The 48,495-nt window shown below is 65.9% G+C and carries 48 protein-coding genes and 1 pseudogene; 26 read left to right on the forward strand and 23 right to left on the reverse strand.

Annotation, left to right across the window (positions count from 1 at the left end; all coding sequences use genetic code 11):
* Positions 1-219: pseudogene (locus tag PV761_RS18770) on the forward strand (L-idonate 5-dehydrogenase); the annotation flags it as partial.
* Here the strand turns inward: PV761_RS18770 and PV761_RS18775 are convergent.
* The 3 genes from PV761_RS18775 to PV761_RS18785 form a co-directional block, all read right to left on the reverse strand.
* Entirely contained in the window at positions 216-599 is a 384-nt protein-coding gene (locus PV761_RS18775) for an RNA-binding S4 domain-containing protein (protein WP_028269816.1), read from the reverse strand. The pseudogene PV761_RS18770 and the gene PV761_RS18775 overlap by 4 nt on opposite strands.
* Positions 600-666: 67 nt before the next feature.
* Positions 667-966 carry a DUF4193 domain-containing protein gene (locus PV761_RS18780; RefSeq protein WP_028269817.1) on the reverse strand — a complete coding sequence of 100 codons (300 nt, stop codon included), beginning with the start codon at positions 964-966 and terminating at the stop codon, positions 667-669.
* Positions 967-1,057: 91 nt separating this feature from the next.
* Positions 1,058-1,990, reverse strand: a complete 933-nt coding sequence (locus PV761_RS18785) for an AraC family transcriptional regulator (protein ID WP_347899093.1) — start codon at positions 1,988-1,990, stop codon at positions 1,058-1,060.
* A gap of 272 nt (positions 1,991-2,262) precedes the next feature.
* Between PV761_RS18785 and PV761_RS18790 the strand changes: the two genes are divergently transcribed.
* The 6 genes from PV761_RS18790 to PV761_RS18815 are packed head-to-tail and all read left to right on the forward strand — an operon-like array spanning position 2,263 to position 9,065.
* Positions 2,263-3,609, forward strand: a complete 1,347-nt coding sequence (locus PV761_RS18790) for a sugar ABC transporter substrate-binding protein (protein ID WP_028269819.1) — start codon at positions 2,263-2,265, stop codon at positions 3,607-3,609.
* A 26-nt stretch (positions 3,610-3,635) separates the two neighbouring features.
* Positions 3,636-4,604 (forward strand): sugar ABC transporter permease, encoded by a 969-nt coding sequence (locus PV761_RS18795; RefSeq protein WP_347899095.1) that lies wholly within the window; start codon positions 3,636-3,638, stop codon positions 4,602-4,604.
* Positions 4,601-5,533, forward strand: a complete 933-nt coding sequence (locus PV761_RS18800) for a carbohydrate ABC transporter permease (RefSeq protein ID WP_028269821.1) — start codon at positions 4,601-4,603, stop codon at positions 5,531-5,533. The genes PV761_RS18795 and PV761_RS18800 overlap by 4 nt, the downstream gene beginning before the upstream one ends.
* 38 nt (positions 5,534-5,571) lie before the next feature.
* Entirely contained in the window at positions 5,572-6,630 is a 1,059-nt protein-coding gene (locus PV761_RS18805) for an NAD(P)-dependent alcohol dehydrogenase (RefSeq protein ID WP_043437700.1), read from the forward strand.
* 2 nt (positions 6,631-6,632) lie between these two features.
* On the forward strand, positions 6,633-7,583 hold the full coding sequence (locus PV761_RS18810; RefSeq protein WP_347899098.1) for a carbohydrate kinase: 951 nt from the start codon (positions 6,633-6,635) through the stop codon (positions 7,581-7,583).
* 3 nt (positions 7,584-7,586) lie between these two features.
* Positions 7,587-9,065 carry a mannitol dehydrogenase family protein gene (locus PV761_RS18815; protein WP_347899100.1) on the forward strand — a complete coding sequence of 493 codons (1,479 nt, stop codon included), beginning with the start codon at positions 7,587-7,589 and terminating at the stop codon, positions 9,063-9,065.
* Positions 9,066-9,136: 71 nt separating this feature from the next.
* On the opposite strand, the gene PV761_RS18820 is transcribed toward PV761_RS18815, so the two are convergent.
* Both PV761_RS18820 and PV761_RS18825 read right to left on the reverse strand, forming a co-directional pair.
* Complete coding sequence (locus PV761_RS18820; protein ID WP_347899102.1) at positions 9,137-10,093, reverse strand: zinc-binding dehydrogenase; 957 nt, start codon at positions 10,091-10,093, stop codon at positions 9,137-9,139.
* 215 nt (positions 10,094-10,308) lie between these two features.
* Positions 10,309-10,482, reverse strand: a complete 174-nt coding sequence (locus PV761_RS18825; protein WP_043437703.1) for a CsbD family protein — start codon at positions 10,480-10,482, stop codon at positions 10,309-10,311.
* A gap of 196 nt (positions 10,483-10,678) precedes the next feature.
* Between PV761_RS18825 and PV761_RS18830 the strand changes: the two genes are divergently transcribed.
* Positions 10,679-11,257: an adenylate kinase gene (locus tag PV761_RS18830; RefSeq protein WP_347899105.1), complete on the forward strand. Its 579-nt coding sequence runs from the start codon at positions 10,679-10,681 to the stop codon at positions 11,255-11,257.
* On the opposite strand, the gene PV761_RS18835 is transcribed toward PV761_RS18830, so the two are convergent.
* A complete protein-coding gene (locus PV761_RS18835; RefSeq protein ID WP_347899107.1) occupies positions 11,254-12,147 on the reverse strand; it encodes an EamA family transporter in 894 nt (297 codons plus the stop codon). The two genes, PV761_RS18830 and PV761_RS18835, sit on opposite strands and share 4 nt — an antisense overlap.
* A gap of 69 nt (positions 12,148-12,216) precedes the next feature.
* Between PV761_RS18835 and PV761_RS18840 the strand changes: the two genes are divergently transcribed.
* Positions 12,217-13,905 carry an MFS transporter gene (locus PV761_RS18840; RefSeq protein WP_347899109.1) on the forward strand — a complete coding sequence of 563 codons (1,689 nt, stop codon included), beginning with the start codon at positions 12,217-12,219 and terminating at the stop codon, positions 13,903-13,905.
* Positions 13,902-14,705, forward strand: coding sequence for a putative hydro-lyase (locus PV761_RS18845; protein WP_347899111.1), 804 nt, complete (start codon positions 13,902-13,904; stop codon positions 14,703-14,705). Before PV761_RS18840 ends, PV761_RS18845 begins: the two co-directional genes overlap by 4 nt.
* Positions 14,706-14,923: 218 nt before the next feature.
* Here PV761_RS18845 and PV761_RS18850 read toward each other — a convergent pair whose 3' ends face one another.
* Positions 14,924-15,496 (reverse strand): MOSC domain-containing protein, encoded by a 573-nt coding sequence (locus tag PV761_RS18850; RefSeq protein ID WP_347899113.1) that lies wholly within the window; start codon positions 15,494-15,496, stop codon positions 14,924-14,926.
* Positions 15,497-15,613: 117 nt separating this feature from the next.
* Between PV761_RS18850 and PV761_RS18855 the strand changes: the two genes are divergently transcribed.
* The gene (locus PV761_RS18855; RefSeq protein WP_347899115.1) at positions 15,614-16,537 is read left to right on the forward strand and encodes an AEC family transporter; all 924 of its coding nucleotides are present in this window, start codon (positions 15,614-15,616) and stop codon (positions 16,535-16,537) included.
* Between the two features lie 70 nt (positions 16,538-16,607).
* Here PV761_RS18855 and PV761_RS18860 read toward each other — a convergent pair whose 3' ends face one another.
* The 3 genes from PV761_RS18860 to PV761_RS18870 all read right to left on the reverse strand — a co-directional run bounded on the left by PV761_RS18860 (position 16,608) and on the right by PV761_RS18870 (position 21,548).
* A complete protein-coding gene (locus tag PV761_RS18860; protein ID WP_347899117.1) occupies positions 16,608-17,909 on the reverse strand; it encodes an alkaline phosphatase family protein in 1,302 nt (433 codons plus the stop codon).
* The gene (locus tag PV761_RS18865; RefSeq protein ID WP_347899119.1) at positions 17,906-19,549 is read right to left on the reverse strand and encodes an alkaline phosphatase D family protein; all 1,644 of its coding nucleotides are present in this window, start codon (positions 19,547-19,549) and stop codon (positions 17,906-17,908) included. Before PV761_RS18865 ends, PV761_RS18860 begins: the two co-directional genes overlap by 4 nt.
* 124 nt (positions 19,550-19,673) lie before the next feature.
* A complete protein-coding gene (locus tag PV761_RS18870; protein ID WP_347899121.1) occupies positions 19,674-21,548 on the reverse strand; it encodes a Na+/H+ antiporter in 1,875 nt (624 codons plus the stop codon).
* 184 nt (positions 21,549-21,732) lie between these two features.
* On the opposite strand from PV761_RS18870, the gene PV761_RS18875 reads away from it, so the two are divergent.
* Together PV761_RS18875 and PV761_RS18880 are read left to right on the forward strand one after the other, a co-directional pair.
* On the forward strand, positions 21,733-22,776 hold the full coding sequence (locus tag PV761_RS18875; RefSeq protein ID WP_347899123.1) for a metallophosphoesterase: 1,044 nt from the start codon (positions 21,733-21,735) through the stop codon (positions 22,774-22,776).
* 39 nt (positions 22,777-22,815) lie between these two features.
* On the forward strand, positions 22,816-23,175 hold the full coding sequence (locus tag PV761_RS18880) for a TfoX/Sxy family protein (protein WP_347899125.1): 360 nt from the start codon (positions 22,816-22,818) through the stop codon (positions 23,173-23,175).
* A 43-nt stretch (positions 23,176-23,218) separates the two neighbouring features.
* On the opposite strand, the gene PV761_RS18885 is transcribed toward PV761_RS18880, so the two are convergent.
* Positions 23,219-23,692, reverse strand: a complete 474-nt coding sequence (locus PV761_RS18885) for an NUDIX domain-containing protein (protein ID WP_347899127.1) — start codon at positions 23,690-23,692, stop codon at positions 23,219-23,221.
* Positions 23,693-23,757: 65 nt separating this feature from the next.
* Between PV761_RS18885 and PV761_RS18890 the strand changes: the two genes are divergently transcribed.
* Together PV761_RS18890 and PV761_RS18895 are read left to right on the forward strand one after the other, a co-directional pair.
* Positions 23,758-24,531, forward strand: a complete 774-nt coding sequence (locus PV761_RS18890; protein WP_028269835.1) for an oxygenase MpaB family protein — start codon at positions 23,758-23,760, stop codon at positions 24,529-24,531.
* 15 nt (positions 24,532-24,546) lie between these two features.
* Positions 24,547-25,452, forward strand: a complete 906-nt coding sequence (locus PV761_RS18895; protein ID WP_347899130.1) for a DUF817 domain-containing protein — start codon at positions 24,547-24,549, stop codon at positions 25,450-25,452.
* A gap of 38 nt (positions 25,453-25,490) precedes the next feature.
* Here the strand turns inward: PV761_RS18895 and PV761_RS18900 are convergent, their stop codons facing one another.
* Positions 25,491-26,690, reverse strand: coding sequence for an NYN domain-containing protein (locus PV761_RS18900; RefSeq protein ID WP_231511097.1), 1,200 nt, complete (start codon positions 26,688-26,690; stop codon positions 25,491-25,493).
* A 115-nt stretch (positions 26,691-26,805) separates the two neighbouring features.
* On the opposite strand from PV761_RS18900, the gene PV761_RS18905 reads away from it, so the two are divergent.
* Together PV761_RS18905 and PV761_RS18910 are read left to right on the forward strand one after the other, a co-directional pair.
* Positions 26,806-27,138: a metalloregulator ArsR/SmtB family transcription factor gene (locus PV761_RS18905; RefSeq protein WP_347899132.1), complete on the forward strand. Its 333-nt coding sequence runs from the start codon at positions 26,806-26,808 to the stop codon at positions 27,136-27,138.
* Between the two features lie 14 nt (positions 27,139-27,152).
* Positions 27,153-27,650 carry an SRPBCC domain-containing protein gene (locus PV761_RS18910; protein ID WP_028269850.1) on the forward strand — a complete coding sequence of 166 codons (498 nt, stop codon included), beginning with the start codon at positions 27,153-27,155 and terminating at the stop codon, positions 27,648-27,650.
* Positions 27,651-27,725: 75 nt separating this feature from the next.
* On the opposite strand, the gene PV761_RS18915 is transcribed toward PV761_RS18910, so the two are convergent.
* The 5 genes from PV761_RS18915 to PV761_RS18935 form a co-directional block, all read right to left on the reverse strand.
* Positions 27,726-28,718, reverse strand: a complete 993-nt coding sequence (locus PV761_RS18915) for a DUF3445 domain-containing protein (RefSeq protein WP_347899135.1) — start codon at positions 28,716-28,718, stop codon at positions 27,726-27,728.
* On the reverse strand, positions 28,715-29,692 hold the full coding sequence (locus PV761_RS18920) for a PDR/VanB family oxidoreductase (RefSeq protein ID WP_347899137.1): 978 nt from the start codon (positions 29,690-29,692) through the stop codon (positions 28,715-28,717). Before PV761_RS18920 ends, PV761_RS18915 begins: the two co-directional genes overlap by 4 nt.
* A complete protein-coding gene (locus PV761_RS18925; protein ID WP_347899139.1) occupies positions 29,689-30,159 on the reverse strand; it encodes a dimethylamine monooxygenase subunit DmmA family protein in 471 nt (156 codons plus the stop codon). Before PV761_RS18925 ends, PV761_RS18920 begins: the two co-directional genes overlap by 4 nt.
* Before the next feature lie 23 nt (positions 30,160-30,182).
* Positions 30,183-30,560, reverse strand: a complete 378-nt coding sequence (locus PV761_RS18930; protein WP_347899141.1) for a cupin domain-containing protein — start codon at positions 30,558-30,560, stop codon at positions 30,183-30,185.
* A 162-nt stretch (positions 30,561-30,722) separates the two neighbouring features.
* Complete coding sequence (locus PV761_RS18935; RefSeq protein WP_347899143.1) at positions 30,723-31,526, reverse strand: IclR family transcriptional regulator; 804 nt, start codon at positions 31,524-31,526, stop codon at positions 30,723-30,725.
* Positions 31,527-31,647: 121 nt separating this feature from the next.
* On the opposite strand from PV761_RS18935, the gene PV761_RS18940 reads away from it, so the two are divergent.
* The 8 genes from PV761_RS18940 (at position 31,648) to PV761_RS18975 (ending at position 38,878) form a co-directional block, all read left to right on the forward strand.
* The gene (locus PV761_RS18940; protein ID WP_347899145.1) at positions 31,648-32,151 is read left to right on the forward strand and encodes a tripartite tricarboxylate transporter TctB family protein; all 504 of its coding nucleotides are present in this window, start codon (positions 31,648-31,650) and stop codon (positions 32,149-32,151) included.
* 2 nt (positions 32,152-32,153) lie between these two features.
* Positions 32,154-33,656, forward strand: coding sequence for a tripartite tricarboxylate transporter permease (locus PV761_RS18945; protein ID WP_347899147.1), 1,503 nt, complete (start codon positions 32,154-32,156; stop codon positions 33,654-33,656).
* A gap of 68 nt (positions 33,657-33,724) precedes the next feature.
* Positions 33,725-34,726 (forward strand): tripartite tricarboxylate transporter substrate binding protein, encoded by a 1,002-nt coding sequence (locus PV761_RS18950; RefSeq protein WP_347899149.1) that lies wholly within the window; start codon positions 33,725-33,727, stop codon positions 34,724-34,726.
* 35 nt (positions 34,727-34,761) lie between these two features.
* Complete coding sequence (locus tag PV761_RS18955; RefSeq protein WP_347899151.1) at positions 34,762-35,391, forward strand: methyltransferase; 630 nt, start codon at positions 34,762-34,764, stop codon at positions 35,389-35,391.
* A gap of 33 nt (positions 35,392-35,424) precedes the next feature.
* Positions 35,425-36,204: a DUF1932 domain-containing protein gene (locus PV761_RS18960; RefSeq protein WP_347899153.1), complete on the forward strand. Its 780-nt coding sequence runs from the start codon at positions 35,425-35,427 to the stop codon at positions 36,202-36,204.
* 78 nt (positions 36,205-36,282) lie between these two features.
* A complete protein-coding gene (locus PV761_RS18965) occupies positions 36,283-37,620 on the forward strand; it encodes a TRAP transporter large permease subunit (protein ID WP_347899154.1) in 1,338 nt (445 codons plus the stop codon).
* A 14-nt stretch (positions 37,621-37,634) separates the two neighbouring features.
* Positions 37,635-37,892 (forward strand): hypothetical protein, encoded by a 258-nt coding sequence (locus PV761_RS18970; RefSeq protein WP_347899156.1) that lies wholly within the window; start codon positions 37,635-37,637, stop codon positions 37,890-37,892.
* A complete protein-coding gene (locus PV761_RS18975) occupies positions 37,889-38,878 on the forward strand; it encodes a cyclase family protein (RefSeq protein ID WP_347899158.1) in 990 nt (329 codons plus the stop codon). Before PV761_RS18970 ends, PV761_RS18975 begins: the two co-directional genes overlap by 4 nt.
* A gap of 94 nt (positions 38,879-38,972) precedes the next feature.
* On the opposite strand, the gene PV761_RS18980 is transcribed toward PV761_RS18975, so the two are convergent.
* A complete protein-coding gene (locus tag PV761_RS18980) occupies positions 38,973-39,170 on the reverse strand; it encodes a hypothetical protein (RefSeq protein ID WP_028269864.1) in 198 nt (65 codons plus the stop codon).
* Between the two features lie 404 nt (positions 39,171-39,574).
* On the opposite strand from PV761_RS18980, the gene PV761_RS18985 reads away from it, so the two are divergent.
* A complete protein-coding gene (locus PV761_RS18985) occupies positions 39,575-40,273 on the forward strand; it encodes a DUF2306 domain-containing protein (RefSeq protein ID WP_347899160.1) in 699 nt (232 codons plus the stop codon).
* Here the strand turns inward: PV761_RS18985 and PV761_RS18990 are convergent.
* From PV761_RS18990 to PV761_RS19010, 5 genes are all read right to left on the reverse strand, one after another.
* Entirely contained in the window at positions 40,242-42,023 is a 1,782-nt protein-coding gene (locus tag PV761_RS18990) for a thiamine pyrophosphate-dependent enzyme (RefSeq protein WP_347899162.1), read from the reverse strand. The genes PV761_RS18985 and PV761_RS18990 overlap by 32 nt on opposite strands.
* Before the next feature lie 241 nt (positions 42,024-42,264).
* Positions 42,265-43,779 (reverse strand): amino acid permease, encoded by a 1,515-nt coding sequence (locus PV761_RS18995; RefSeq protein WP_347899164.1) that lies wholly within the window; start codon positions 43,777-43,779, stop codon positions 42,265-42,267.
* 63 nt (positions 43,780-43,842) lie between these two features.
* Positions 43,843-44,784 (reverse strand): glutaminase, encoded by a 942-nt coding sequence (locus PV761_RS19000; protein ID WP_028269867.1) that lies wholly within the window; start codon positions 44,782-44,784, stop codon positions 43,843-43,845.
* Entirely contained in the window at positions 44,781-46,382 is a 1,602-nt protein-coding gene (locus PV761_RS19005; protein WP_028269868.1) for a helix-turn-helix domain-containing protein, read from the reverse strand. Before PV761_RS19005 ends, PV761_RS19000 begins: the two co-directional genes overlap by 4 nt.
* Before the next feature lie 621 nt (positions 46,383-47,003).
* The gene (locus PV761_RS19010; RefSeq protein WP_028269870.1) at positions 47,004-48,305 is read right to left on the reverse strand and encodes a dicarboxylate/amino acid:cation symporter; all 1,302 of its coding nucleotides are present in this window, start codon (positions 48,303-48,305) and stop codon (positions 47,004-47,006) included.
* Between the last annotated feature and the right edge of the window lie 190 nt (positions 48,306-48,495).

Genomic DNA, 48,495 nt, shown 5'->3' on the forward strand with positions numbered 1-48,495 from the left:
ATCTCACTCGCCATCACCCGCGAACTGGAACTGAAGGGCTCCTTCCGCTTCAACGACGAGATCGACGACGTCATCACCGCCCTCGCCGACGGCACCCTGCTCATCGACCCGGTCATCACCCACGAATACCCGCTACAGGACGCCCTGGAAGCCTTCGAAATGGCCCGGAACTCCGCCGAATCCGGCAAGGTACTCCTGAGTTTCGGGGCCGCCGGCTAGGCAGGGCCGCGCAGGCGTTCCATTTCGCGGCGGTCCCTCTTGGTGGGCCGGCCGGTTCCGCGGTCGCGCTGCGGGAGACCGAGCGCGGGCGCTTCGGGCCGCGGCGGGGTGTGGTCGGTGAAGCAGTGCGCGGCCGCCTCGGCGCCCACCCGCTTGGCGATCAGCCGACGGACTTCGAGGATCCGTTCATATCCCGGCTGGCGGACCCGGACGGTGTCGCCCGGCACCAGGGACTGCGACGCCTTGGCCGGGTTTCCGTTCAGCCGGACGTGCCCGGCGCGGCAGGCTGCCGTGGCAGCTGAACGGGTCTTATAGGCGCGGATGGCCCACAGCCAGGCATCGAGGCGGACTGTGGCGGGGGCGGACGGAAGGCTGGTCATGGCTGCTGCCACTATAGCGGGCCACCCGGCCGTCAACCGTCGTTGGGGACCGGCCCAGGCCAGACGCCTAGCCTTCGCAGTCCTTGCAGTACTTCTTGCCGTCCTTCTCGCGGGCCAGCTGGCTGCGGTGGTGGACCAGGAAGCAGGACATGCAGGTGAACTCGTCCTTCTGGACGGGAATGATCTGCACGAGGAGTTCCTCGTGGGACAGGTCCGCCCCCGGCAGCTCGAAGGAGTCGGCCAGGTCGGACTCATCAACGTCGATTTGCGACGTCGATGCGGCAGAGCGTTCAGGCTTAAGTACGTCGGTCGTGGCGTTTGCCTCGTCCTCTGTGCTCACCCGAGGTGCGTCATAGTCGGTTGCCATGTGCCGGTCTCTCCTTGGAGAAGACGAAGACGGCGTCTGCTCACCGTCTGAAGGAAAAACATCTTAGCCATTCCAGCGGAAACTTGAAAGGTCAGTCGTGTAGCCGCTGGCGGTAGGCCCGCGGGGTTTCGCCGGCGTCGTTGAGGAAGTGCCGGTTGAAGTTGGACAGGTTCGAGAAACCCACCTCGTAGCAGATCTCGGAGATGGCCTTATCGCTGTGCTCGAGCAGGCGGCGGGCATGGGCGAGCCGAAGTTTGCGGACCAGGTCGCTGAAGTTCTGCCCGGTGGCGCGCTTGAAGTACTTCGAGAACGTCGGTTCCGGCATGCCAACCAGCGCCGCAGCCTCGGACATCTTGACGGTGCCGGCGTGGTTGCCGAAAACGTACTCCAGGACAATATCGACGACGGCGGCGGCCTGGCTGTCCAGCTGGGGCCGGAACCATTCGTCGGCGAGGTATCGCCGTTCATCCTGCGGGGCGCGGGCAAGGACCGCAAAGAGTTCCAGGAGGTGGCGGAGCCGCTCCAGGCCGGTGGTGGATCCCATCGCTTCGATGGCTGCGGCAGCGGTCTCCGCTGAGCGCCCCAGGAATTCTATGCCCCGTGCCGACTGGTCCAGCAGCGGCTTGACCTCGGCCATTTCGGGGACCAGAGCCGCCGTCTGCTCAACCCATTTGGCGTCGAACTGGATGACGGCGTCACGGTTCTCCAGCACTTGGCCGGGCTCCAGGTCGCTGACCCAGTCGTGCGGCAGCCCGGACCCGACAAGCGAGACCTGGCCGGCCTCGAAGGTGCCGATGTGGTCCCCGACGATGAACTTCCCGGTGCCCTTCCGGATGAGGTGGATCTCGTACTCGGGATGGTAGTTCCACCGTGCCACGGGGCTGGGGTAGTCGTGCTGGTGCCACCGGACCGAGTGGTTCGGGTCGGGCGGGATGACTTCCCTGTTGGCCCGCATCCCCAGCAGCCTTTCGGCCAGCCGGGCGGTCGCTCCCTCTGCTCCGTCGGTGAGGTCCGCAGCACTCATTGTGGTTCTCCACGTTCTGGGTTTATGAAAAATGGACGCATCGTGACTGCCTCTCCCCAGATTATCGCCTCCCGCAGGGGCACGTGCGGAAAATTAGTATCAGAAACTGGCAACCACGGCGCTAGTTGTGCCCTGTTCCACAGCCCTATCGTTGAGGAACAACAGCGGGGCACCCCCGGATTTCCCGGCCACCAGCCCCGTCCGGTCCGGTACATCGACATGGCAGTCGAGTGCGGAGACCGCGCACCCCTGAAGAACAAAGGAGTCCTTGAATGCGCTCAAAAATGCGTGCTGCGACCCTGGCCGCCGGCGCTTTGTGCGTCGCGCTGAGTGCCTCGGCCTGTGCAGGTGCCGGCGGAGGCAATTCCGCTGGCGACCCGAACAGCATCAATGTCCTGATGGTGAACAACCCTCAGATGGAGGACCTGCAGCGGCTCACCGCGGAGAACTTCACCAAGGAAACCGGCGTCAAGGTCAATTACACGATCCTGCCGGAGAACGACGTCCGGGCCAAGATCAGCCAGGAGTTCTCCAGCCAGGCCGGACAGTACGACGTCGCGTCGCTGTCCAACTACGAGATCCCGTTCTACTCCGCCAACGGCTGGCTCGCTCCCCTGGACAAAGTGGCCGCGGACCCGGCCTTCGAGCAGGGCGACATCCTGCCCGCCTACACGGCGTCCCTCACAGGCGAGGACGGCAAGCTCTACGGCGAACCGTTCTACGGCGAATCGTCCTTCCTGATGTACCGGAAAGACATCCTGGACGCCAAGGGCCTGACCATGCCGGAGAAGCCCACCTGGGATGAGGTGGCGGACATAGCGGCGAAGGTGGACGGGGCCGCTCCGGGAATGAAGGGGATCTGCCTGCGCGGCCAGCCCGGCTGGGGACAGGTCTTCGCGCCGCTGACCACCGTGGTGAACACGTTCGGCGGCACCTGGTTCGACAAGGACTGGAACGCCCAGGTCAACTCCCCGGAATTCACCGAGGCAGTCGAGTTCTATACCAAGCTGGTCCGCGAGCATGGTGAACTGGGCGCGGCCCAGGCCGGCTTCACCGAGTGCCTGAACAACATGAGCCAAAGCAAAGTGGCCATGTGGTACGACGCCACCTCCGCCGCCGGAGCCCTGGAAGCCGAAGCATCACCCGTGAAGGGCAAGATCGGCTATGCCCAGGCCCCGATCAAGGAAACCAAGTCCTCCGGCTGGCTGTGGACCTGGTCCTGGGCCATGCAGGCAGCCTCAAAGAAGCAGGATGCTGCCGGGAAGTTCATCGCCTGGGCCAGCTCCAAGGAATACGAGGAACTTGTCGCCGCCAAGCTCGGCTGGGCGAAGGTGCCCTCCGGCAAGCGCATCTCCACTTACGAGAACGCCGAATTCCAGAAGGCGGCGCCGTTCTTCAAAGCAGAGCGCTTCGCCATCGAGAACGCGGACCCGAAGAACCCCGGCGCGCAGGAACGCCCGGCCGTCGGCATCCAGTTTGTCGGCATTCCCGAGTTCGCCGCCCTCGGCACCAACGTGTCCCAGGGCGTCAGCTCCGCCATCGCCGGCCAGGGTTCCGTGGCTGATGCGCTGGCCAAGGGCCAGGAAGCCGCACAAAAAGTCGGCAATAAGTACAAGTAGCAACAACCCAACAGCAGGAGAATCCCATGACTACCGCAACGGCGCGTATCTCCCGATCGGGACGCAGCGCAGCCACCCCCTCCAAGAGTGCCAAATCACGTGAGCGTGCGCTGGCCTGGGCACGGCGCGCGCCGCTGCTGCCGGCCCTGATCTTCCTGATCGTCGTCACCCAGCTTCCGTTTGTGGTGACGCTGATCATCTCGTTCCTGAACTGGAACAGCCTCAGCCCGGACAAGACCGCCTTTGCCGGGTTGGAAAACTACGTCACGGTCCTCACGGATCCGGACCTGCGCCAGGCAATCTTCACCACCATCCTCCTGACCGTCTCCGTGGTCCTGGTAAGCCTGCTCGTCGGCCTGGGCCTGGCCCTGCTGCTGGATAAGAAGTTCATCGGACGCGGACTGGCGCGGACCCTGCTGATCGCCCCGTTCCTGGTGGTTCCCGTAGCCGCGGCGCTGATCTGGAAGCACGCCCTGCTCAACCCCACCTACGGGCTGATCAACGGCATCCTGACCTGGGTCTGGTCCTTGTTTGGCAGCGCAGCGGCGCCGCAGCTGGACCTCCTGTCCCAGGCACCCATGATGGCCGTCATCGTCTCGCTGGTCTGGCAGTGGACGCCGTTCATGATGCTCATCCTGCTGGCCGGCCTGCAGTCACGGCCCATGGACACCGTGGAAGCAGCGCAGATGGACGGCGCTACACCATGGGCCATCTTCCGGCACCTCACGCTGCCGCACCTGCGCCAGTACCTGGAGCTGGGCGGCCTGCTCGGGGCGATCTACATCGTGCAGAACTTCGACGCCGTGTTCACCCTCACCGCAGGCGGACTGGGCACTGCCAACCTTCCCTACGCGATCTACCAGACGTTCTACTTCGCCAACGAATACGGCCTGGCCTCCGCCGCCGGCGTCGTGGTGGTCATCGGCACCATCATCGTGGCCACATTCGCACTCCGCACCGTCTTTTCACTCTTCAAGAAGGAGGCAGCACGATGAGCACCCTCACCCCCGCCGCGCCACGCAATACGGGCTCTGCCCGGTCCGGATCAGCCACGGCGTTGAATGGCGGCCGCCCGCCGCGGCGCGGCAAGACCCGCATGGATCCCACCCGCAACAACACCGCGGCCGGGCTCGCGGCCTGGCTGCTCGCCCTGCTATTCGCCGCCCCGGTGGTGTGGATGATCCTGACGTCCTTCCACTCCGAAACCGATGCAGCAACGAACCCGCCGTCTATCGCCGCCAATCTCACCCTGGACGCCTACCGGGAATTTTTCGGGGAAACCTCCGGCGTCAGCCCGTGGCCTGCGCTAATCAATTCGGCCACCGCCTCGATCCTGTCCACGGTCCTCGTCCTGGTCCTGGCCATCCCTGCGGCATATGCCCTGTCCATCCGGCCGGTGAAGAAGTGGACCGACGTGATGTTCTTCTTCCTGTCCACGAAGATGATGCCCGTGGTGGCCGCGATTCTGCCGCTCTACTTGTTCGCCAGGACCGTCGGCGCCCTGGACAACATCTGGTTCCTGATCCTGATGTACACGTCCATGAACCTTCCCATCGCGGTCTGGATGATGCGGTCATTCCTCGCGGAAGTACCGGTCGAGATGCTCGAAGCCGCCCAGATCGACGGCGCCAACCTGCTGCTGACCCTCCGGAAGATCATCGCCCCCGTGGCCATGCCCGGCATCGCCGCGACCGCCCTGATCTGCTTCATCTTCAGCTGGAACGAACTGCTGCTGGCACGGGTCCTCACCGGCGTGGTGGCAGGCACCGCCCCGGTCTTCCTGACCGGCTTTGTCTCAGGCCAGGGACTCTTCCTCGCCAAAGTCTGCGCCGCCGCCGTCGTGATCTCCCTGCCGGTGCTCTTCGCCGGCTTTGCCGCCCAGGACAAACTCGTCCAGGGACTCTCGCTCGGCGCCGTCAAGTAACACCACCACCCCCTTTCGATTCCCACAGGAGTACTTCGATGACAACATCAACCACGCAGTCCACCGTGGCCCACCCGCAACTACCAACCACGATGCGCGCCGCCATCCTGAAGCGCCAGGGCGAGATGGCCATGGAAACCCTGCCCGTCCCGCAACTCGACGCCGACCAGGTCCTGGTCCAGGTCGCCGCCGTCGGCGTCTGCGGCAGCGACGTCCACTACTACGAGCACGGCCGGATCGGCGACTACGTGGTGGACCACCCGCTGATCCTGGGCCACGAACTCTCCGGCAGGATCGCCGCCGTCGGAAGCGCCGTGGACCCCGGGCGCATCGGCCGGCGGGTCGCCGTCGAACCCCAGCGCCCCTGCCGCAAATGCAAGCAGTGCAAAGCCGGCCGCTACAACCTCTGCCCGGACATCGAGTTCTACGCCACGCCGCCGATCGACGGTGCCTTCGCCGAATACGTGACCATCCAGAGCGACTTCGCCTACGACATCCCGGACAGCGTCAGCGACGAAGCAGCGGCCCTGATCGAACCGCTCTCGGTGGGGCTCTGGGCCTGCGAACGCGCCGGAATCAAGCCCGGCAGCCGGGTCCTGATCGCCGGCGCCGGTCCGATCGGCATCATCGCCGCCCAGGCCGCCCGTGCTTTCGGCGCCACCGAAATCTACATCAGCGACATCGCCGAAGACCGGCTGGCCTTCGCCCTGGAACACGGCGCAACCCACGCGCTGAACGCCAGGACGGACAGTGTGGAGGGGCTCGACGTCGACGCCTTCATCGACGCTTCCGGCGCACCGCAGGCGGTCCGTTCCGGCATCAAGGCGGTGGGACCGGCCGGGAAGGTGATTCTGGTCGGGCTGGGGGCGGACGACGTCGAACTCCCCGTCTCGTACATCCAAAACCGGGAGATCTGGCTCTCCGGAGTTTTCCGCTACACCAACACCTGGCCGCTGGCCATCCAGCTGATCGCCGACGGAAAAGTGGACCTGGACATCCTGGTCACCGGCAGGTTCGCCCTCGCCGACTCCGAGGACGCGCTCAAAGCCGGCAAGCAGCCCGGACAGCTCAAAGCCGTGGTCTACCCGGGCCGCTGAGCATGATCACCGTCATCGGCGAATCCCTTGTGGACATCATCAGCGACCCGCGCCGTCCGCAGGACGTCCGGGCACACCCAGGCGGCAGCCCCCTCAACGTGGCAGTGGGGGCTGCCCGCCTAGGCCTGGCAACGAACCTCGTGACGCACTACGCAGCTGACCGGTACGGGCTCATGATCGAAGGGCACCTGCTGGCCAACGGCGTCACAGTGGTCAGGGGCGGCAGCGCACCCACGTCAACCGCAACCGCAACGCTCAATCCAGACGGCGCCGCCACCTACGCGTTCGACATCGGCTGGGACATCAACGGGGCATCACTTCCGGCACTGGCCGCTGTGGAGGGTTCGGAGCACGTACATACGGGTTCAATCGCTGCCGTGCTGGCGCCGGGGGACCAGGCGACGCTTGCCCTCGTGAAGGCGGCCCGGCGGCACGCGACCATCAGCTACGACCCGAACTGCCGGCCCGGGATCAGCCCCGATGCGGCCGGGGCGCGCGCACAGGCTGAACTCTTTGTGGCCGCCAGCGACGTGGTCAAGGCCAGCGATGAGGACCTTACCTGGCTCTACCCGGACAGGACGCCGGAGGAATCGGCGGCAGCCTGGCTCGAGCTCGGACCGGCCATCGTGGCCCTCACCCGCGGCGCGGAGGGGCCGGTGGTCGTCAGCAGCGGAGCCCGGGTGGAAATGCCGGGGGAAGCCATCACTGTGGCGGACACCGTCGGGGCGGGGGACTCGTTCATGGCGGCCCTGATCTGCGGACTCGCGCAGCTGGACGCGCTAGGCGCCCCCGCACGCTCACGCCTGCGGAACATCACCACGGATGAACTCCGCGCCTTGGCCGGCTACGCGAACAGGGCCGCGGCCGTCACCTGTTCCCGGCCCGGCGCCAATCCGCCCACGTCAGCCGAACTGGGTTCCTTGACCGGCTCCCTCACTGCATCGGAAGGTTAGACAATGCCTGCACTCGAACCCAGCGTACTTTCCGGCCTGTCCGGTTCCCTGGCGGTGCCCTCGTACGACCGCTCCGGCCTGACAGCCGGGATCGTCCACTTCGGCGTGGGCGGTTTCCACCGCGCCCATCAGGCCATGTACCTGGACCGGTTGATGAACGCCGGCAAGGCGCATGACTGGGCCATCTGCGGCGTCGGGGTCCTGCCCGGCGATGCCCGCATGAAGCAGGCGATGGACAGCCAGGACTGCCTTTATACCCTGGTGGTGAAGAACCCGGACGGAACCCGGGAAGGGCGGGTTATCGGTTCGATCGTCGAGTACCTCTTCGCCCCCGAGGACCCCGAAGCCGTCATCGAAAAAATGGCCTCGGAAGCAATCCGGATCGTGTCCCTCACCGTCACCGAGGGCGGGTACAACTTCCACCACGTCACCGGCGAGTTCGACGCCGGCAACCCGGACGTGGTCCACGACCTCCAGCCCGGTGCCGCGCCGCGGACAACGTTCGGCCTGGTCACCGAAGCGCTGCGCCGCCGTCGTGAACGGGGCTTGGAACCTTTCACCGTGATGTCCTGCGACAACATCCAGGGCAACGGGGACGTGGCCCGCACAATGTTCACCGCGTTCGCCAACCTCAAGGACCCTGACCTCGGGGCCTGGGTGGAGCACAATGTTCCCTTCCCCAACAGTATGGTGGACCGCATCACCCCGGTGACCACCGACGCCGACCGCGAGGCCATCGCGGAGGAATTCGGCGTCGAGGATGCCTGGCCGGTGGTGTGCGAACCGTTCGAGCAATGGGTCCTCGAAGACCACTTCAGCCTCGGCCGGCCGCCCTTCGAGGACGCCGGCGTCCAGCTGGTGGAAGACGTGGAACCCTATGAACTGATGAAGCTGCGCCTGCTCAACGCCAGCCACCAGGGCATGTGCTACTTCGGCTACCTCGCCGGCTACCGCTACGCCCACGAGGTGGCCCAGGACGCCCTGTTCGGGCAGTTCCTGCTCGACTACATGGACAAGGAAGCCACGCCCACACTGCAGCCGGTGCCGGGCATCGACCTCGGATCCTATAAGCGGACCCTGATCGAGCGGTTCTCCAACGAACACGTCCGCGACACCCTGGCACGGCTGTGCGCCGAAAGCTCCGACCGGATCCCCAAATGGCTGGTTCCGGTCATCCGCATCAACCTCGCCCAAGGCGGCGGGATCGCCCGGTCCGCAGCGATCGTGGCCAGCTGGGCACGGTATGACGAAGGAACCGACGAGCAGGGAAACCCCATCGACGTCGTCGACCGGCTCAAGGAACCACTGATGGCAGCGGCCGCCCGGCAGCGCGAGGAACCGCTCGCCTTCATCGCCAACCGTGAGGTTTTCGGGGACCTGACCGACAACGCCGTCTTCGTGGCCGCCTACACCCAGGCGTTGAACGACCTCCACCGCGTTGGAGCCCGGGCGGCCCTGGAAGCCCTGGCTTCCCGTTCGTAGGTAAACGGAAGCTGACGACGCCGGGAGGTTCCGGCGTCGTCAGCTTCCGTTTTGCTTCGGTTCAGAGGAACTCAGCCCTCATACACTGCGATGAAGCGGCCAACAACGCCGCCCTTTCGCAGCTTGTCGATCGCGCCGGGGATGTCTGCCTGAGTGATCAGGTTCATTGGCGGGTTCAGCTGACCCGACTTCATGAGGGCGTAGAGGTTCTCGAGGTCCTCCTTGGTGCCCGACTTGGAGCCCTTGATCGAGAGCTGGTTGATGATCAGCGGGTAGGTGTTGATGGTCGCTTCGAGGCGGCCCATGCCCACCTGCACCAGCGTGCCGAACTCGGCGAGCGTCTCGAGCGCGGCGGCCGTAGTGCTGCCGAAACCGGCGTAGTCGACGATCAGGTCAAGGTTCTTATCCTTGAAAGCGTCGATCGAGTTGGCAACGCCGGCCAGGCCGATCTCGTCGGCGAGCTTCTGCGTCTCTGGGTTCACCTCGGCGCCATATACCTCAGCGCCCGCCAGCACGGCGACGCGGGCGCCGATGTAGCCGAGACCGCCGAGGCCGATGACACCGACCCTCATGCCGGCCTTGGCTCCGCCGACGGCCATGATCGCGTGGTACGCGGTAAGTCCCGCATCAGTTGCCATCGCGCCAAGCTCGAACGAAACCTCATCGGGCAGCCTCACCAGGTTGTCGTCCGTGGCGAGCAGCTTGGGGCCGAAGCCGCCGTCCCACTTGCCGTAACCGATGGCGTCGCCGTCGCTCATCACCGGGGAGAGGCCCACGCGGTCGCCGATCCTCCAGTGGTCCATGCCCTCGCCGACGTCGGTGATGACACCCGCGTTTTCGTGGCCCATGGTGCGGGGGAGCTCGGGGAACAGCGGCATCCAACCGGCGTCGTCGATGGCAGTAACGTCGGAGTGGCAGACGCCTGCGGCCTTGACGCTGACGACAACCTGGCCCGGACCGGCCTTGGGTTCCACGACCTCGTTGAGCTCGAGTGGGTTGTTGGTGCCGGTGAATTGCCAGGCCTTCATGGGGCATCTCCTTGGGGTGGTCCTCAAGTTCATGCATATGCATGAACTATCCTCACTGTACTCCCGTCTCGGCCGCCCATCTGCTGGATGTGATGGGACTATCACTTTGAAGTCCCGGGAGGGCTGCGTCGTCACCGGCGGGCTCGTGTAGGCCGGAAGCGAGGAAGGGTGCCGCCCGCGTCAATGCGGGCGGCACCCTTCCCCTGTTTGGCGGCCTAATCCTTGAAGGCGTCCTTGACCTTCTCGCCGGCCTGCTTCAGGTCCGCTTTGGACTGGTCCGCCTGGCCTTCGGCTTTCAGGCCCGGATCGTTGCTGGCCTCTCCGGCCGCTTCCTTGCCCTTGCCGCCCAGCTTCTCGGCAGCATTCTCGATCTTGTCTCCCAGACCCATGGTGGTACTCCCTCCGGTTTGGTTGCCGCCGGCCGTGCGCCGGTTGCTCGCAAATTCATCGTAAACCCGATCCCCGCCCGATAGTAAGTATGCTGACTGAATTTGTGGCGGCTTCGGCCATGCAGCCTGGTCGCAACCTTTGAAGTCCTAGCATGGGGACACACTCCCCACAGCGACACAACGAAGGGTTACGCGAATGACCAGACTGTTGATTATCGGCCCGCCCGGTTCCGGCAAAGGCACGCAGGCGGAGCGAATTTCGGACCGCCTTGGCGTCGTTGCGATCTCCACGGGCGACATCTTCCGGGCTCACGTCAGGGGCGGGACGCCGCTCGGCGTCGAGGCCAGGAAATACATTGACGGCGGCGATTTTGTGCCGGACAGCGTCACGAATGAGATGGTGCGCAGCCGGCTAAGCCAGGACGACGTCGGCACCGGCTTCCTGCTGGACGGTTACCCGCGGACTGCAGCGCAGATTGATTACCTGGACGGCGTCCTGGCCGCACGAGAGCTGACCCTCGACCTCGTTCTGCAACTGACCGCCGACGATGAGGAACTGGTAAAGCGGCTCCTGGGCCGCGCCCGGGAAACCGGCCGCAGCGATGACAACGAAGCGGTGATCCGCCACCGGCTGGACCTCTACCACGATCAGACCGAGGCGGTGGTGGCCGCGTATGCCAAACGCACCATCCTGACCCGGGTGGACGGCATCGGCGCGGTCGATGACGTCACCGAAAGGGTCATGGATGCCATCGACGACAAGGTGCCGGGCTAAATAGCCACGGGCGGAGTCCTGCGGCCCGCGAGCCAGATGGCCGCAGTGTTGGTGGCCACGATCACCGCCATGCCCAGCCATTCGTGGAGCACCAGGATCTGCCCCAGGACCACGGTTCCGGAGAGTGCGGCGAGGATGGGGTTGATGCTCATGAATACGCTGAAGAACCCGGCGGGCACGTGGCGGAGTGCGATGAGGTCGGCGGCGTAGGGAATGACCGAGCAAAGAAGTCCGGCAATGACGGCGAAAAGCAGCGCCGGGCCGGCGAGCATCCCTTGCATGAGGAGGTAGGCGGCCACCGGCAGGTAGAACACGAGGGAAACCACGGTGGCCGCAGCCGGGGCCTGCAGTCCGGGCAGCCGCTGGCCGGCGACGCGGTTCAGCACGATGTACCCCGCCCAGCACGCAGCCCCTGTCATGGCGACGGCTATGCCGGCGAAGTCGCTGGAGGGCCCCGGCATGACAAGGACGAAGACTCCCAGGCCTGCGCTCAGCCCGCACAGCAAATCCCGCCGCGTCCTCGATCCGAGGAGGGCAACCGCCAGTGGACCCAGGAATTCCAGGGTGACGGCAAGGCCCAGTCCGATCCGCTCGATGGCCACGTACAGGCAGATGTTCATCAGGGCGGTAGCCGCCCCCAGCAGCAGGACCGGCCACCACTGCCTCCACGTGAACCGATGGAAGGGAGGGCGGGCCACGGGAAGAAGCACGGCAGCGGCCACCAGCTGCCGCACCGCCACCACCCCCGCCGGTCCGATCATCGGAAAGGCGTGGGCGCCGATCCCCGCGCCGACCTGGTTGCTGACCCCGCTGCCCGTCATGGTCAGGACACCGCGAACCACTGACGACTCGCGGGCCGGCTCCGCGCCCTGCACTGAATAAGCGTCCATAACCCAAAGTGTCCGGGCAAACGCGTGCTCTGAAAAATGTGCCCCGCGATGGTTCTATACGATGACCGTATGAATGTAGAGCTGCGGTACCTCCGGGCACTGGTGGCCGTGGTGGACTCCCAGACGTTTACGGACGCCGCCATCGCGCTCGGGACATCCCAGGCCGCCATCTCGAGGTCCGTGGCGGCGCTGGAGCGGGCCCTTGGACTGCGCATCCTGCAGCGAACAACCCGGAACGTCACCCCGACGCCCGCCGGGGAACGGATCATCGAGCACGCACGGCGCGTCCTTGACGAGGTGGCGCTGCTGGAACGCGCAGCCCAGGACCAGGGCGGCGAACTAAGGGTCAGCTATGCGTGGTCCGCGCTGGGCCGCCGCACCGTTGCCCTGCAGCGAAAATGGGAAGAGCTCCACCCTGCGGTGCGCTTGATCTGGGTCCAGTCGAATGCCCCGACAGGCGGCCTGGCAAACGGTGGCGTCGACGCCGCCGTCGTCCGGCGCCCGCTTGTCCTCGGCCGGCCCGACTTCACGGCTGCTGCAACGCGAACGGCTGCCTACCTCGAACGGATCCACTGGACGGACGGCACCCTGCTGGCCTTCTCGACCTACGCGGTGGGCTACATTTCCCGGCCCGTCGGCGGCATCATCTTCGGGCGGCTGGGGGATGAGATCGGCCGCAAGAAGATCCTGGTCATCACGCTGATGCTCATCGGCGTCGCTACGTTCCTGATCGGCCTGCTGCCCACGTACGACAATATCGGCGTCATCGCCCCCGCCATCCTGGTCTTCCTCCGCTTCGCCCAGGGCGTCGGCGTCGGCGGCGAATGGGGTGGCGCAGTGCTGCTCTCCAGCGAATTCGGTGACCCCAACCGCCGCGGATTCTGGGCATCTGCCGCGCAGATCGGCCCGCCCGCCGGCAACCTGATGGCCAACGGTGCGCTCGCCGTCCTGACCCTGACCTTGTCAGAGCAAGCCTTCCTCGACTACGGCTGGAGGATCGCGTTCCTTATCTCGGCGCTGCTGGTGGCCTTCGGGCTCTGGATCCGGCTCAAGCTCGAGGACACCCCCATCTTCAAGGCCATGGAAGCCAGGGGAGACAAGCCCAAGGCTCCGATCCGCGAAGTCCTGACCACCCAGCGCCGGCCCCTCATCGCAGCCATGCTCAGCCGGATCGGCCCGGATGTCACCTACGCTCTGTGCACGGTTTTCACCCTCACCTACGGCATCCAGGAGCTTGGCTTCGACCGCGGCCAGGTACTTGTGGCTGTACTCATCGGGTCCGCCCTCCAGCTCTTCACCATGCCGCTTGCCGGGGCCATCTCGGACCGCATCAACCGCCGGCTGGTCTACGGCATCGCAGCAGTGGCCGCCGCCGTGTGGGCGTACCTGTTCTTCATCGTCCTCGAAGGACGGTCCCCGGTCATGCTGATCGTGGGAACGGTCCTGGGCCTGCTCTGCCACTCGTTCATGTACGGTCCGCAGGCGGCCTTCGTGGTTGAGCAGTTCTCGCCGCGGCTCCGCTCCACCGGCAGTTCGCTGGCCTACACCTTCGCCGGAATCATCGGCGGCGCCATTGCACCGTTCATGTTCACCCTGTTGCTGAGCACTTTCCACAGCTGGGTCCCGGTTGCCATGTACCTCAGCGTCGCGTGCCTGCTGACCCTGGTGGGCCTGGCCCTGGGTCGGGACTCCAATGTTGCCGAGGACGAGGAATACCTGCAGGCCTCGGACGAACCCGCCGAGGCGGTGGCCCGGTGAGCAACGCCACCGCCCTCATGTCACCCTCTGCCGCGCGCCTGAAGTTCCGCAACGGCCTGGTCACCCCCACCTCCGGATGGAGCGACGGCTACACCCAGGCCAACCTGATTGCGGTGGCGGCCGACTACGCCGACGAATTCATTGAGTTCTGTCGGCTCAATCCCAAGGCCTGCCCCGTCATAGACATCATCCCGGCGGGACATTACGAAAGCGTCCTCGCTGCAGGATCGGACATCCGCACTGACATCCCCTCCTACCGCGTGTGGGTGGACGGCGAACTTGCCGACCAAGTCACTGACGTAACGCCGGTGTGGCGTGAGGACATGGTGGGCGTCCTCATCGGCTGCAGCTTCACCTTCGAGGCCGCGCTTGCCGGTGAAGGCATCCCGCTGCGGCACACGGAAACCGGCCGGAACGTGCCCATGTACCGCACGAACATTGAGTGCACTCCGGCAGGACGGATTCACGGTCCGATGGTGGTGTCCATGCGCCCGATGCTGCCCGGGCTGGTCGAAACCGCCATCAGGGTGACATCGGAAGTGCCGAAGGTCCACGGCGGCCCGGTGCACGTCGGGTCCCCGGAAGACCTGGGCATCGCCGACATCAACCGCCCCGACTTCGGGGACGCAGTGGAGATCCGGCCAGGCGAAGTCCCGGTTTTCTGGGCCTGCGGTGTGACACCGCAGAGCGCGGTTATGGCGTCCAGGCCCTCCTTTGCCATCAGCCACACGCCCGGGCACATGTTCATCACCGATGTCCCGGAAAGCAACTACCGGGAACCGGCAGGAGTGTCGTCATGAAGAAGCGACTTCTGGTTGCCGAGGCACGGGCCCGAAGGATCAACAACCTTGCTGCGCCGCGGCGTCAGGGCACTGGCGCAGGCCAACCGGCCGGCAAAGCTGGAACCGGCGGGGCCGTGCCGGCCGCTCCGGAGCATCACAGACTCTAAGGACAGCAAGCGGCACGCGGACGACGACGGGACCTCCCGCCGTCGTCCGCTTCCGTTGTGCCTGCCGCGCTACGGCAGCCGTGACGGCCGGAGCAGAGTGGGCGTGCCTGCGCGGTCGGGGTCGAGCGGAACGGGGCTGACCAGCACCGCCGGGCCGCGGTGCAGGATGCCGCCCGAGAGCACCTGGCAGCGGACCCCGCCCCGCCCGCGCATCGCCTTGTGGGCGCCCGGGGCGAGCACCTGGTCCATCCAGGCGCAGGGGTGGGCGGGCCGCCCGGCCTTCAACCGGACAACGTCCCCGCGTGATTCCAGCACAAATTCTCCGCCCAGCAACGGTGCCAGGTCTGCACCCCTGAGGACCACATTGCGCCGCGTCAGCAGCGGGTCAAAGGGGCCGGCCCCCAGCTCTGCGGCCATGGCTTCGAGCGCCTCGACGGCGAAGAGTGTGACGGCGGCATCCATATGGGCGGCCTTCCCGAAGAACCGGTCGCCCACAATGCCTTTGCCCGCCACCAGTTCAACCCGCTCGGCATCGGTGGTGGGGACGTCGGCTGCACCCTCGCGGGCGCGGCCGAAGTAGGCGTGCGCCGGAGACACCAGCAGATGCAGGACCTCCACGTCATACCTGTAGCTTGCCGTCATGCCTCAAGGTTACGCCGCAGAATCTGCCTGATCCGGCGGCCCCTATAGGCTTGACCCGTTCCCAGTCAGCCTGCGTCATCAGCCGGCCCTCCAGCAGAAAAGATTGAGGAAAACGGTTTGGACGGAGTCCTCAAGGGTTTCTTTGTGGTCAGCGTGGTGCTGCTCATCGGCTACATCCTCGGCAGGACCAAGGCACTGGGCCCGCAGGGGAGCAAGGTGCTGTCCACCCTGACCTTCATGGTGGGGCTGCCCTGCCTGATGTTCTCCGCCATTGCGTCCCGGCACATTTCCGACGTCCTGAGCAGCACGGGCCTGATCTCCGTGGCGACAGCAGTCGCCGTCATGCTCGTGTTCACCGTTGCGGGGGCGATTGGCCGCTGGGGTGTCCGGCGCACCACCATCGGCGCGCTGTCCGTGGGCATCGTCAATTCCACCAACCTGGGTGTTCCGTTGTCGCTCTACATCCTCGGCAGCGCCACCTACGTCACGCCCATCATGCTGTTCCAGCTGGCCATCCTGACGCCCATTGCCCTGACCATCCTGGACCTTACGGATCCGGCGGGAAAGCATGTTTCCATCTGGCGCATCCTGTCCATTCCGTTCCGCAATCCGGTAACGGTGGCAGCCATCCTTGGCGTGCTGGTCAGCGCCGCGGGGATTGAAGTGCCCAGCCTGGTCCTGGATCCACTGGCACTGGTGGCACAGCTCGCGGTCCCGCTGATGCTGATCATTTTTGGCATGTCGCTCCACGGACTCTCTGTCCGGCCGGGGCCCGGCGACCGTGTGCCGACCACTATCGCCGTGGTCCTCAAATCCGCCGTTCAACCGCTCCTCGCCTGGGCCTTGGCCGCGTTCGTCTTCCACCTCGACGCGTTCAGCACCTTCGTGGTCACGGCCTGCGCGATCCTTCCCACCGGGCAGAATGTGGTGCTTTACTCGGTCCGCTACGGCGCGGGCCAGGGCATCGCGCAGTCAACGGCCGTGTTCACCACGGTTCTGGCGGTCCCGCTCCTCCTGGGAGCGGCCTGGCTGTTCGGCTGACCGCACCACCCGGAAAATGCCCGACGGCGGCACTCACCGGAGTGCCGCCGTCGTCGTCCGCTTACGTAGGTCAGAGCCTCAGGGCGCTGGACCGCGAGGTTCCGTCGTACCCGCCATCCGGTGCCGTGAGTCCGTAAATGTCGCCGATGGTCGGTGCGGCATCAACAGTCCTCGCGGGCTCCGAAGACACCGACCCCGGAACCACCAGTGGGCTGCCGCCGGAGATAAAGAACGGAATGGGCTCGGTGGCGGGATGCCCGTGGTTGCCCGGGATGGGGTTGGAAGCCACGTACGGGTCGGAGAAACGCCAGCCTGCGCGGCAGTAGGCCACGAGGTCGCCGGCCTCGGCCCCGAGGCGCAAATCTGCGGGCCGGTTCACGGCCAGGACGCCCTCATGCGCCGCGACCAGCTGCTCGACGGCGGCCAGGCCTGAGGCGCGATCGGCTTCGGCGCCGGTCCAGTAGAGCAGGTCCGCCCCGCCGTTCTGGGCGATTTTGACGTTGGATTGCAGCTCCGGGCGCGACTGCAGGATCAGGTCGATGGAAATGACATTGCTGGGGAGGGACCAATCCATCGAGTGGTCCGCCAAGACCATCACCACGCTGGAATCCCACTTTCCGGTGCCCTTGAGGTGGTCGATGAATCGCCCCACCTGCACGTCTGTGTCGGCGAGGGCTGCCTCACGCGCCGCCCGCAGCGTGGTGCCCGTGAGATCGGAGTGCCCCACGCGGTCAATGTCGCCGAGGTTGGTGAAGACGAAGTCCGGGTCCGGTCCGCCCACCATCGCGAGCAGCGCGTCCATCGTGGCGGCGTCGGGCGCGTGGCCGGTGACCGGCAGCAGCGGCTGGGGTTCCCAGCGGTAGCTGGCCCGGGTGCCGAAGATACCGTAAAGGTACTTCTTGCTCAGTACCGAGCCGGTGGTCAGCCCTCGCCCCTGCAGCCGGTCGAGGAGGGTGGGGAAGTGCAGGTCCGTGGGCCGGTCGAGGTCGCGGACCACGCCCCCGGCCCGGTCGAAAATCGCGTTGGCCGGAACGCCCGAGCGGTCAGGGCGGACCCCGGTCATCATCATCACGTGGTTGGGAATGGTCTCCATAACCGGGAGGGACCGTGCCGCCGGGAAATTCGTTCCGGCCGCCCGCAGGCCAGCCAGCCTCGGGGTGAGGGCGGACGTGATCTCGTCCGGGCGGCAGCCGTCCACCACGAGCACGTAGCTCCGGGTCCGTCCCGCCGCCGCTGCTGCCCACGCCGCTCCTTGCGCGGAGGAAAGGACGACGGCGGCACCTCCGGTAGCGGCGAACTTCAGGAACTGCCGGCGTCCCGGCGTCGACCGTCTGTTGACGGCGGGCGTACGCTGCTGCGGTGAACGGCTCACTGGAGTCCTCCCTGGACCGGCGTGACCTTGCCGGTGCCGGCCTGAACGTTGAACGATGTGGACAAAGCGGATCCGGAACTGGCTGAGGTGCGTTCGGCAAGGACGTACCAGTCCATCCGGACTCCGGCGGCCGTCACGTCCAGGACGGAGTAGCCGTGCGAATCGAAATCGAGGTATTTCACGTGCGGATTCGCCGCCTTGATGGCGTTCTCGACGGCGACCGACCCGGTCCTGGGCGGAACGTTCAGGATGTCATCGAGGTTGTCGCTCGTGACGGACGTGCAGACCAGTTCCGCGGCCACGGAATCGCCGGTGGCCGGGTAGCTGGCCGGATCGGCGGGGATGTCGCAGGCCCAGCCGGAGTGGATGTCGCCGGTGAGGAAAACGGTGTCCTTGACGGCGTTGTCCCGCAGGTGGCGGACCACACGGTTCCGGTCGGCCTCGTAGCCGTCCCACTGGTCCACGTTGTAAGGCACGCCGCTGATGCTCGTTCCGCCCATCAGCTTCTGGACGCCGGCCAGTTCGGCAGTGCTCAGGGTCGAGGGCACCCGGACGGGGGCAATCATGACCGGGTTGCCCACGAGTTTCCATTGCGGGCCCGTGGACTTGAGGTTGCCCAGCAGCCAGTCCATCTGGGCGGCGCCGGTGATCGTCCGGGCGGTGCTGCTGATCGAGGGGTCCATGCCGTTGGCCGCCTGCTGGTCCCGGTAGGAACGGAGGTCAAGCATGGACAGGCTGGCCAGCGAGCCGAAGTCCAGCCGACGGTACATCTGGCCGCCCGGTTCGTAGCGCACCGGCATCCACTCGGCGTACGCCTGGTGCGCGGCGGCAAACCGACCGCTCCACGCACCTTCGGCGCCCTCGGTGTGGTTCTCGGCGCCGCCCTTCCAGGCGTCGTTGGCCGACTCATGGTCGTCCCAGGTCACGATGAACGGGGCGGCGGCATGCAGGGCTTGAAGGTCGGCATCGGTTTTGTACTGGGCGTGACGGCGGCGGTAATGGGCAAGTTGGGTCATCTCATGTGCGGGGTCGTGGGGACGGACCACGACGTCGCGGGCCTGGTATTCGCCCGGCCCGTATTCGTAAAGGTAGTCGCCGAGGTGGAGCACCGCGTCGAGGTCCCCGCGGGCTGCGAGGTGGCGGTAGGAGGAGAAGTAGCCGGCCTGCCAGTTGGCGCAGGACACGACGCCGAACTTCAGCCGGTCCACCGGGGCGCCTGCCGCCGGTGCCGTGCGGGTGCGGCCAACCGGTGAGATCTCCTGTCCGAGAATGAACCGGTACCAGTAGCTCGCTCCGGGGGCGAGCCGGGCCGCAATGACCTTGACGGTGTGGTCGCGGCCCGGGCCGGTGGCGGCAGTACCCCGCGCCACCACTTTCGTAAATGCGGGATCGGCGGATACTTCCCATCGGACGGAAACGTCCGGGCCGGCACCACTGCCGGGTAGTGATTCGGGGGTGGGCGTCACGCGGGTCCACAGCAGCACACCGTCCGGCATGGGGTCTCCTGAGGCAACCCCGTGGCCAAAGGCGCCGTTTTGGGAAGCTGAAAACGCTCCAGCGGGAGTGCCGGTGGCCATGGTTCCGGCCACGGCAGCGACCCCCGCTGAACGCAGAACTTGACGACGAGTAAAGGTAGTCATGCCTTCCAGTATTCCTCCCCGCCAGTAGCGGATTGGGCTTTCCGGACGCCTGTTTCCCCGCTGTTCGCCGAGTGTTTACTCCGTGGCTAGGGGCGCAGCGCGGCCACCACTAGTTGATTCCGGATCACCCCAGCAGGTCGTCCTTGTAGCACCAGCGCCAGTCCTCGCCCGGCTCGATGCTCCGCATGACGGGATGCCCGGTCGCCTCGAAATGCCTGGACGCGTGCGTCCCCGGGGAGGAATCGCAGCACCCCACGTTGCCGCAGGCCAGGCACATCCTGAGGTGCACCGTCGTCGTGCCTTCCCGGATGCAGTCCGCACACGAGGCGCCGGCGGGCACGGCGGGGGAGCGGGCGGACTCGAGGTGACCGCACACCCCGCCGGGCCGGGCGATGCCTTCCCCGCCGCCCTCACCGGAAGTGTCCAGCTCGTTCAGTGAAAGGTCCAGCATCGATTCCTCAACGTCCAGCCGGTCCAGGACTTCGCTGAGGACCTCGTGGGCATACTCGCCGCCCCGCCGCAGCTCCAGCACCTTGGCGCGTTCAGCCTCCAGCATGGCAAGCCGCAGCTGGGCGTAGCGCTGGCTGGGGGTCGCGGCTTCCGACGTCGGCCGGCCAAGCCGCTCCCAGGCCGCCAGCCCGCGCTCCTGGGTCCGCCGCTTCAGCATGGCCACCACCTCCGGCGGGTCATTGTCCGTGCGCAATTCCTGCAGGCGGGCCACTCCGGCGGAGGTGGCAAGCTGCATCAAGGAGGCCTGGTTGAGGGCGTCCTCGCGCTGGTCCGGACCCTGCACGCGGAGCAGCCGGACCAGCGCGGGCAAGGTGAAACCCTGCAGCGTCAAGGTTCCGCCCACCACCACCATCGCTGCCAGTATCAGCACGGTCCGGTGCTCCAGATCCGCGGGCAGTACCAGCACCGCGGCCAGCGTCACCACCCCGCGCATCCCGGCCCAGGACACGATCGCGGCGAACTGCCAGGGCGGCGCGGGGTCCTTCCGCCGGACGGACGGAATGAGCCGGGGCAGGTACGTTGCCGGAAACACCCACACGGGCCGGAGCACCAGCACCGCCAGCAGGATCACGGCGCAGCCGGCCCAGATCCGGCCCGCACCCAGTGAGTCGTCCTGGACCCCGTTGATGATGGTCCGGACCTGCAGCCCGATCAGCAGGAATACGGAGTTTTCCAGCAGGAACTGCACCGTGTTCCAGTTGCTGCGCTGGCTCAGCCGTGCGGCGCCGTTGGGCATGGACGGCGCCTTGGTCCCCATCACGAGCCCGGTGACGACGACGGCGAGCACCCCGGAGGCGTGGATCGCCTCGGCCGGAAGGTAGGCGACAAACGGGGCCACGAGTGACGTCGAGGTGTTGATCGCGACGTTCCGGATCCGTTTACGGAGCACGGTCAGCACGTAGGCGGCGGCCAGACCCACCACCAGGCCGCCACCGGCAGCGAGCAGGAATCCGCCCGCGATCCCGGCGGCGGACACGGACCCGGAGATGGCCGCGATGGCAGCACGGAGGCAGACCAGGGCCGTGGCGTCGTTGACCAGGGATTCACCCTCGAGGATGGTGACAATCCGGCGCGGCATGCCCACCTTCCGCGCGATGGCGGTCGCGGCCACCGCATCCGGCGGCGCCACCACGGCGCCGAGCGCGATCGCGGCGGCCAGCGGGATCTCAGGGAACAGCCACCACACCACGAAGCCCACCGCGAGCGTTCCGAAGATGACGTAGCCCACGGAGAGCAGTCCGATGGCGCGGCGGTTGGAGCCGAAATCAAAGAGGGACGTCCGCAGCGCGGCGGCGTACAGCAGCGGCGGCAACAGCCCCACGAGAACCAGTTCCGGGTTCAGTTCAATCTGCGGGACGAAGGGGAGGAACGAACCCGCGACACCGGCCAGCACCAGCAGCAGCGGCACCGAGACGTTGAGCTTCCGGCCCAGGGCGCTCCCGGCACAGACCACCGCCACGAGAACCAGCAGTCCGAGGGCGACCTCCATGGGGCCATTCTCTCAGGCGGCATCAAGGGGCCGGCAGTGTCCTGCCGCGACACCCACTGTTCATGGACCCGATACCGTGCGGTTCTCGCGCGTTAGTCCGCCACGGGCACGCTTTTTAGGCACCCTCGCTCACGGCCGGACCGCCCGGGCGGGATCCCGTTGAGACGCACCAAGGAGAACCTCCGTGCTCGTGAAAAGCGCTGCCACCGCCCTCGTGGCCCTCATGTCCCTGACCGGGTTTGCCGGCCCGTCCGCTGCCGCCAACGCCGGTGAAGACGATGCACGGCAGCAGGCGTTCAGCTTCGGCGTCATCGGCGATATTCCCTACGGCGATGCCGAAATTGCCAAATTCCCCGCCCGCATCCAGGACATCAACGCCGACAGCAGCCTGGACTTCGTCGCCCACGTGGGCGACATCAAAAACGGGTCCTCCGTCTGTTCGGATGAGTACTTCGAACACATCCGCGCCGAATTCGACACCTTCGAACACCCGCTGGTCTACACGCCCGGTGACAACGAATGGGTGGACTGCCACCGCGGAAACAACGGCGCCTACAACCCGCTGGAACGGCTGGACAAGCTTCGGGAAGTCTTCTTCAACGAACCCGGCAAGACCCTCGGGGAGACGATGTCCCTGAAGACTCAGGAGGACCTCGGACTGCCAGAAAACGTCCGTTTCACGAAGAACCGCGTGGCATTCTCCGTGGTCAACGTCCAGGGCAGCAACAACTCCCTCCTGCCCTGGACCGGCATCGGCGAAACCGCGGTCACGGCCGAGCAGCAGGCGGAAGTGGACCACCGCACGCAGGCCGTCCTGGAACAGCTGCGGGACACGTTCCGGGACGCAACCCGCCGCCACGACCGTGCAGTAGTGCTCATGACCCAGGCGGATATGTTCGATCCGTCGCTGCTCGCCGCTGCCACGGCGCATCCGGAATCGGTGTCGGGCTTCCGTGAAATCGTCCGGACGGTCACCGAGGAAACCAACCGCTTCGACGGTCCGGTGTACCTCATCAACGGCGACAGCCACGTCTACGCGGAAAACCGGCCGCTGGCCGAAGGCTCGCCGTGGCTGACGGTCTACGGCCAAGGAGCGGCGGATGATCTGCAGCGCATCACCGTGGACGGCTCAGCCAACGCCACCAACTACGTGAGGTTCACGGTGGCGCCCAACAACGCCGCCGGCTCCGCCGTCCTGTCCTGGGAAAAGGTCCCCTTCAAGGAGTAGCCGGGTGATAATGAAGGCCCCGGACCGGAAGGCGCCCTCATGCAAATGGAAAAGGCAACGGAAACTGACAAAGAGCAGTTCAGATCGTTGCTGGCAGGGCTGCCGGGCATTGACATCAAGCCGATGTTCGGGAACCTGGGCGGCTTCGTCAACGGGAACATGTTCGCGGGGCTCTTCGGTTCCACCCTGGGCCTGAAGCTCGCGGATGCGGACCGCGACGAGCTGGTGAACAACCGCGAGACCCTGCCCTTCGGCCCCGCCGAACGGCCCATGGGCGGCTACGTCGGGCTCCCGGTGCAGGGCCCGGCGGAAGAGCTTGAGCCGTGGGTTGCCCGGGCGCTCGCCCACGTCGCTACCCTGCCGCCCAAGGCACCCAAGACTGCCAAACCGAAAAAGTGATGAACGACGACGGCGGGACGTTCCGGACCGTCCGGGTTAGGGCCTAAGTGCCGTCCCTGAGCCGCTGAACGAGGGCGTCCAGGATGGGAAGCTGGCCCTTCACCAGCTTGGTGCGCGCCTCGGATCCGCTGAACCAGCGGGCGTCGTCGATCTCGGGATAGTGGTTGATGATGCCTGACCCCCTGGGCCATTCCAGCGGGAAGGTGTTGCTCACAATGGTTTCGGGCTGGAAGTCCCAGCTCGCGGCGAAGGCTGTGATGACCTTGCCTGAGGGCTGCTTGAAAGCGCCCAGTTCGACATAGTCCGCCGGCGGTGCGGCAGTGCCCATTTCCTCGGCGAACTCGCGAAGGGCTGCCGTCAGCGCATCCTCGTCCTCGGAGTATTCACCCTTCGGGATGGACCACGCGTGCTCGTCCTTGCGGGCCCAAAAAGGTCCGCCCATGTGGGCTATCCAGACTTCCAGCTGAGCAGCCGAGTTCCACCTGTACAGCAGGATGCCTGCGCTTCGAACGGTCATGTTGCCTCCTGTTCCTAGGCTATACGCGGCGGCAGCGGGGGTCGGCTCTCGGGTAGTGTGTGGGCATGGTGCGTGGACTTGCCGACATGGGAGCAGAAGGCGTTCTGCTGGCCGGGGCAGGGCGGGCAATCCTGCTGCAAATTGCGAACCCGGCGGTGGGCCACGGCGTTGCCGAGCACAGCAACTTCGCCGATCGTCCGCTCGAACGCCTCCGCGCCACCCTCACCTACGTGTACGCCGTGGTGTACGGGACCGAGGACCAGGTGGCAGCGGTTCGCCGCAGTGTTAACCGCGCCCACGCCCCCGTCCGCCGTAAACCTGACGCAGGATCCGCGGGCTACAGCGCCTTCGATGCGCAGTCCCAGCTCTGGGTGGTGGCAACCCTGTACGACACCGCCGTCACCATCTACGAAAAGATCTACGGCGCGCTGGACGACGAAGCCGCCGACCACATGTACCGGGACTACGCGAGAATCGGCACGGCCTTGCAGCTTCCCGCGGAGCTGTGGCCGGCTGACCGCGCGGCATTCGGCAGCTACTGGGAGGGGTGCCTGCAGGGACTGGAAGCCGATGCCGTGACGTCGGGCGTTGCCCGCAGCCTGCTCTATCCGGCAGACCCCCGGACCTGGCAGCGGGTGGTCATGCCGCTGGCCCGCTTCATCACTGCGGGGCTTCTGCCGGACCAGTTGCGGCAAGGTTTCGGGCTACCGTGGACTGAACGTCACGGCCGCTGGTTCGACCGCACCCTGCGGTGGTCCGCGGTGGTGTATCCACGGCTGCCGCGCAGAGTCCGGCACTGGCCAAAGAACTACTGCCTGGGCAGGCTCGACGCCGCCTAGCGAAACGGGGGATCAGTGCGGAGCTTCACATCCGTAGAGCTTTTGATCGATCAGCGGGCCCACAGGTTCCTGGACAGTGCGCCTGCCGGCGGTGCCCGGTCAAAGCTCACCGAGTTTGTGGTGTTCGGCCTCAAGCAGGGCTGGGCGTGCATCTTTGGCGCCGCGCTCCTCGCGGTGCTTCTGGCAGCGCGCCTCTGGTATCCGGACGACGCCGGTTTGGCCCGGAACGACTTCCTGACCCTCGCCGCCGTCGTCATCCAGATCCTGATGGTGGCAACACGGCTGGAAACGGTCCGCGAGCTTAGGGTCATTGTCCTGTTCCACTTGGTGGGGACGGTGATGGAGTTGTTCAAGACGGACGTCGGCTCCTGGTCCTACGGGGCCGAGGGCGTCCTGCGCATCGGGGCGGTCCCGCTCTTCAGCGGCTTTATGTACGCGGCCGTGGGTTCGTACATGGTGCGCGTCTACCGGCTCTTCGACCTGCGCTTTGCCCGGTACCCGCGGCGGTGGATCACGGCCATCATGGCTGCGGCCATCTACGTGAACTTCTTCACCCACCACTACCTCTGGGACGCACGCTGGGTGCTGCTGGCCGCCGTCGCGGTCGTCTTTGGACGGTGCGTCATGCACTTCCGGGTGTTCCGCAGGAAGTTCCGGATGCCGCTGGTCCTGGCATTCCTGCTGGTGGCGCTGTTCATCTGGATTGCCGAGAACATCGCCACCTGGTCCGGGGCCTGGCTCTACCCCAGCCAGGTGGACGGCTGGCAGATGGTCTCGCTCGACAAGCTGGGGGCCTGGTTCCTGCTGATGATCATTTCCGTGGTGCTGGTGGCCTGGGTCTACAAGCCGCAGGCGCCGGAAGCCGAGGAGAACGCCAGCGCCGAAGTGCCCCTGGAGGCCGGCATGGGGCCGGCCGGCTAGGGTATTTGGACCTTAGGCCCAATCGCAGGCGTCAGGGATCAGCCCTCCAGGTAGCCGCCGCTGGCCCAGCGCCGCAGGGCCGCTTTCTCGCCGTCGTCGAACTCCATCAGCGCTACCCGGCACAGCTCCTCCACGTCCTCCGTCCAGGCCGCCGCGAGCCCTTCCGGGGTTGCGTTTTCGTTGAGCTGATAGTTGACGTAGCCCAGGCCTTGGATGACAAAGTTCACCGCGCCGCGGGACACGGGCTGGCCTGCGGTGACACAGTCATCCCGGACCAGCCGGGACAGTTCGTTGCGGCTGACCGGCTGCTCCCGAAGCCTGGCCGCCAGTGCCTGGAACAGCTGCCGGAACTGGGCTGCGGAGAGCGCGGGCACGTCCGTCACCCGGGTGACGCGTTCCTCGATGCCGGGCTCGACGTCGGCATCCGCCGGCAGGTCGTCACTGGAAAACCGCTGCGCGTCCCAGACCCAGCCGCCCCGTGAAGGGGAGTATTCAACGCTGTTGCCGATTTGGGCCACCCAGGTCCCGAATTTTCCGTACCCTGCCCAGTCCGTCTTCAGGGAGGGGTCCGCCGTGAGGGCGCGGTGGGCCACCATGGCCCCGACAACCGGACCAGGGGCGGCACGAACGAAGTCGCAGACCTCCCGGACCGCGGCTGAAGCGGTCTTCGACAGGGTCTTGGGCTTGGCTTTGGCGGCCGGCTGGACCTGCGGCGGCTGGACAGACGCCACGGCCCGGATGGGCTCGCCGGTGGTGCCGTTGAGGATGGCCACGAAGTCGTGGGACTCCACCACGCTGTCCGCCATCTCGCGGTAGGCGAAGGCCACGGCTCCCGCAGCGATGACCGTGGTCAGCTTGTCGGCGGCCCGGAAACGCTGGATGAGGGACGTGAAGTCGGCATCGGCCGAGGCGATGAAGAACTCGTCGATGCCGGCGCCGCCGGACAGCGTGTCCATGGCATCCAGTACCAGGTTGATGTCGGTGCTGCTCTTCCCGCGCTGCGTCAGTGACGGGCAGTCGATCACGCGGAAACCTGCCCGGGTCCAGTACGTCCGGTACTTCGAATACACCACCGGATTCAGGTAGCAGTTCCGGATCAGGAAGCGGCGGGAACTCTCCCCGGAGCCGCCGGCGGACAAGGCGTCCGCCCAGTGTTTGGGATCCTCGGCGAAGCGCTTCGCCGCCAGGGGATCGAGGGCCTGCAGGCCCGTGTAGACGTTGTCGAAGTCGACAAACATGGCCGCCCGGATTCCAGGCCGTCGGGAAGGGGACCGCGACTCTTTCATCTGCCAAGTGTGCCAGCAAGCCGCTGCCCATTGACACCCGGACACGACAGACATATCCTACAACCAAATGGTTGTAGATCAGCTCAGTGATGCCGAAGTGGACCGCCTGTTCCAGGCGTTCGCCGATGCCACCCGTCGCGATATCGTCCGGCGGGTCACGGTGGCCGAGTATTCCGTTTCCGGCCTCGCCGCCCTCTACGCCATGAGTTTCGCCGCCGTCCAGAAGCATGTGGCGGTGTTGGAACGGGCTTCCCTGGTCACCAAGGAGAAGCGCGGAAGGGAGCAGATCGTGCGGGGTAATCATGAAGGCCTGCAGAAGGCCCGCCGGCTGCTCGATGAGTACGAGGCGATCTGGCGGCAGCGTGCCGAGCGGATCGCAGACATTCTCGCTGAAGGATAGGAAAGGGTTCCGCAATGACCGTTATCAGTTCCACCAAGAATCTCGAGGCACTCAGCTTGACCCTCGTGGCGGAGTTCGACGCCGCCGTCGAACGCGTCTGGCAGATCTGGGAAGACCCTCGGCAGCTTGAGCGCTGGTGGGGCCCGCCCAACTATCCGGCCACGTTTGACCGGTTCGACTTCCAGCCCGGAGGGATGGCCGACTATTACATGACCACCCCCGAAGGCGAGAAGCCCCGAGGCTGGTGGAAATTCAGAACCATCGAGGCGCCGCGCAAGCTCGAATTTGATGACGGCTTCGCTGACGAAACCGGAGCGCCCGTGGATGCCATGGGCAGTGCCCATGCCGCTGTTGACCTTGAGGACATCGGTGGCCGCACCCGCATGACCATCATGTCCACCTTCGATTCCGAAGAGCAGATGGAAGAGATGGTCAAGATGGGCATGGAGGAAGGCATGCGGGAGGCCGCGGGCCAGATCGATGCAATCCTCGCCGAGCATGCCAGGGCCTGACTGTCTGCACCTGATGTTTCACGCAAAAGGGGCAGGAGGACGACGGCGGGAATTCCCGCCGTCGTCCGCTCGCGTTTAGGTGCCCAGCAACCAGGCTGACGCCGCACTGCGGTAGCGGCTGATGCCCTTGTACTCGGCCATGTCCTCCGGAAGTTCGGCCAGGACGCGGCCGAGGCGTTCCCGCCATGCCGGTACCCGGGCAATGTCCGAGAGGGACAGCAGGTGCGTCCGGACGAGGAACAGGACGGCCCCGGAGTGGGGGAGCCGGATGAGGTGCTGCACTTCCACCCGCAGGTGGAGCCTGTCCGGCAGGGCGGGGTCGCCGGCCACGGTCGCGCGGTCCCGGGCCCACTGGGGGTAGGTTTCGGTGGAGGTGTCCAGCCTGCGGTCCACGGTCATGGTCCAGTTGGCCCTGCGGTATTTTTCCCCGGGCTGCAGGCGCAGGAGGAATTGCTGCGCACGCGTGATGATCTGTTCCTGGTGCACGCGGGGGACGGGGCCGTGGACCTCGAGGAACTTCATGCCGACGTCGAAACCGAAGGACCAGTCAGCAGCGAACGTGACGAGTCCCGCGTCGAGCCATAGTGCGCCCTCGCGCTGGTCAAGAAGCGCAATGTCGTCCTGGATCTGGCTGCCCAGGAACCGCAAGGGTTCCACGGGCAAGGAACCGTCGTCGCCCAGCGTGAACTCGAGATCGAGGTCCTGCAGGGTGTTCTGCCAGCGGCAGGCGTTTCCGTCCCGGTCGAAGGACATGGCGTCAGGGTGTTCCGCGGCCATAATCGGCAGCAGGGTGGAGATGGCGTCCCACACGGCGGGCCGCATGTGGGGGAGGACCTGCAGGCGGGTGGGGTCCCTGGTCAGCACCGCGTCGCGTTCCGTGAGCTCGTGACGGTAGTGCTCATCGATGTCCAGCAGGCGGCCGCCCCAGGCGCCCGCTTCCGTCACCACCGTCTTGAGGGCGGGCTCGACGTTGGTGCTGTAGCGGTAGCTGTCACTGGGAAACGGGAAGGGAAAGCGGGAAATCCGCTCGGGGAGGACGGCAGTGCCGTCGATGACGCTAGAACTCACAGGTCCAACTCCAATTCCTGGTCCAGGCTGCGGGACACGCAGCACATCATGGTGGTGTTCGCGGACTTTTCCTGCTCGCTCAAATAGAGGTCCCGGTGCAGGGGTGCCCCGCGCAGGACCGGTAGGGAACATTCGCCGCAGACGCCCTTTCGGCACATGTTGGGGACGCCTTTTCCTGCGTTTTCAAGGGCCTCCAGCAGGGAAACGCCCGCCGGGACCTCCAGCGTGACGCCGCTGCGGGCCAGGTTCACCGTGAACGGCTCGCCCTGGTCCAGTTCGACGGCGCCAAATGGCTCCGAATGCAGCCGGCCCTGCGGCCAGCCAAGCTCCCGGGCCCGGGCCAGGACGGTGTCCATGAACGCGGCAGGTCCGCACACGTAGAGATGTGTTCCGAGCTTCTGGTCCGTGAGCCGGCGCGTTAGTTCCTCCTGGAAGCTCCCACGGTCCGTGCATTCGGCCAGTGCCGGCCCCAGCAGCTCCCGCGCTTCCTGTACGTGTGCTCCCTGACAGGGCCGGTAAACGTAGACCAGCGTCGCCTCACTGTCCCGTTCGGCGGCCGCCCGGGCGTGCGAGAGCATCGGGGTGATTCCGATTCCTGCCGCTATCAGCAGGTGGTGCCTGGCTGTTGCCACGGGTGCAAACGCGCTGCGCGGATGCGAAACGCGGACCAGGTCCCCGACCGCGAGCCGGTGCATCGCAAGGGATCCGCCGGCGCCGTCGTCAACCCGCAGCACGGAGATGGTGTATTCGGAAGGGTGCCTGCCGGACCCCGTGAGCGAGTAGGCGTTGGCGCCGTCCCCGTACTGGACCACGAGGTGGCTCCCCGGCACATAGCCGGGCAGCGCCGTCCCCGCCGGGTCGGTGAAGGTGATGCTGGTGACGGAAGCCGTCTGCACGCTGAGATCCGCCACCTCCAACAGCAGGCCGCCCTCCACCGCGGGATGAACCTTGGCCTGGAGTGCCGTCGCGGTCATGCTGCCTCCTCGGCATGGGCTGCGAATCCCAGGTAGCCGCCGATGCGCCGGGAAAAGTGGCCCGAGAAGGCCAGCGTGGTGGCGCATCCCTCACAGTCCACCTCCGAGCCAACTCCCTGAACGGTCGTGTTGGCGGTGCGGCAGTGTGCGCAGAAGACCAGCCTCCGCCCGGATTCGTTGGCCAGCAGGGTCACCTCCTCCTCCAGCAGTCCGCATGCAGCGGCCGCTGCGGCGGCTGCGGCGACGTCGGCCGGGGGACCGGCGAGTATCAGCCGGACCCCGACGCGGGCCTGTTCAAGCACGGCTATCAGGCTCGCGAGGGCTTCCCGGTCCGCGGCATCGAAACGGACGTCATGCCCGGCCATGCCGGCCGATCCTTCCGCCGCAGGGACCGCTGCCGTTCCGAACGACACCCGGATGACACCGCGGAAGCCGGCTTCGGGTCCGGTGCCAGCGGCCGGTGCCATGGCGATGGGACACATCGAGGGGCCTACGGTGCGAACGAGCGGTGGCCGGTGTAGAAGCCCAGCGCATAGTCCGGGGTCTCAAATTTGACCGTCGTGCCCTTGGGGAAAAACAGCACATCGCGTTCCTTGGCGTGCGTCACGTCCCCTGTCGCCTGGTCGGTGAGGATGAACTCCCCCTGCACGACCACCTTCATTTCGTCATAGGTGTACTCGTACACCAAGGGCTCCGAGGCCTTGAGTTCGAAGAACCCGGCGCTGATGGCCGAGCCGCCGGGGTTCGAGAGGGAGTCCCCGATGGCGGCGTCGCACCCGGGTTCGTTCATCGACGGCAGGCCGATGTAGCCGCCTTCAACTTTGTGGATGGCGCCGGCCGTGCTGAGTGTGCCCGTCAAGGGTTCCATGGTTTCTCCTCAAATAGTGTGGTGAAACCATGATTCATCACAGTGAACGGCCGCGGGTTTCGGAAGAGTTAACTCCCCGTTCCAATCCCGGGTCGGCCGCGTCATCCGGATTTAACATCGGGTGTCGCTTGGGACGGCTGCCGGGTGCTGCCCGGTCCCCGCTTAGTAAACGGAGCCCTCGAGAAGTTCCGATAGCCTGCCGGCAGCGCGCCGCAGCTCCGGCACGGCGGCTTTGAGGGCGGGCTCGGTGGCCGTTTCCACCGGGCTGGTCAAAGCGATCGATTCGCTGGGGCGGCCGGACCGGTTGGGTATCGCGACGGCGACTGACAGCACGCCGGTAGCCCGTTCGTCTGCGGAAAAGGAAAAGTCGGTGCCTGCCTCGGGGAGCCGGGCGCGGAGCCCCTCGACCGTGAACGTGCCGTCCTCGTGGCCTGCCGCAATGGCCGCCCCCACGGCCTGCTGCAGTTCCTCGGCCGACGCCGAGGCAAGGAGTATCTTGCCCGCCGCCCCGACGGTGAGCGGGAGGCGTTTGCCCAGGGGCAGGTCGTAGCGGAGGGGGGCTTCACCGTCGACTCGCGCAACGAGGATTCGCTCAAAACCAAGCCGCGTGTAGAGCGATGCGGTCAGTCCGGTTTGGGAGGCCACCTGCTGCAGGACCGGGCGGGAGGCGACCACGAGCGGATCGTTCTCGAGATAGCTCCGTGCTGCCGGGAGGACGGCCGGCCCGATCCGGTAGGACTTGTCGGTCTGGCTGACCATGCCGAAATCCTGAAGGACGCGCAGGATCCGCAGTGTGGTGGGCAGGCTCATCCCGCAAGTCCTGGCCAGGTCGCTCAGGCGCTGGGGCCGCTCCGCGCGCTGCAGTTCAGCGAAGACCTCCAGCGCCCTGGAGAGGGAACGCATGTTCCCGGCCTTCGCCCCGCCCTCTTCGGCAGAGCCGGCCGAGTGTGTGGAAGTCACCGTCATCCTTTCATTCTATGTAAGTTCCTTGCGCTTGACATGCTTTGTGTCGCCTGTCACTATTTCTTCAGACGAAACATTCTTTCATTCTATGAAATGAATGATCACGGAACGTAAGAAGGAAACGATGACAACGGAGTCACTACTGACCAAACCCGGGCGCGCCGTGCGCGTCGCTCCGTCGGTGCTCACGGGCATCGGCGCGTTCGCCGCCGTCGGCGTGTATGTCCTTGTCAGCTCGGTCGGCCTCGGCCTCTGGACGTCGCTGGGCCCCGGCCCCGGCCTGTTCCCGTTCGCCATGGGGGGAGTGCTGGTGGCGATGTCAGCTCTCTGGCTGATCCAGGAGTTGCGCCAGCCGAGCGGGAAGGCTGAGGGGATCGACCGGGGCGTGGTGATCGCCGTTGTGGTCAGCCTTGTTCTCCTGGCGTCCCTCATGGACCTGCTGGGCTTTCAGCTAAGCATGTTCCTGTTCCTGCTGTACCACCTGAAACTGCGCGGCCGCCGGACCTGGGTGTCGTCGCTGATCATCGCCCTCGCCGGAAGCGTCGGCGCGTTCTATGCCTTCAATTACGGCCTGAACGTCGCCCTTCCCGTTTCGGCCTTCACACCGCTGAACCTGATCGGACTCTAGACGTGGATACCCTCAACGAACTTCTCGGCGGCTTCGCGGCCGCCATGACCTGGCAGAATCTGCTCTTTGCCTTCCTGGGCTGCCTGCTGGGCACCATCATCGGCGTCCTGCCCGGCATCGGACCCGTTGCCGGCGTCGCGCTACTCATACCCCTCACGCTGAACCTGGATTCGACCGGCGCGATCATCATGCTGTGCGCCATCTTCTACGGCACCGCGTACGGGGGAACCATCACCAGTGTCCTGCTGAACACGCCCGGTGAAGCTGCCTCAGCGATCACCACCATCGACGGCTACGCGATGACGAAGCTGGGCAAGGCCGGGGCTGCCCTGACCATCGCCGCCGTGGGATCCTTCGTCGGCGGAACCATCGCGACCATCGGCCTGGTGGCCGCCGCCAAGCCGCTGGGGGAACTGGGCCTGCTCGTCGGGCCGCCGGAATTCTTCGCCCTGATGGTGGTCGGCATCTCCCTGCTGGTCGCGCTCGCCGGCAAGTCCATGGTCAAAGCGGTCATCTCCGGTGCCCTGGGCCTGCTGATCGCCATGGTCGGGATCGACCCGGTGGCGGGCGCCCCCCGGTTTACCTTCGGCATGGACAGGCTCCTGGACGGCGTCAGCTTCGTCGCCGTGATCGTGGGTGTCTTCGGGCTCTCGGAACTCCTGTCCTACCGCAAGGACTCGCAGGCCCCTGCGGTGCATGCACCGAACCTGCGTTCATTGCTCCCGACCGGCAGGGAATGGCGCCGAAGCGCACCGGCCATGGCCCGCGGCACGGGCATCGGCTTCGGGCTGGGACTCATCCCGGGCATGACGGGCTCAGTGTCATCCCTGCTGGCCTACGGCGCCGAAAAGAAGTTCTCCCGCCACCGCAACGAGCTGGGCAAGGGCGCCATTGAAGGTGTCGCCGGCCCCGAAACAGCAAACAACGCCCACGCGAACGCCGCATTGATCCCGCTGTTCACCCTGGGCATCCCTGCGTCGCCGACGATCGCCGTGCTGATGGGGGCCTTCCTCCAGCAAGGGCTCACACCGGGCCCGACCCTCTTCACCGAACATTCCGAAATTGCCTGGGCGATCATCGCGAGCCTCTTCATCGGAAACCTCCTGCTGCTCCTGCTCAACGTGCCGCTGGTGGGACTGTGGACGTCCATCCTCCGGGTACCCTCGTCGATCCTGACCGCCCTCATCCTGCTCTTTATGGTCATCGGCGCCTACACCATCAACTTCAGCGTCTTCGATGTTTTCGTGATGATCGGCTTCGGCCTTCTCGGTCTCGCCCTGCGGCACCTGGATATCCCGCTGGCCCCCATGGTGCTGACCCTTGTGCTCGGCCCCCTCATGGAGCGCTCCCTGCGGGAGTCCCTGGAAATCTCCCAGGGCGACTTCGGCATCTTCGTCAACCGCCCCATCGCCGTGGTCCTGATCGGCCTCGGCCTCCTGATCGTCTTCAGCCCCCTGCTCAAGCTCCGCAAACCCAAGGCCCTGAACGAAGATCCCGAAACCTAAACCGCCTCATTCCCCTGTCCGACCACCAACCACCCCCTAGCCCCTACATCTCTTCAAAGGAGAAGACCTTGTCACGCACAAAAATCACCGCAGCCTTCGCCGCAGCAGCCCTTATCGCCCTCACCGGCTGCGGCGCCAATGCCGGCGCAGCCACCGGCGCCGGGGATGACTTCCCGAAAAAGGGCAAGTCCATCGACCTGATCGTGGCCTTCTCGTCCGGCGGGGCCGTGGACACCGCAGCCCGCCTCGTCCAGCCGATCCTGGAGAAGGAACTCGGCACCAACGTCGAGGTCATCAACAAGCCGGGTGCCGGCGGACAGATCGGCTACACCCAGCTGACCAGCGCCAAGCCGGACGGATACACGATCGGCGCAACCGGCTCCCCGTCAGTGGTTGCTTCACCCCTGGATCCGGCCCGCGGCGCCAAGTACACGCGGGACAGCTTCCAGCCCCTCGGACGCCAGGTCATTGACCCCGCCGTCATCGCCGTCCAGCCTGACAGCCCGTACAAGACGCTGAAGGAACTCCTCGACGCCGCCAAGGCCAAGCCGAAGTCCATGACCGCGAGCACCACCGGCCTGCAGACCGGCGAACACTTCGCCCTGGCCCAGATCCAGGAAACCACCGGTTCCGAGTTCGCCCCGGTGCACTTCTCCGAAGGCGCCTCCCAGGCCACCACCGCATTCCTCGGCAAGCACGTGGACGTCCTGGTCGCCAACGTCAGCGACGTCAACGACCTGACCAAGCAGGGTAAGGCCCGTGTGCTGGGCGTCATGACCGCAGAGCGCTCACCTGCCCTGCCGGATGTTCCCACGTTCAAGGAATCCGGCTACGACGTGGAAGCCGGCACCGCGCGCGGCTACTCCGCCCCTGCCGGGCTGCCCGACGCAGTTGCCAAGAAGATCGAAGCTGCCCTCCAGAAGGCCATTGAGGACCCCGCCGTTGTCCAGAAGATGAAGGACCTCGGCCTGCAGACCAGCTACCTCAACGGTACGGACTACCGGACGTTCTGGGCAGGGCAGGAGGAGGACTTCAAGAAGGTCCTCCCGCTGGTCCAGAAAAAAGACTGATCCTCCAACACCCGCCACTCACGGAAGACACCATCATGACAATCCCCGTCCTTGAGGACATCGACGCAGACTTCCCCCGCCCCGAACGAAACGTGCTCGATCGCCTCGGCAAACTTCCCGCCGCCAACATCGGCGACGCCATGGACCGCCTGGGAATCGCTGACTCCGCCATCCAGGCTGTCTGGACCGGCGCCCGCCTCGCCGGACCCGCCTTTACCGTCTGGACCCGCCCCGGAGACAACCAGGGGATCCACCGCGCTCTTCAGCTCGCCCGCCCGGGGGACGTCATCGTTGTAAGCGGCGGCGGGGATGAATCCCGCGCCCTGCTGGGTGAACTCATCGGCGAACGCGCCATCAACCTTGGCATCGCCGGCTTCGCCCTGGACGGGGCCGCCCGTGACGCCGAAGCCCTCTGCGAGATCGGCATGCCCGTCTTCGCCCGCGCCATCACGCCGGCAGGCCCGTACAAGAACGGCCCTTCCCGACTGGGTACCCCCATTTCCTTCGGCGGCGTCCCGGTCCTGCCGGGGGACATCATCATCGGTGACTCCGACGGCGTCGTGGTCATCCCCAGGGAACAGGCAGCCGCGGTGGCCGACGCCGCCGAAGCCGTCTTCGCCGACGAAACCAGCCGCCGTGCCGCGATCATCGCAGACCGGCACTAGGCCGAGCGCAACTACACGAAAGGCAGAACTCAAATGATAGCGTGCACCGTCATCGGCCTCGGTGAGGCAGGAGCCACCTACGCGGCCGCCCTCGTCGCCGCCGGCCACAGCGTGACAGGATTCGATCCCGTCGCGCCATCCACCCCGGCCGGCGTGGCCCGGGCCGCAACGGCGGCAGAAGCCTGCGCCGGCGCGGAGATCGTCCTCGTCCTCACGGGAGCGGCCGCCGCGCGCAGCGTCGCCCGGGAATGCCTGCCTGCCATGCCGGCCGGCAGCTGCTACGCGGACTTCACCTCCTCTTCGCCACGAGTCATGAGGGAACTGGGGGAGCTGGCCGGCGGAGCACTTTTCGCGGACGTCGCCATTCTCGGACCCGTTCCCGCCCAGGGGGTGAAGACGCCCCTGATGGTGAGCGGGCCCGGGTCCCGGGCCGTTGCCGATCTGTTGGCCCCGCTCGGTGCCGGGATCGAAATCGCCGAGGGCGAGCCCGGCGCGGCCATGGCCCATAAGCTCCTTCGCAGTGTCCTGATGAAGGGACTGGCGTCCGTGGTTGTCGAGGCCGTCACCGCGGGCAGGGCGGCCGGGCTCGAAGAGTGGATCCGGGCGCAGATCGCAGGGCAACTCGCGGGCGACGGACAGGCGGTCATCGACAGGTTCCTCACGGGCACGGCCAAGCACGCGTTGCGCCGCTCCAAGGAAATGCAGGACACTGCGGACTACCTGTCGGACCTTGGGGTTCCGGCAGAGATGACCACGGCCTCATCCGGCGCCTTGACACGCATGGCCCAGGAACCGGCACCGGCCTTGCGCTGATCCGGGCATCAGGAAGAATCAGGGACAAGAAGCAACGATGGATTACCGAGCAAGAAATTCCCCGTCAGGAGCGGCAGCATGATCGGCATATGGGCCCTTGGCGCCTACCTGGCCGTCATCCTGCTCTGGACCACCCTGGTCAAGCGCAGCGTCGGGGAGGCCATGATCCTGGGATTCCTGGCGGTACTCCCGTTCACGGGGGCTGCCGGGGCGCAGATCGGCTGGTCCTCCTTGTACTCGGCGGTGACGGATGAAATCGTCTACGCCACCATGGCATTCGTTTTCATGGGGTATCTCCTGGACAAGACCGGGGTGCTGGACAAGCTCATCGACCTGTTGAACTCCCTGATCGGCGGCGTTAAGGGAGGCCCCGCCTGGGTGTCCACCGTGGCGTCCGCCGGCCTCGGCGGGGTGGTCCACAACCAGGCCGCCATCGCCGCGACCGTGGGTTCCGTGACCATCCCCTGGATGGAGAAGTCCCGGCTCGACAAGCCCTCGGCCGCGACGCTCGTGGCCGGCAACGCGGGCATGGGGATCACCTTTCCGTTCAGCGCCTCCATGTTCGTCCTCGTCGGGTCCGCCACCGTCGGGCCCCTGCTGAACGTCAACGAACTCGTCTTGCCGCTGCTCATCGGGGGGCTGTGGTGCTTCCTGCACCGGCTGATCGTCACCTGGCTGCTGATCCGCAAGAGCGGGATGGCCCCCCTGGACGCCGCACACCGCCTGCCCGTCCGGACGGCGTTCAGCCGCGGCTGGACGACGATGCTGCTGTTCGTCGTCGTGGCCATCCCGCTGGTCATCACCTCAGGCGCCATCGCCTCGGCGCTGTCGGACTGGACCGGCGGGGACATCACCAAGTCCGTCAGCGTCGTCGTCTGGATCCCGGTGGTCCTCATCATCACCGGTGCACTGCTGGGCAGGAAGCAGCTGCCCGCCGGCAGGCAGGCCTGGTGGGCCCTGCTGCAGAACTCCGCCCCGAGATTCGGCGTTGTCGGTGTCACGGTGGTCTTCGCCTTCGCCGGGGCAAACGCCCTCGCCGCCACCGGACTGCCCAAGCAGATGACCGCGCTGCTCAGCGAGATGAACTTACCGCTGTGGCTGCTGGCCATCCTGATCGGACTGATCGTCATCGCCGTCGCCGCGCCCCTCTCCGCAACAGCCACGATGGCTGCCGTGGGAACGGTGGGCGTCGCGACACTCGTTGCCGCCGGGGTTCCGCCGACCACCGCGGCCGTCGCCGTACTGGTTTTCTCATCCTGCGAAGCAGCCGTCCCGCCCGGAGGCGCGCCCCTGTATGTCGCCTGCGGCATCGCAGACGTGGACCCGATAAGGACTTTCGCCCGACTGCTCACCCACTACGCGCTGCCGCTGCTGGGCATCGGCGTGCTGATCATCCTCGGCGTCCTGCCGATCTAAAGGAAACACGACCCATGCACCAGATCAGAAGGACCACCGAAATCATCTTCGTCCTGACCCTTGCGGCGCTCCTCGTCGGGGGAGTGGTGTTCGTGGCCGGCCAGGCCATCGCCCTGATCGCCGGCCAAGGCGAATGGCTGAAACTCCTCAACGAAGCGATCAAGACCCCGATGTGCGTCGCAGCCTCCGTCTGCGCCGTCGCCGGATTCCTGCTGAGCTACAAGCGACACCAGAAGCAGGGGCAGACTCCGCAGGAGGCAACAACGCGATGAAAGGGACAACGGACGCCGTGCCTTACCCGACTTTCGACGAACTGCTCGAACGAACGGGCAACCCCGCCGGCACATCGTGGGGACTGTTCCCTGAGCCCGAGCGCGGAACGCCCTCGTTCATCACGCAGGACATTGTCCTGGAAGCCCGGAACTCCATCAGGACCGGGACTGTTTTTGGCCTGGACTACCCGGCGGACGCCTTCGATCCCGGAATGTCACTCAAACGCAGCGCCCCGCGCCACACGATCTACTCCTCCCATCCGGCCCACCGCGACGACTATCTGGACGGGTACTACCTCCAGGGCTCGACGCAGATCGACGGGCTCCGGCACCGCAGGGCGGATGACGTGGGTTTCTACAATGGGACCGCTGATGACCGGATCAGGGAAGGCACCCCGGACCTCGGCATCCAGGCGTGGGCAGACCGGCCTATCGTCGGCAGGGGAGTGCTCGTGGACCTCGACGGCTACCGCGCGGGGCAAGGCAACCCCATCGACCACGAGGGCGGTGAGCCCCTGGGCCTCGAACTGATCCAGGCTGCCGTCCAGGCCCAGTCCCTCAGCCTCCGCCCGGGCGACATCCTCATGCTCCACACCGGCTGGTGCGAGTGGTTCCTGGCACTGCCCCCGGAGGACAGACGGCGGCTCCGTGACAGCAGGCGGGCAAGCGGCGTCGAACAGTCCCGGGACTTCGTTGCGTGGGCCTGGGACAACCGCATCGCGTTGCTGGCCGCCGACAACTTCGCCCTCGAATGCCTGCCACCCGTGGCCACCAGCCCGTTCCTTCATTCCGCCCCGAATGACCACGGCATGATGCACCAGCAGCTGCTCGCCAAACTCGGCATGCCCCTGGGTGAACTGTGGCGGCTCGGACCCCTGAGCCGGCACCTGAAAACCACCGGGAACTGGGATGCCTTCGTCAGCATCAAACCGCTCAACATCACCGGAGGAACCGGTTCGCCCGCCAACGCCACGGCGGTGGCGTAACTCGTCCTCAGGCGGAAAATTTAAACCACAAGGCCAGCGGACGACGGCGGGAATTCCCGCCGTCGTCCGCTGGCTTTTGTTGTGCTTGGTTTTCCTAGACTGCGGCGCCCTGGGCGGAGCTGCGGTTCAGGCTGACCGTGAAAGTGTTCGGTCCGCTGAGGGTGACGGCAACATCGTTCCGGTGGGCGTTGGCCTTCGTGGAAATGTCGTGCACCAGGGCGTCCAGCGTGTGATCGATAGCTGAGCGGTCCCAGATCTTAAGGGTTACGGAGTGATTGGTTTCGAACGTCATTATTCGGTGCCTCATTCATCAATTGGGTCATGGGCTTCGCATCGGCGCGGAGCCCGGGACGGGACAATCCATGAACGCTCAGAGGCCTTGCGCAGCTCGGCGAGCTCACTGGTTTGGCCTCGTTGCGTCCACCAGGTTGGGTCGTTCGTTGCCGCTGCATTCACTGCGCCGAAGCGCCAAATCAGGGCTGGTGCGGTTGTGAAATCGTGTTCTCAACCGTCCTTTCCATGATGCACAGAGGGGCGGTGACGTCTCAAGCCAATAGGCCGTTCATTGCGCGTGAGACTCATCACAGGCGTACCGGCGATGTTGCAGGAGCCCGGATCCCTTGACAAGTGTACTGTGTACACCTATGGTCATTCGCAAGAGGTGTACACCGTACGCCGGCCAGCGAAGGACCCGCCATGAGCACCAACACCACCAGCCCTCCTGCCGCCTCCGTCCGGCGTACCCGGCCCCAGTGGCCCGTACCTGCAGGCCTGCTGCTGCTCAGCCTCATTCCGGTGATTTTCGGTGCCCTCCGGCTGACCGAGCTGACGTCCGGGGCAGCTGTCACGCCACAGAACGCGCGGTTCTTCGCCTCTCCCGTCCCGGTGGTGGCGCATATTGTCAGCGTTACGGTTTACTCCCTGCTCGGGGCGTTCCAGTTTGTCCCCTCGCTGCGGGGCCGGCGCGGCTGGCACCGCATCGCCGGGCGCATCCTCATCCCGGCAGGCCTGCTCGCAGCGCTTTCGGGGCTGTGGATGTCCGTGTTCTATCCACTTCCGGACGGCTATGCCGATGTGCCGCTACGGCTGTTCTTCGGCTCGGCCATGCTGGTGAGCATCGTCCTGGGGCTCGATGCGATCAGGCGCCGGGACTTCGTGCGGCACGGCGCCTGGATGACGCGGGCCTACGCGATCGGCGTGGGCGCGGGGACCCAGGCGCTGGTGGGCATTCCCTGGCTGCTCCTGATCGGCCCCACCGATGTGCCCACCCGCGTGGTGCTCCTGGGTGCGGGCTGGGTGATCAACGTGGCGGTGGCGGAGTACGTCATCCGTCGCCGAGCAGGGAAGGCGCCCCGCCGACCAGTCAGTAAGCCTTCACCCGCTGCTCCACGATGAGGTGGATGAGCGCAAACCTTCCCTCCCGGTCGATGGCCTGGAACGCGGCGTCGAGGGCGTCCGGCACGTCCCCGTCGCGGGTGACTGTGATGCCGAACCCGCCAAACGCCCTGGCCATGAGGCCGAAGTCGGGGTTCTTCAGCTGAGTCCCCGAAATCCGGGACGGGTAGTGCCGTTCCTGGTGGGTGCGGATGGTTCCGTACTCCTGGTTGTCCATCACGATGATCAGTGGCGTGGCCCCGTACTGGGCTGCAGTGGCCAGCTCCTGACCGTTCATCAGGAACTCCCCGTCGCCGGCGATGGTTACCACGCGGCGCTGCGGACTGGCCAGCGAGGCGGCGATGGCCGACGGGATGGAGTAGCCCATGGAGCCGTTCCTGGCGCTGATCATGGAGGCGTAACGGCGCGTGGGGAAGTACCGGTGTGCCCAGTTGGTGTGCTCGCCTGCTCCGAACGTCACGATGGCATCCTCAGGCAGCCGCGGGACGAGGTTGGCCATCAGGGTGTCCATCCTGGCGGGCCCTGCCGCCGGCTCGGCCGGCGGCAGGGCGGCAAAGGACGTCTGTTCGGCACGCATCCTGGCGGTCCAGGCCTTCCACTCGTCTTTCACGGCGAGGTCGATGCCCAGCAGGTCGCGGACGAAGGCATCCGGTTTGGCCACAATCTGCCGTGAGACGGGGCCTGAACGGCCGCGCAGCGAGGGGTCGATTGTCACCAGGAAGTTCTGCTTGTTCCAGTCCTGGCGGCAGACAAATCCGTCGGTAATCACGTCCCCAGGGACCGTCCCGACGAAGACGAGCAGGTCGGTTTCCTGCAGGAGGTCGTACGTGGGGCGGGGGCGTCCGTAGCCGATCGGGCCCACGTAGGACGGCGAATCAAAGGACACCGTACCCTGCGTACGCCATTCCGCGGCGGCCGGGATGTGGTGCTTTTCGAGCCAGCCGGTGAGCAGGCCGGCCGCTTCCTGGGTCCAGTCGTTGCCTCCGGTGACAAACAGCGGCTTCGTGGAAAGTGCAAGGGCGCCGGCGAGTGCTTCGGCGTCGGTGGTGCTCATGCCGCCCGCGGCCACGGGGATCCTCGGGTGAAGCACCGGATCAACCTGCTGCCGGATGATGTCTTCCGGCAGGCCCACCACAACGGGCCCTGGCCGCCCGCTCATGGCCGCGAACATGGCTTCCGCGACGATCTCGGACGCCCGCTCGGCATGGTCAAGCACCATAACCCGCTTGGCTCCGGTGTCGAACCAGGCCTTGATGTCGAATTCCTGAAATGCCTCGCGGTCCCGGTGCGCAAAGGGGATGAGCCCGACAAAGAGCAGCATGGGTGTGGAATCCTGCCAGGCCGTGTGCAGGCCGACGTGGGCGTTGGCCGCACCGGGTCCGCGCGTCACCATTGCGACGCCCGGGCGCTGGTTCATCTTGCCGTCGGCTTCGGCCATATACGCGGCGCCGCCTTCGTGCCGGCAGACCACAGTGTCGATCTTGGAGTCGTGCAGCCCGTCCAGCACGTCCAGGAAGCTTTCGCCGGGAACAACGTAGGTGCGCTCCACTCCGTGGGCCACGAGGGAGTCAACAATCACGTGCCCGGCGGACCTCGCGGTAGTACCGCCGGTCGGGCTGCCGCCGCCGCGGGGGTTCAGTGCTCCGGGGTCAGCCGCGGAGGCTGGCTGTGCTGCGATCTGATTGATGGTGTCGCTGTCGAACGACTGAGTGTCGGTTGCGGTCATGGTGGATGCGGACTCCGTTGTCATCACTACTTGTCTTCTTGGACTGGGCGTTGGTTTACGTCTCTTGGGTGGAGGCGCCGGCGGCACCTAGTCGGTTTCCGGTCCGGTGCAGAAGAAGCAGCCGTCCTCGCAGCTGTCAGTCGTCTGGGTTTCCGTTGGCGTCCCGTGGGGTTGCGGGCTCAGCAGGTTTTGGCTGTTCATGGCGGGCTTTCGTCGGTTGTTGGTGGGGTCTGGGGCTGGCGAGCCCGGGCGGTCGCGGGACTAGTTACCTGATGGGAGTCGGGTTGGCCACCACGGGCGCGGCGCCGGTATAGCCCTCGCGTGCCTCGGCGATTTCGTGGATCCGTTTGCGGCAGGCGTACCAACCGGCGACCATAAGGGCGCATGCGATGAGGGTGACCAGGAGGGTGAGCGGGGAGTCGATGAAGACCATCACCAGGACGCCGGCGAGGAACAGGAGTGAGAGGTAGCCGGTGTAGGGAGCGCCGAACATCCGGAAGGACGGGCGATTCAGCCAGCCCCTGTCCGCCCAGCGTTTGAGCTGCATCTGGCAGAGGACGATGGTGGCCCAGGTGACGACGATGCCCACGGAGGCGACATTGAGAACGATCTCGAAGGCCTGGGAAGGGACGAGGTAGTTCAGCGGGACGCCGAGGAGGGAGACGCCGGCGGTGATGGCGATGCCGCCGTAGGGTACGCCGGCTTTGTTCATCCGCTGGGCAAATTTGGGGGCGGAGCCGGCCACGGACATGGAGCGAAGGATGCGGCCGGTGGAGTAGAGGCCGGCGTTGAGTGAGGACAGAGCGGCGGTGAGGACCACGAGGTTCATGATGACGTCCACGCCCTGGATGCCGATGGATCCGAAGAAGGTCACGAAGGGGCTGACGCCCTTTTCGTAAGAGGTGTAGGGCAGCAGCAGGGCCAGGAGGATGACTGAGCCGACATAGAACACGGCGATGCGGAAGACCACGGAGTTGATGGCCTTCGGCATGATCTTTTCGGGGCTTTCGGTTTCGCCGGCGGCCGTCCCGACCAACTCGATCGAGGCGTAGGCGAACAATACGCCCTGCATGAGGATGATCATGGGCAGGATGCCGTTGGGGAAGATTCCGCCGTTGTCGTTGATAAGGCTGAAACCGACGGCCTGGCCGTCCGCAGGGGTGCCGAAGATGACGAAGTAGGTGCCGATGAGCAGGAATGCGACGAGGGCGACGACCTTGATGATGGCGAACCAGAATTCCATCTCGCCAAAGACCTTGACCGAGACGAGGTTCAGGCACAGCACGACGATGAGGGCGATCAGGGCCCAGGCCCATTGCGGTACGGCTCCCATCCAGGGGATGTAGTGGCCGAAGAAGTTCATGTAGAGCGCTGCGGCGGTGATGTCCACGATGGTGGTGGTTGCCCAGTTGATCCAGTAGAACCAGCCCGAGATAAAGGCTGCCTTCTCGCCGAAGAACTCACGGGCGTAGGAGACAAATGAGCCCGACGACGGGCGGTGCAGCACCAGTTCGCCCAGCGCGCGGAGGATCAGGAAGGCGAAGAAGCCGCAGACGGCGTAGGCGATGACCAGGGACGGGCCTGCGGCATTCAGCCGGCCGCCGGCACCGAGGAACAGGCCGGTACCGATTGCGCCGCCGATTGCGATCATCTGGATCTGCCGCGGCTTCAGGCTCTTGTGGTAGCCCTTGTCCTCCGCGTGAAGGAGTCTCTCGGAGGCATGCGCGTGGCCGCTGTCGGCCTCGTACTGGCCAACCTCGTCATTGGGGTTGTTGGGCATGGGTGATCCTTTCGACCGGTTGAAGATCTAACTGGGGGTGGAACGGAAAAGTGCGGGACCGGATCAGAAAACGGACCATCCGGTGCGGTCGGACAGGTCAGCGAGGGCCGCCGAGCCCGCCAGGGAATTTCCCTTGGAGTCCAGCCGCGGGCTCCAGACGCAGATAGCGCATTCGCCAGGGACGATTACCAGGATTCCGCCGCCCACACCGCTCTTACCGGGAAGGCCGACGCGGTAGGCGAACTCACCGGCGGCATCGTACATGCCGCACGTGAGCATGATGGATCCGATGCGCTTGGCCTCGCTCCGGGAGACGACGGGGCCGTTTGTTCCGTGCCCGCCGCGGGCAAGGAACAGCCCGGCCTTCGCCATCTCGACGCAATTCATCATGATGGAGCACTGCCTGACGTAGTTCTCCACCACGGCCTCGGGGGGCCGGTGCAGGTTGCCGAAGGTCTTCAGGAAGTGGGCTAGCGCCAGGTTGCGGCTGCTGTTGGCGAGCTCGTTCCCTGCGGCGAGCTCATCGATGAACGGTCCCTGCCCACTGTGCTGCCCCACCTGGCGGCGGAGGAACTGCAGGACATGACCCGCAGCGTCGGGGAACCTTTCCATCAGGTGGTCGGTCACCACGAGGGCGCCGGAATTGATGAACGGGTTCCGGGGGATTCCGTGCTCCACTTCAAGCTGCACCAGGGAGTTGAACGAGGTACCCGACGGTTCGCGGAGCACCCGGGACCACAGCCTGCCGGGGTCGTTGGCGCTGAGGGCCATGGCCAGGGTGAAAACCTTGGAGATGCTCTGGATCGAGAAGGGCAGGTCGGCGTCGCCGGCGCTGAACACGTCCCCGGAGGTTGTGGCCACCGCGATTCCGAAGCGGTCGAACGGCGGCGATGACAGGTGGGGGATGCTGGCGGGCACCGAGCCGGCTTCACTCCGGGGCCGGTGGCTGCGGACAATGTCAGCCAGGACCAGGCCAAGAGGCGGTGAATCGAGTGCTGTCATCATTTCTTGCCCAGGTGCTCCTTATTATGCGTGGCGGCCCACTCCTGGAGGTGGAGCAGGGCGACCAATGAATCTCGAGGATTGCTGAAGTTGAGGCCGGTGACCCGGCTGATCTTGCTGATCCTGTAGTAGACGGTGTTCTTGTGCATCCTCATCCGCTGGGCGCATTCGGCCACGTCCAGCGATGCCTCGAAATACGCCCGGAGGGTTTCGGCCAGTTCGCCATCGTCGCGAAGGAGGGTCCAGAGGCTGCGATGGCGGAAGTCGGAGGCCGTGAAGTGCTGCACCGCCTCGTGGAAGAGGATGTCCACCTCGAAGTCGCCCAACGCGGCCACTGTCGCGGTCCCTGACCGCCGCATGCAGCCGAGCAGGGCCTCCGCCTTGGCGGTCACCGAATGAATCGACAAGAGGTCGGGGGCGATCGGCCCCACTGCCGCGAACGGACTGATGCCCAGGTGCTTCCCCGCGTCCCGGACGATGGCCTCGGCGAGGCTTCTCAGCCCGGCTTCGGCGTTGGCGGACTGAAGTCCCGGGACGATCACGGCGGTGTCGCCGTTGAACTGCCCCACGATGGCAGACGCTTTGTAGGCCGCCGCATGGATGGACGCAAGGTTGGCGAGTTCCCCGTGTTTCAGGGCTGCATCGTCTTCCTGCGCCTCAGCGGCGGACATTCCCAGCAGGATCAGTGCGGAGGGGCGGTCCGCCGGGATCTTCTCGCTATGTGCACTCGCTGCGGCTTCCGCGGGGCCGGAAAGGATCCGCGCGATCCGGTCCTCTCGCATGTGCACCGATTGCTGGTTGCGGTAGCGGATCAGCTCGGCTGACACCCGGGCGGCCGATCCGGTCAGGACATAGTCGACGTCGGCGCCGAATCCGTCCCCGGTTTCCTGCAGCCAGATGTAGCCCATGATGCGCTCGCCGGCGAACAGGGCGACGGCCACGCGCTCCCTCAGCCCGTCCTGTGGCCGGGCCGGAACCCTGACAGGCAGGCGTGTCCGGTGCAGTTCGCGGTAGGCGCCGAGGTCCTTGAGGAGGAGTTCGTATTTTCGCGGACCACGGCGGGCAAGGATCGATGCCTTGCGGAGCTCGTCGATGTCATTGGTCACTGTGGAGTAGGCCAGGACTTTGTTGGCGGCGTCCTCGATGACCACGTGGCTGGACGTCAGGCGTGCGGTGGTCTGCGCGATGGCGAACAGGTCTTCTTCCAGCAGCGTCAGCACTTCGCTCTGGTAGCTGCGCGGCATGATCCGGTCTTTGGCGATGGACAGGAGCCGGTCCCAGTCCGCGGCCGGTTCCACCAGGAGCAGGCCCGTTCCCGCTGCCCGGAGCAGCTCTTCAGCTTCCTCGAGTTCGCCCGGACTGCCCTTAACGGCAAGCACAAGGGGAGGATTTTTCAGCAGACGCCGCAGCGCCGGCAATGCGGAGCGTCCCCGAACGCCGATCAGCAGGACGAACGCGGCCACGCCGTCGGATGTTTCGTCGTCGGCGTCAACAATCACGAAGCGTTCGATCGGCGAATCTGCGCGGGACGGCCGGAGAATGAGACTGGCGAAACCCAGGGGGAGATCCGACAGGATGTCGTCCACTGTAGCTGCGGCCATGGGCTTCCTTCTGCGTTGATACCCGACCGGACGGCTCTGTCCGGTCACTCCATGCTATCCAGAGCATTTCGCGGAAAATATGGATGCCGGACTAAATCCAGCGCTACGTTTTAGGTCCCCAAACCAAGGCGCGGTCGGCCGGGGGAGCCGGGCATGGGAATCCGGCCGGAAAGGCAAAGCGGACGACGGAAGGAGGTCCCGCCGTCGTCCGCTCTGATAGCGGCCGGCGCCGCCCAGCTAGGATTCCGACCCTGTTTTTTCTGGCTTTCCGGGCGTTGCAGGGGCGAGGGCGTAGAAGGGCGTGCACCGGCCCCTTTCACCCGGAGCAATGTTGGAACGGACGATCGAGGCGCTCTCAAGCGCGGCCAGATGGTGCCTGACTGAGTCCCGGCACGAGGCGATGCCGTTGCTGATGTCGGCTACTTTGCTTGCGCCATTGCTTGCCAGATAGTCGACGATTTGGGTCCTGATCGGTGTTCTTCGCGTCCTTTGCGCCTGCTTAGTGGTGGTTTGCACGTCCGTCGGGCTCTGGAGCTCAAAGGCAGCGGTCATGGGCTTTGGCCTTTCATTTGGTGTGGAGTGGATTCGCTGGTGGAGCTTGAGTGGCCGTGCAGGGGCCGGTCAGTGCATCGAAACGCGCTCAGGCTCCGTGCTGTATTCACCGTCTTGCGTGCTGTGGGACGCGTCGGGGCGAGGGGCTTCGAGCGGGGACGCGGACCTGTCGTGCTTTTGGCCGATGACCGCGGTAGCGATGGCATTTCCCAGGATGTTGGTGGCAGTGCGTCCCATGTCCAGGAGTTGGTCGATCACCAGCAAGACGCCAATTCCGGCGGCGGGGATACCGAAACCAGGGACCACCGCAGCCACCACGACGAGCGACCCGCGGGGCACGCCGGCCATGCCTTTGCTGCTGAGCAGGAGCATCGCGGTCATCGCGATCTGCTGGCCGAGGTCCATGTCGATGCCGTAGGCGTTGATCAGGAAGACCGACGCAAAGGTCATGTACATCATGGAACCGTCCACGTTGAACGAGTAACCCAGGGGGAGCACAAAACCGGTGGTGCGCTTCGCGATGCCGAACTTGGTCAGGCCTTCAATGAGCTTGGGAAGTGCGGCCTCGCTGCTGGAGGTAGCGAACGCGATGACCATGGGTTCGCGAACGATCCGGACCAGCCGGAAGGCGGCCCGTCCGAGGAAAGCGACGGCGACGGCGATCATGATGGCCCAGAGGGCGGCCAGGGAGACATAGAAGCCGCCGATGAAGGAGGCATAGGTTGCGAAAGCATCCACGCCCTTGGAGGTGAAGGCTGCCGCGATGCCGGCGAACACCCCCACCGGGGCCGCCTTCATCACATACCCGGTGACCTTCAACATGACCCCCATCAGTTCATCGATGGCGTCAGCTATGGAGGAGCGGCCCTTCTTCCGGAGGTTGAGCAGGGCTATGCCAAAGAGAGCGCCGAAGACGAGGATCTGCAGGGGGTTGTTGGCGGTCAGCGCGGCGAAGACGCTTGTGGGGATGATGTGGGTAATGAACTCCTGGTAATCGAGGGGCTTCGTTTCCATCCCGGCATCACCACCCGGCATCAGGTGGAGCCCGTCACCGACGTTGAGGATGTGGGCCGTGATGAAACCGAAGGCGCCCACCAGGACGGAGGCGGACAGGAACCAGATCATTGAGCGTCCAAAGAGCTTGCCCACCCCTGCCGATTTCGCCGCTCCCGCGATACCGGAGACGAGAGTGGCAAAGATCAGCGGCGCAATGATCATTTTGATGAGGTTGAGGAACATGTGCGTCACGGTGTCGAGGACCGCCACAACGGATGCGCGTGTGTCCGCTGGCAGCAGCCAGTGGAACAGCAGCCCGCTGAGGATTCCGAACACGAGCGCTGCCAGAATCCACATCGTTGATTTGTTTTTCATACTCAGTCCTTGCGTAGAGGCCGGGGATATTTGGGCACGGCGGTGTGCCCCAGCTCCCTCTAAATCGGGCGGGTTAGATGGTGGGTGTCGAGTGGTTTTTCGGTTGACTACCGGCTGAGGTTGGCCAGGCGTTGCGGGCTGAGGAGCTCTTCCAGTTGCTCGGCGGTGAGCAGCTGGTGTTCGAGGACCA

The sequence above is a fragment of the Arthrobacter sp. CC3 genome, assembly GCF_039907775.1.
Taxonomy (GTDB): Bacteria; Actinomycetota; Actinomycetes; order Actinomycetales; family Micrococcaceae; genus Arthrobacter.

Coding starts and splice junctions, on each gene's coding strand:
- PV761_RS18920 (WP_347899137.1), bottom strand. CDS start 29,692: ATGACCGCGACGGCACTCCAGGCCAAGGTTCATCCCGCGGTGGAGGGC.
- PV761_RS18775 (WP_028269816.1), bottom strand. CDS start 599: ATGACCAGCCTTCCGTCCGCCCCCGCCACAGTCCGCCTCGATGCCTGG.
- PV761_RS19010 (WP_028269870.1), bottom strand. CDS start 48,305: ATGAAAAACAAATCAACGATGTGGATTCTGGCAGCGCTCGTGTTCGGA.
- PV761_RS18795 (WP_347899095.1), top strand. CDS start 3,636: ATGACTACCGCAACGGCGCGTATCTCCCGATCGGGACGCAGCGCAGCC.
- PV761_RS18900 (WP_231511097.1), bottom strand. CDS start 26,690: ATGTTTGTCGACTTCGACAACGTCTACACGGGCCTGCAGGCCCTCGAT.
- PV761_RS18825 (WP_043437703.1), bottom strand. CDS start 10,482: ATGGGTCTGGGAGACAAGATCGAGAATGCTGCCGAGAAGCTGGGCGGC.
- PV761_RS18930 (WP_347899141.1), bottom strand. CDS start 30,560: ATGGAACCCTTGACGGGCACACTCAGCACGGCCGGCGCCATCCACAAA.
- PV761_RS18905 (WP_347899132.1), top strand. CDS start 26,806: ATGGTTGTAGATCAGCTCAGTGATGCCGAAGTGGACCGCCTGTTCCAG.
- PV761_RS18925 (WP_347899139.1), bottom strand. CDS start 30,159: ATGGCACCGGCCGCTGGCACCGGACCCGAAGCCGGCTTCCGCGGTGTC.
- PV761_RS18850 (WP_347899113.1), bottom strand. CDS start 15,496: ATGACGGCAAGCTACAGGTATGACGTGGAGGTCCTGCATCTGCTGGTG.
- PV761_RS18835 (WP_347899107.1), bottom strand. CDS start 12,147: ATGGACGCTTATTCAGTGCAGGGCGCGGAGCCGGCCCGCGAGTCGTCA.
- PV761_RS18780 (WP_028269817.1), bottom strand. CDS start 966: ATGGCAACCGACTATGACGCACCTCGGGTGAGCACAGAGGACGAGGCA.
- PV761_RS18865 (WP_347899119.1), bottom strand. CDS start 19,549: ATGACTACCTTTACTCGTCGTCAAGTTCTGCGTTCAGCGGGGGTCGCT.
- PV761_RS18985 (WP_347899160.1), top strand. CDS start 39,575: ATGAGCACCAACACCACCAGCCCTCCTGCCGCCTCCGTCCGGCGTACC.
- PV761_RS18880 (WP_347899125.1), top strand. CDS start 22,816: ATGCAAATGGAAAAGGCAACGGAAACTGACAAAGAGCAGTTCAGATCG.
- PV761_RS18885 (WP_347899127.1), bottom strand. CDS start 23,692: ATGACCGTTCGAAGCGCAGGCATCCTGCTGTACAGGTGGAACTCGGCT.
- PV761_RS18785 (WP_347899093.1), bottom strand. CDS start 1,990: ATGAGTGCTGCGGACCTCACCGACGGAGCAGAGGGAGCGACCGCCCGG.
- PV761_RS18970 (WP_347899156.1), top strand. CDS start 37,635: ATGCACCAGATCAGAAGGACCACCGAAATCATCTTCGTCCTGACCCTT.
- PV761_RS18910 (WP_028269850.1), top strand. CDS start 27,153: ATGACCGTTATCAGTTCCACCAAGAATCTCGAGGCACTCAGCTTGACC.
- PV761_RS18810 (WP_347899098.1), top strand. CDS start 6,633: ATGATCACCGTCATCGGCGAATCCCTTGTGGACATCATCAGCGACCCG.
- PV761_RS18800 (WP_028269821.1), top strand. CDS start 4,601: ATGAGCACCCTCACCCCCGCCGCGCCACGCAATACGGGCTCTGCCCGG.
- PV761_RS19000 (WP_028269867.1), bottom strand. CDS start 44,784: ATGATGACAGCACTCGATTCACCGCCTCTTGGCCTGGTCCTGGCTGAC.
- PV761_RS18980 (WP_028269864.1), bottom strand. CDS start 39,170: ATGACGTTCGAAACCAATCACTCCGTAACCCTTAAGATCTGGGACCGC.
- PV761_RS18790 (WP_028269819.1), top strand. CDS start 2,263: ATGCGCTCAAAAATGCGTGCTGCGACCCTGGCCGCCGGCGCTTTGTGC.
- PV761_RS18815 (WP_347899100.1), top strand. CDS start 7,587: ATGCCTGCACTCGAACCCAGCGTACTTTCCGGCCTGTCCGGTTCCCTG.
- PV761_RS18940 (WP_347899145.1), top strand. CDS start 31,648: ATGACAACGGAGTCACTACTGACCAAACCCGGGCGCGCCGTGCGCGTC.
- PV761_RS18990 (WP_347899162.1), bottom strand. CDS start 42,023: ATGACAACGGAGTCCGCATCCACCATGACCGCAACCGACACTCAGTCG.
- PV761_RS18870 (WP_347899121.1), bottom strand. CDS start 21,548: ATGGAGGTCGCCCTCGGACTGCTGGTTCTCGTGGCGGTGGTCTGTGCC.
- PV761_RS18975 (WP_347899158.1), top strand. CDS start 37,889: ATGAAAGGGACAACGGACGCCGTGCCTTACCCGACTTTCGACGAACTG.
- PV761_RS18890 (WP_028269835.1), top strand. CDS start 23,758: ATGGTGCGTGGACTTGCCGACATGGGAGCAGAAGGCGTTCTGCTGGCC.
- PV761_RS18935 (WP_347899143.1), bottom strand. CDS start 31,526: ATGACGGTGACTTCCACACACTCGGCCGGCTCTGCCGAAGAGGGCGGG.
- PV761_RS18995 (WP_347899164.1), bottom strand. CDS start 43,779: ATGCCCAACAACCCCAATGACGAGGTTGGCCAGTACGAGGCCGACAGC.
- PV761_RS19005 (WP_028269868.1), bottom strand. CDS start 46,382: ATGGCCGCAGCTACAGTGGACGACATCCTGTCGGATCTCCCCCTGGGT.
- PV761_RS18965 (WP_347899154.1), top strand. CDS start 36,283: ATGATCGGCATATGGGCCCTTGGCGCCTACCTGGCCGTCATCCTGCTC.
- PV761_RS18960 (WP_347899153.1), top strand. CDS start 35,425: ATGATAGCGTGCACCGTCATCGGCCTCGGTGAGGCAGGAGCCACCTAC.
- PV761_RS18840 (WP_347899109.1), top strand. CDS start 12,217: ATGAATGTAGAGCTGCGGTACCTCCGGGCACTGGTGGCCGTGGTGGAC.
- PV761_RS18805 (WP_043437700.1), top strand. CDS start 5,572: ATGACAACATCAACCACGCAGTCCACCGTGGCCCACCCGCAACTACCA.
- PV761_RS18955 (WP_347899151.1), top strand. CDS start 34,762: ATGACAATCCCCGTCCTTGAGGACATCGACGCAGACTTCCCCCGCCCC.
- PV761_RS18830 (WP_347899105.1), top strand. CDS start 10,679: ATGACCAGACTGTTGATTATCGGCCCGCCCGGTTCCGGCAAAGGCACG.
- PV761_RS18820 (WP_347899102.1), bottom strand. CDS start 10,093: ATGAAGGCCTGGCAATTCACCGGCACCAACAACCCACTCGAGCTCAAC.